The sequence below is a fragment of the Gordonia sp. 135 genome, from assembly GCF_009720185.1.
In the GTDB taxonomy this organism is placed as follows: Bacteria; Actinomycetota; Actinomycetes; order Mycobacteriales; family Mycobacteriaceae; genus Gordonia; species Gordonia alkanivorans.
Genome location: NZ_CP046258.1, coordinates 114923 through 164963, shown reverse-complemented (window position 1 = coordinate 164963; position 50041 = coordinate 114923). Strand labels below are relative to the sequence as shown.

Annotated in this window: 44 protein-coding genes (1 of these 44 only partly in view); 26 read left to right on the top strand and 18 right to left on the bottom strand. The window is 66.6% G+C overall.

Annotation, left to right across the window (positions count from 1 at the left end; translation table 11 throughout):
* Positions 1 to 1663: 1663 nt before the first annotated feature.
* The 6 genes from GKZ92_RS23520 to istA all read right to left on the bottom strand — a co-directional run bounded on the left by GKZ92_RS23520 (position 1664) and on the right by istA (position 7160).
* A complete protein-coding gene (locus GKZ92_RS23520) occupies positions 1664 to 1891 on the bottom strand; it encodes a hypothetical protein (protein WP_155225862.1) in 228 nt (75 codons plus the stop codon).
* A gap of 175 nt (positions 1892 to 2066) precedes the next feature.
* Positions 2067 to 2903, bottom strand: a complete 837-nt coding sequence (locus GKZ92_RS23515) for an alpha/beta fold hydrolase (protein WP_155225861.1) — start codon at positions 2901 to 2903, stop codon at positions 2067 to 2069.
* A gap of 58 nt (positions 2904 to 2961) precedes the next feature.
* Positions 2962 to 3504, bottom strand: coding sequence for a hypothetical protein (locus GKZ92_RS23510; RefSeq protein WP_155225860.1), 543 nt, complete (start codon positions 3502 to 3504; stop codon positions 2962 to 2964).
* Positions 3501 to 4241: a helix-turn-helix domain-containing protein gene (locus tag GKZ92_RS23505; RefSeq protein WP_155225859.1), complete on the bottom strand. Its 741-nt coding sequence runs from the start codon at positions 4239 to 4241 to the stop codon at positions 3501 to 3503. Before GKZ92_RS23505 ends, GKZ92_RS23510 begins: the two co-directional genes overlap by 4 nt.
* A 625-nt stretch (positions 4242 to 4866) precedes the next feature.
* A complete protein-coding gene (gene istB, locus GKZ92_RS23500; protein ID WP_006361228.1) occupies positions 4867 to 5652 on the bottom strand; it encodes an IS21-like element helper ATPase IstB in 786 nt (261 codons plus the stop codon).
* Positions 5649 to 7160 carry an IS21 family transposase gene (istA, locus tag GKZ92_RS23495; protein ID WP_075863973.1) on the bottom strand — a complete coding sequence of 504 codons (1512 nt, stop codon included), beginning with the start codon at positions 7158 to 7160 and terminating at the stop codon, positions 5649 to 5651. Before istA ends, istB begins: the two co-directional genes overlap by 4 nt.
* A 611-nt stretch (positions 7161 to 7771) precedes the next feature.
* Here istA and GKZ92_RS23490 point away from each other — a divergent pair.
* The 23 genes from GKZ92_RS23490 to GKZ92_RS23380 all read left to right on the top strand — a co-directional run bounded on the left by GKZ92_RS23490 (position 7772) and on the right by GKZ92_RS23380 (position 34884).
* A complete protein-coding gene (locus tag GKZ92_RS23490; protein WP_155225858.1) occupies positions 7772 to 9397 on the top strand; it encodes a cutinase family protein in 1626 nt (541 codons plus the stop codon).
* Between the two features lie 254 nt (positions 9398 to 9651).
* Positions 9652 to 10071 carry a hypothetical protein gene (locus GKZ92_RS23485; protein WP_155225857.1) on the top strand — a complete coding sequence of 140 codons (420 nt, stop codon included), beginning with the start codon at positions 9652 to 9654 and terminating at the stop codon, positions 10069 to 10071.
* A complete protein-coding gene (locus GKZ92_RS23480; protein ID WP_155225856.1) occupies positions 10068 to 10898 on the top strand; it encodes a hypothetical protein in 831 nt (276 codons plus the stop codon). The genes GKZ92_RS23485 and GKZ92_RS23480 overlap by 4 nt, the downstream gene beginning before the upstream one ends.
* An 18-nt stretch (positions 10899 to 10916) precedes the next feature.
* The gene (locus GKZ92_RS23475; protein ID WP_155225855.1) at positions 10917 to 12272 is read left to right on the top strand and encodes a hypothetical protein; all 1356 of its coding nucleotides are present in this window, start codon (positions 10917 to 10919) and stop codon (positions 12270 to 12272) included.
* Positions 12273 to 12298: 26 nt separating this feature from the next.
* The gene (locus tag GKZ92_RS23470; RefSeq protein ID WP_155225854.1) at positions 12299 to 12910 is read left to right on the top strand and encodes a hypothetical protein; all 612 of its coding nucleotides are present in this window, start codon (positions 12299 to 12301) and stop codon (positions 12908 to 12910) included.
* Between the two features lie 44 nt (positions 12911 to 12954).
* A complete protein-coding gene (locus GKZ92_RS23465; protein ID WP_155225853.1) occupies positions 12955 to 13245 on the top strand; it encodes a hypothetical protein in 291 nt (96 codons plus the stop codon).
* Positions 13246 to 13270: 25 nt separating this feature from the next.
* Positions 13271 to 13540 (top strand): hypothetical protein, encoded by a 270-nt coding sequence (locus tag GKZ92_RS23460; RefSeq protein WP_011161191.1) that lies wholly within the window; start codon positions 13271 to 13273, stop codon positions 13538 to 13540.
* Positions 13486 to 14172 (top strand): hypothetical protein, encoded by a 687-nt coding sequence (locus GKZ92_RS23455; RefSeq protein WP_196222064.1) that lies wholly within the window; start codon positions 13486 to 13488, stop codon positions 14170 to 14172. The genes GKZ92_RS23460 and GKZ92_RS23455 overlap by 55 nt, the downstream gene beginning before the upstream one ends.
* Positions 14173 to 14176: 4 nt before the next feature.
* Positions 14177 to 15079: a hypothetical protein gene (locus GKZ92_RS23450; protein WP_155225851.1), complete on the top strand. Its 903-nt coding sequence runs from the start codon at positions 14177 to 14179 to the stop codon at positions 15077 to 15079.
* Entirely contained in the window at positions 15073 to 16587 is a 1515-nt protein-coding gene (locus GKZ92_RS23445) for a hypothetical protein (protein WP_155225850.1), read from the top strand. Before GKZ92_RS23450 ends, GKZ92_RS23445 begins: the two co-directional genes overlap by 7 nt.
* A 40-nt stretch (positions 16588 to 16627) precedes the next feature.
* Positions 16628 to 18124, top strand: a complete 1497-nt coding sequence (locus tag GKZ92_RS23440; RefSeq protein WP_155225849.1) for an SCO6880 family protein — start codon at positions 16628 to 16630, stop codon at positions 18122 to 18124.
* A 27-nt stretch (positions 18125 to 18151) separates the two neighbouring features.
* Positions 18152 to 19210, top strand: a complete 1059-nt coding sequence (locus GKZ92_RS23435) for a hypothetical protein (RefSeq protein WP_155225848.1) — start codon at positions 18152 to 18154, stop codon at positions 19208 to 19210.
* Between the two features lie 20 nt (positions 19211 to 19230).
* Positions 19231 to 21192: a hypothetical protein gene (locus GKZ92_RS23430; RefSeq protein WP_155225847.1), complete on the top strand. Its 1962-nt coding sequence runs from the start codon at positions 19231 to 19233 to the stop codon at positions 21190 to 21192.
* Positions 21189 to 21587 carry a hypothetical protein gene (locus tag GKZ92_RS23425; protein WP_014928875.1) on the top strand — a complete coding sequence of 133 codons (399 nt, stop codon included), beginning with the start codon at positions 21189 to 21191 and terminating at the stop codon, positions 21585 to 21587. The genes GKZ92_RS23430 and GKZ92_RS23425 overlap by 4 nt, the downstream gene beginning before the upstream one ends.
* On the top strand, positions 21580 to 23604 hold the full coding sequence (locus GKZ92_RS23980; RefSeq protein WP_155225846.1) for a transglycosylase family protein: 2025 nt from the start codon (positions 21580 to 21582) through the stop codon (positions 23602 to 23604). The genes GKZ92_RS23425 and GKZ92_RS23980 overlap by 8 nt, the downstream gene beginning before the upstream one ends.
* Positions 23601 to 24152: a hypothetical protein gene (locus GKZ92_RS23415; RefSeq protein WP_155225845.1), complete on the top strand. Its 552-nt coding sequence runs from the start codon at positions 23601 to 23603 to the stop codon at positions 24150 to 24152. The genes GKZ92_RS23980 and GKZ92_RS23415 overlap by 4 nt, the downstream gene beginning before the upstream one ends.
* A gap of 44 nt (positions 24153 to 24196) precedes the next feature.
* Positions 24197 to 24898: a hypothetical protein gene (locus GKZ92_RS23410; protein ID WP_155225844.1), complete on the top strand. Its 702-nt coding sequence runs from the start codon at positions 24197 to 24199 to the stop codon at positions 24896 to 24898.
* Positions 24895 to 26826, top strand: a complete 1932-nt coding sequence (locus GKZ92_RS23405; RefSeq protein ID WP_155225843.1) for a type IV secretory system conjugative DNA transfer family protein — start codon at positions 24895 to 24897, stop codon at positions 26824 to 26826. Before GKZ92_RS23410 ends, GKZ92_RS23405 begins: the two co-directional genes overlap by 4 nt.
* A complete protein-coding gene (locus GKZ92_RS23400; protein WP_155225842.1) occupies positions 26823 to 27230 on the top strand; it encodes a DUF4913 domain-containing protein in 408 nt (135 codons plus the stop codon). The genes GKZ92_RS23405 and GKZ92_RS23400 overlap by 4 nt, the downstream gene beginning before the upstream one ends.
* Before the next feature lie 19 nt (positions 27231 to 27249).
* Complete coding sequence (locus GKZ92_RS23395) at positions 27250 to 27414, top strand: hypothetical protein (RefSeq protein ID WP_155225841.1); 165 nt, start codon at positions 27250 to 27252, stop codon at positions 27412 to 27414.
* Positions 27415 to 27877: 463 nt separating this feature from the next.
* A complete protein-coding gene (locus GKZ92_RS23390; RefSeq protein WP_155225840.1) occupies positions 27878 to 28465 on the top strand; it encodes a hypothetical protein in 588 nt (195 codons plus the stop codon).
* A gap of 41 nt (positions 28466 to 28506) precedes the next feature.
* A complete protein-coding gene (locus tag GKZ92_RS23385; RefSeq protein WP_230461988.1) occupies positions 28507 to 34248 on the top strand; it encodes a DEAD/DEAH box helicase family protein in 5742 nt (1913 codons plus the stop codon).
* 219 nt (positions 34249 to 34467) lie between these two features.
* Positions 34468 to 34884 (top strand): hypothetical protein, encoded by a 417-nt coding sequence (locus tag GKZ92_RS23380; RefSeq protein WP_155225839.1) that lies wholly within the window; start codon positions 34468 to 34470, stop codon positions 34882 to 34884.
* Positions 34885 to 35069: 185 nt separating this feature from the next.
* Here the strand turns inward: GKZ92_RS23380 and GKZ92_RS23375 are convergent, their stop codons facing one another.
* The 7 genes from GKZ92_RS23375 to GKZ92_RS23345 form a co-directional block, all read right to left on the bottom strand.
* Positions 35070 to 35348 carry a hypothetical protein gene (locus GKZ92_RS23375; RefSeq protein ID WP_155225838.1) on the bottom strand — a complete coding sequence of 93 codons (279 nt, stop codon included), beginning with the start codon at positions 35346 to 35348 and terminating at the stop codon, positions 35070 to 35072.
* Positions 35349 to 35429: 81 nt separating this feature from the next.
* Positions 35430 to 36284: a hypothetical protein gene (locus GKZ92_RS23370; RefSeq protein ID WP_155225837.1), complete on the bottom strand. Its 855-nt coding sequence runs from the start codon at positions 36282 to 36284 to the stop codon at positions 35430 to 35432.
* Positions 36285 to 36317: 33 nt separating this feature from the next.
* The gene (locus GKZ92_RS23365; RefSeq protein ID WP_155225836.1) at positions 36318 to 36824 is read right to left on the bottom strand and encodes a hypothetical protein; all 507 of its coding nucleotides are present in this window, start codon (positions 36822 to 36824) and stop codon (positions 36318 to 36320) included.
* Between the two features lie 55 nt (positions 36825 to 36879).
* Positions 36880 to 38724, bottom strand: a complete 1845-nt coding sequence (locus GKZ92_RS23360; RefSeq protein WP_155225835.1) for a hypothetical protein — start codon at positions 38722 to 38724, stop codon at positions 36880 to 36882.
* Positions 38703 to 39314 carry a hypothetical protein gene (locus GKZ92_RS23355; protein WP_155225834.1) on the bottom strand — a complete coding sequence of 204 codons (612 nt, stop codon included), beginning with the start codon at positions 39312 to 39314 and terminating at the stop codon, positions 38703 to 38705. Before GKZ92_RS23355 ends, GKZ92_RS23360 begins: the two co-directional genes overlap by 22 nt.
* 186 nt (positions 39315 to 39500) lie before the next feature.
* A complete protein-coding gene (gene mobF / locus GKZ92_RS23910; protein WP_268902899.1) occupies positions 39501 to 45710 on the bottom strand; it encodes a MobF family relaxase in 6210 nt (2069 codons plus the stop codon).
* A gap of 7 nt (positions 45711 to 45717) precedes the next feature.
* A complete protein-coding gene (locus GKZ92_RS23345) occupies positions 45718 to 46059 on the bottom strand; it encodes a hypothetical protein (protein WP_230461987.1) in 342 nt (113 codons plus the stop codon).
* A gap of 257 nt (positions 46060 to 46316) precedes the next feature.
* Here GKZ92_RS23345 and GKZ92_RS23340 point away from each other — a divergent pair, with 257 nt between their 5' ends.
* From GKZ92_RS23340 to GKZ92_RS23330, 3 genes are read left to right on the top strand one after another with little or no spacing between them, the layout of a single operon-like run.
* Positions 46317 to 46793 (top strand): hypothetical protein, encoded by a 477-nt coding sequence (locus GKZ92_RS23340; protein WP_155225832.1) that lies wholly within the window; start codon positions 46317 to 46319, stop codon positions 46791 to 46793.
* 17 nt (positions 46794 to 46810) lie between these two features.
* On the top strand, positions 46811 to 47386 hold the full coding sequence (locus GKZ92_RS23335; protein ID WP_155225831.1) for a hypothetical protein: 576 nt from the start codon (positions 46811 to 46813) through the stop codon (positions 47384 to 47386).
* A gap of 48 nt (positions 47387 to 47434) precedes the next feature.
* Entirely contained in the window at positions 47435 to 47869 is a 435-nt protein-coding gene (locus GKZ92_RS23330) for a hypothetical protein (protein ID WP_155225830.1), read from the top strand.
* A gap of 19 nt (positions 47870 to 47888) precedes the next feature.
* On the opposite strand, the gene GKZ92_RS23325 is transcribed toward GKZ92_RS23330, so the two are convergent.
* From GKZ92_RS23325 to GKZ92_RS23305, 5 genes are all read right to left on the bottom strand, one after another.
* Positions 47889 to 48569 (bottom strand): hypothetical protein, encoded by a 681-nt coding sequence (locus GKZ92_RS23325; RefSeq protein ID WP_155225829.1) that lies wholly within the window; start codon positions 48567 to 48569, stop codon positions 47889 to 47891.
* 115 nt (positions 48570 to 48684) lie between these two features.
* Positions 48685 to 48894: a hypothetical protein gene (locus GKZ92_RS23320; RefSeq protein WP_014928897.1), complete on the bottom strand. Its 210-nt coding sequence runs from the start codon at positions 48892 to 48894 to the stop codon at positions 48685 to 48687.
* A gap of 21 nt (positions 48895 to 48915) precedes the next feature.
* A complete protein-coding gene (locus tag GKZ92_RS23315) occupies positions 48916 to 49482 on the bottom strand; it encodes a DnaB-like helicase N-terminal domain-containing protein (protein WP_155225828.1) in 567 nt (188 codons plus the stop codon).
* A 3-nt stretch (positions 49483 to 49485) separates the two neighbouring features.
* Entirely contained in the window at positions 49486 to 49908 is a 423-nt protein-coding gene (locus GKZ92_RS23310) for a hypothetical protein (RefSeq protein WP_155225827.1), read from the bottom strand.
* Positions 49905 to 50041: the end of a hypothetical protein gene (locus GKZ92_RS23305; RefSeq protein WP_155225826.1), read on the bottom strand. The gene runs 277 nt beyond the window's last position; only the last 137 of its 414 coding nucleotides appear in the window; the start codon falls outside the window, past its right edge; its stop codon occupies positions 49905 to 49907. The genes GKZ92_RS23310 and GKZ92_RS23305 overlap by 4 nt, the downstream gene beginning before the upstream one ends.

Here is a 50041-nt window from a genome sequence, read left to right as displayed (position 1 = left end):
CCGTGTAACCCCGGAACCGTATAACGGTGGAACCCTCAAACGTTGGAACGACACAACGCTGAAAGTGCAGAACCTTTCAACGTTCTAGTGTTGTCATCTTGAAACTTTTGAACGTCGCCCAGTTACAACGTTGCGATGGCCGAACACTGCAACGTTTGAGTGTTGTAGCTATCTAAGCTTACAACTATGTAATTTGGCAACCCTACAACGTTGTCCGCGCACAACCCCTCAACCGCAAAACGTTGTAACTGGCCAACGTTGTAGCGTTACAACACCACTCAGCGGCTGGTGACGGTCATCCAGTGATGTGGTCACATCGCGCGACGACATCGCCCAGGTCTCGGTAGCCGTCCTCGCCGCATAGGGAGCAGTTGGCGATTGCTCGTCGGCGAGCTGCGGCTGCTCGGCGGAACTCGGCCTCGCGAGCTTCTTCGGCGGCCGCGGGACGGTCTTCCATGTCGCCGTGCTTCTTGAGCAGCCCTCCGAGGAGTCGTACCGGGTCGCTGGGGTCGGTGGCGATCCAACCTCCGAGGCTGACGTGGTCACGTAAGAGCTGGTCGAGGTCCGCCGGAGTCCACCCGAATTCAGCAGGTTTCGCGAGAACTGCTGCGAGCCGACCAGGGGAGCATTTTGCTGCCCACGGCGGTGCTGTAGCGCTGTGGCGCCATTTGTGACCCAGCAGCAGGCCCTTCTGATTATGCCGTGGGCGAGTTTTGAGCGCCGGCCGGCCACCTCCTGTGGTCCTGGAGTCGCGCGAAGCGCGGCCTTGGTTCTCTCCGGCTTTGCCGGTTGCTGATAGTGAGTTTTGACCAAGGGGAGAAGGGGTCCTAAAGGACCCCTGTCGGGGGTGGGGTGTCGCGAGAGGGTCGGTAGCGAGTTTGATGCGCCTGACCTGTGCATTGTTTGGCGGATGCAGGGCGTAGACACTCGCCCAGCCACGACCCTTATCTCCCTTGCGCCAGGACGCCATGCGTTCGCGGAGAGTGCGTTGCCGGCCACGAAGAACCTCGGTGGCCGCCCCAATGAGGCGGAGGAACGCAGAGGCTCGCTGGACAGTGCGTTCGCCAAGTCCTGTGCGGGCCATGATGGTTGCGACCGAGAGTCGGGAGTTCCGGCCGGTTTCCCAGTCGGCGGCAGATGCGCGCGCTGCGGCGACTTTGACGACGGCCCGTTTGCTAACTCCGCCGCGGCCGTGCTTGTCCGCCAGGGCGGGTCGCAGGGTGGGGTAGTGGAGATCGTAGGCGATCTGGATCTGCATGAGGTAGTCGATGTCGCTGTACCAAGCGGCAACACCAGCATGGGCCAGACGTGGGAGGTCAAGCCGGACGCGAGTGGGCGGTTCGATGTGGACGACACCATCTACGCCCTGGCCGATACGGATACGCACGGGTGCCGTGGTGCGGATGACGCCTCGCCGGCGTCGAGCCGGGGAGGAGCCGTGATAGAGCCGCGTTCCGCAGGCGCGCGCGAGCGCATGCGCGGATCGAAGATCACGATTCGACACGCTGGATTTGGCAGGGATTGCGGGCACCAAAGGGTGCGCGCTACCCTGAGACCTGTCCGCCAAGACAGTCCCTTCGGGGAATCAGGGAACGAGATTGCAGCCTCGTCCCTCAAACTTCACGAACGCCCTCGGTTGCAGCCGGGGGCGTTCGTCATTCAGTTAGGCGCCAAGCTGGAGCTGGATCACCTCCTGGCGAAGCTTTGCGGGGATCAAGTCGGGTCGCCCTGCCTTCTCCGCGATCGCGGCAGCAACCCACTCCGACATGGAGATCGCCACGCCGTACTGCTCCTTGAGCTTCTTGACCTCGCTCTTGGCGAGCGCCTTGATCTCGGCAGTCTGACGCATGTTCATGTGCTCGGTATGGGTCTTGAATCGGGGGTCAGGCATCGCGGCCTCCTTCATTCGGACGGTTCCCCGTCGCCGTCCACTTTGCGTCACAAGTGGGGACAAACTTGGGAACGACACGCCGAATCCGCAGACTATCCGAACATAACACGACTGTATTCGGCGCCACTTCGGTAGTGTGCGCCGAATACAGTCAGTTACCTGGGGTTTCTGCTGTTTAGCCGCGTTTCATGTGCTGAGCGATGCGGTCTGCAAGTTCTTCAGCATGCGTTTCGGGAAGCCAGTGGCTCCCACCATCGATCGCTTCGAACACCAGATCACGCACCACCTGGGGTGTTTTCCGCGCAACCGCGCCGTTGAAAAAGGCGTCGTTCGTGCCCCACAGATACAGACTGGGTGGGGGAGGGGAGGGGTTGGCAGCCTTGGCTGCGACGGTCGGCTTTACGAGATCACGCAACATCTGTCGGTACCAGTTCAGAGCTCCAGTGGCTACGCCCGGCCGATTCATCAGGTCTTGGTAGTAGGCGGCGCGGTCAGCTGGCAGATCTGAGGCTTCGAGCAGGCTGGCGAGTCGACGTTTGATGACGATCTCGGGCAGGACGGGCAATGCGATTGCGCCCATGTACCAGCTACGCGCGAGCTGGCCCGTGTGTGTCCAAGCCCAGGACAGCGCGGCGGGATGGGGTGTGGACACCACCGTGGCAGTTGCCATCCTGTGTGGGTGGCTCTTTCGCATGGTCCAGACCAACGATCCGCCCCAGTCATGTCCGATCACATGTGCAGACTCCACGCCGTGCGCATCGAGCAAAGCGACCACGTCACCCACGAGAGCAGCAACGGAGTAGTCGACCAGCTTTGTAGGTTGAGCCTGCGGCGAGTAACCCCGCAGGTCGGGGATAAGCACGTGGTAGCCGGCCTCGGCAAGGATCGATCCCACCGGCGCCCAGGAGGTCGAGTCCTGAGGGAATCCGTGGAGGAGAACAGCGGTCTCGCCATCCTTCGGGCCCAGCTCGGTGTACTGCAACGTCAGCGTGCCCGAACTGAATGTTTGCACGATGGGGATTCCTCTGCTGGCATTCTCCGGCTGGGCGGGTATGTTGCACCCCAGGTTGTCAGACCGCAGGCTGGAGGTCGATGCGGGTGGTGAGATACACAATGCGAGTGTTTGACTCTTGGAAGGCTCGACGAGATTCCCAGCCAGGACTCGTAGAGCAGGTGCTGGCAGATATTCCGGTCATTCCACCGTGGACCGTAGATGAGTTCTGCAGCTGGATCGAGAGCAAGTATGGCCGGAAAGTGGTTCTCTTGAGGGGGACCCATTCGATGTGCTGAACTCCAAGGTCCCGAGCTTCGGAGATGAGGGCCAGTCGGTCGTGCATGAGAAGGATTTGGTTGTTTTCAGCTACACACCGCGGGGTTTTCAGGTACCCGAGATCCGTGAGGCCGAAGATCTGTCCCAGTACCTCCCGGAGGTCGTCCGTCAGCACCGTTACTGACCCATCCCGCAACGCGACAATGAGGTCCTCGTCGACAGGCGCGTCAAGCAGGGTCGAGGCCTTGTCAGCGATCTCTCGGTTGGTCAGAGGCGGTTGATTTCGGGGATGAGCAAACGAAACCAGACGGTTCAACCTGTCGTGCAATGGTGGCGTGTTCATGAATCTCCTCCGACGGCCTTCGAGAAGCGGTTCTCGTAGCGTTCCGCGTCGTCTGGGTTCGGTGTCTCATACCCCGCTAGCCACCGAAGATACCGAAGGTCATCCTGATCCTGCTCGGTACCGGCCTTCGAGGCCGGTGCTCGGAGGTGATCATCCAACACCAGGATGAGGTCGTTCAGAGAGTCGTTGCGCCGCGCGATCTCCGCCTGATGCACGATCCACGCGCGCGTGAGTCGATCAATGGCGTGCCTCAGTTCTGTCACACCCTTGGCCTGCTCCTCCGACTGAATCGGTAGATCGTCAAGCGCGCGACCCTTCCGTGTCAGGTCAGCGAGCGCATCAGTGCGGACGAATACACCGTGCTCTGTGGCAGTGATGGCCCGGGCTGGCCGTCCCTCAACCAACGCAACTGCACTGGTCTCTCGCTGGTGTGGGTCGGGGATAGGCGTTGGCTCACCGCCTTCGAACGCCCGGCCTGCGCTACCGGGCAACCACCGCAGCGCATCGTCGAGCTTTGCCAGCGTGACGTAATCGGGCCGCGTCGTCGTACCACGCTCAATCTTGCGCAGCGTGAGGTCGCTGGGACCGCCAGCAAGGCGGACGTCAGCTTGCGACATCCCGAGCTCCTGGCGGCGCCTCTGAACCAAGCGCCCAAAGCGCGATGTATCGGCCACCCGTCGCACTTTAGGTGTTCGCTGCCGCCGACTGGGTGATCGCCCGGCACGCACACCTTCCATTCGCCCTACTTTCGGTGTATCTTCGGTTCTGCGAGCACGAACACCGCATGCAGAACCAGCGTTTGCACGACACTATACCGATAGTAAGGCGAATATCGCCCTTCGGGTATGTCGCGGCCCTCACGTACTTACCCATGCCCTCACGAGTAAGGAGCACGGCGAAGAGCAACGACCGAACCAATCGAGCAACTCGTGGACCGAGCCAAGGACCAGATTCCCGTCTTCACCTCGGACTCGGCCCACGAGTGCATGTGAACAGCCCGACTCAGAGCGGCAGCCAGGCATCTCGCAGCTTACGCGCGCGGAATTGAGGCATGCCGCTTCGAATTGATCGACTCGAAGCGAGGACCCGTGAATGGCTTGAACACCGATCGTCGACAGACTTCGATGGCCCCGACCGCTAGCACACTCACCGCAATCCACAGCCGCACAAATACATTCCAGCGCAGCTATGTGTCGATGTCTTTCAGGTGTGCATGCCGCCAGCCGGGCTTCGTGTGCCTGGTGGGGTCGGAATCCCTCCCGCCGTCCGCATTTGGTGCAGCGAACCGGTGCTCGGTGTCAACGGCCAGTTTGATGTCCCCGCTGGTGGCCAGGTAAAAGTCCCCACCCTGTGCGGGATGTTCTAGGTGGGTGGTACCTCCGTTCGGTGTGTCATGCGGTAGGAGTCGCCGTCGGTGATGACGATGGTGGCGTGGTGTAGGAGCCGGTCGAGGATGCTGGCGGCGGTGGTGTGTTCGGGCAGGAATCGTCCCCATTGTTCGAAGGGCCAGTGGCTGGCGATCGCGAGAGAGCGGCGTTCGTAGGCGCCGGCGACGAGCCGGAACAGTAGTTGGGTGCCGGTGTCGTCGAGTGGTGCGAATCCGATCTCGTCGAGGATGAGCAGATCTTGGCGTAGCAGGGTGTCGATGGTTTTGCCGACGGTGTTGTCGGCCAGTCCGCGATACAGGGTCTCCACGAGGTCGGCGGCGGTGAAGTACCGCACTTTGTGTCCGGCGTGTACTGCGGCGATCCCCAGCCCGATCAGGGTGTGACTCTTGCCAGTCCCGGCTGGGCCGATCAAGGCCAGATTGTGTTGGGCTCGAACCCATTCCAGTGAGGATAGGTATTCGAAGGTGTTGGCCGGGATGGAGGATGCGGCCACGTCGAACGATTCCAGGGTTTTGGTGACCGGGAACCCGGCAGCTTTGAGTCGGTTGCGGATGTTGGAGGCATCACGAGCGGCGATCTCGGCTTCGACCAGGGTCCGCAGCACTTCTTCGGGTGTCCATCGCTGGGTTTTCGCGGTGAGCAGTACCTCGGGTGCGGTGCGGCGGATCGAGGCGAGCTTCAATCGGCGTAGCGCTTGGTCGAGGTCGGCCGGTAGTGGCGGCACTGTTGGTGCAACTGATGTCGATGTTGTGGTGGTCATGACACCTCCTTGTCGCCGGCGCCGAGCTTGTAGGCATCCAGCGAGCGGGTGGGCGCGGTAGGCAGGTGCCCGAGCAGTGCTGTGCCGGCCGGTCGCGGGTTGGGGGTGCCGGCTCCGGCATCGAGGATCGAACGCACATCGGCGGCCTTGAACCGTCGGAATGCCACCGCCCTGGTCAGGGCGGTGAGCACCTGTTCGTGGCCGTGGGAGGTGACGAGCCCGAGGATGTCGTCGAGTTCACCGCTTAGGCGGGTGTTACCGATCGCGGCGGCACCGACCAGGAACTGCTCAGCAACCTCACCGAGAGCGCAGAACTGCTTCTCTGCTGCGGTTTTGGGTCGTGGTGCACGACTGGGCGGTGTGCGTGGCCCGCCGTAGTGGTCATCGTTGAGGACGACCTCTCCGGGTGCGGCCAGCAGATGTTCGGCGATCACCTCGCCTGAGGCGGGTTCGGCGATCAGGAGCCGTTCACCGTCCTGGATGAGGGTCACGGTGGTGCCGATGAGCCGGTTGGGTACCGAGTAGCGGGCCGAGGCGTACCGGATACATGAGAGGCGATCGACCTTTCGGGTGACCGGCGGTGGGCCGACTTGGGCCCGCAGAGATGGCAACGTCGACAGCACTTCTCGTTCCACATCGAGTTGCTCAGCAGGCACGCACAGTGTGTCGCTGTGGCGGCGGGTGTTGACCTCGACACACCAGTCCCGCGCGGCCCGGTTCGCTGCGTGCACATCCAGCTGCACGTCGTCACGACCAGCGGCGATCTTGGCTTCGGTCCACAACGGTTGCGCCAGATCTGACTGCGCGTACCCGCAGAGGTTCTCCACGATCCCTTTCGATTCCGGATCGGCGCCGTGACAGAAATCCGGGGCGAACCCGTAGTGGGTGGCAAACCGCACATACGAGGGGGTGGGTACGACGACGTTGGCGACGACTCCACCTTTGAGGCAGCCCATCCGATCAGCGAGTACCTTGTTGGGTACTCCACCGATCTCCTCAAAGGCTTCAGCGATGAATCCGAGTGTGGTGGTGGATGTTTCATTGGTGGCGAACCGAACGAACCGCCAGCGTGAGAACGCCAACACCGCGCAGAACATGTGCAGGCCGCCGATCACGGCCCAATCGATGACCAGGTAGTCACCCGGAGCCCACACTGCCGGGCGACGCCCACGATGGTGATCACGGCGCCACTGTGTTTTCTCCTGGGCGACGAGACGACGGAAGTTGCGGGCCGAGCCTGCATAGCCCGCCGCTCGCGCTACTGGTAGCAGACGTTTGGCGGTGATCCGGCCGTGTGACCGCTCGACTCTCTCGGCGACCAGCTCGGCGACGGTGTCGTAGTTGCGGGCCCGTTCCTTGCGATCGGGTGGTTGATCGTCGGCCTCGAACCGGTCGACCACACGTTTGACGGTCTTGTGGGTGGTGCCGCACACCTCGGCTGCGGCGCGATAGCTTCCGAGTTCTCGGTAAGCAGAAATGATGTCCATACGGTCCTTCGCAGACTTCAATGGAACTCCCAGGCGGTGATGGTGATCGGTTGGCACCTTCACCGTCATCGCCTGGGCCCTCAGTTCCGGGTCGACACGACGAACACAGGGTGGGGACTTTTATCTGGCCACCAGCGGGGACCTCGACCTGGCCACCAGTGGGGACTTTCTCATGGCCATGGACAGCTCGGTAGGGCATGTGATGCTCGCCGCGCACCCGCCCGGCCCGTTGGACGTGTGGCGAAAGGCGTGGCGTGCGGTCGCTCCTGGCGGTGCGCTGTGAACTACAAAGCAGACACAACAGCAACATTAACGGTGGCTGGCTTTACGAGTCAGGTGCCGGCAGGGCGCTGGGGGAGGCTATCTGCTGGTGGGCCATCGCCTCTTAGCACAGACTCCGGAGAGGGACGGTCAGATTGCCGTCGAACAGTCCCTCTCCGGAGCGGTGATTGGCACCTGCGCGCGAACACGATTGATTTGCCGTCGAACGGCTCGCGCGTGGTCGCCAGAGGAGGCAGTTCCCAATCTGTCGATGGGGGACTGTCCCGGTGACCAGTGTAGACGTGATCAATCCCGTCCAGAGGGGTCGACAGGACGCGCGACACTCGATCTGGGCGGCGACCCTGGCCGCAGTGGCGACGGCCGTTATCGCCCTGGCCAGTGCCGGGGTCGGAAACGTGTCAGCGGCGCCCGCGCAACCGGGAGGCTGCCCGGGCCTGATGGTGTACGCGGTGCAGGGCACCGGCCAGTCCTCGCCAGACGCCGATCCGTCAAAGGACGCCGGCTTCCTGTCCCAGGTACTCCACCCGGCGATCACGGCCGCACGCGGGGACATGGATCGTGCATATGTGCCGTACGACGCCGGCTTCGGTGGCGCGGTACCGGGCGGAAAGGTTCCCTACGAGCAGTCCGTTAGGAGCGCAGTCGCTAAGACACTGTCCTGGATCAAGGACAAAGCTGCTGCGTGCCCGGCCACAAAGTTCGGTTTGGTCGGCTACTCCCAGGGCGCCCACGTCACCCGGATCGTGTTGAACGACATCGTCAGTGGCAATGCAGCGATCAGCACCGACAAACTCGCTCTGCTGGCAAACCTCGGCGATCCCGGTCGGCCCGAGGGCGCTCCGCTGTTCCCCGGTAAGCCGGGGCAGACCTCTCCCGACCCCGTGCCGGGAACCAGCGGCGCAAACGTGTCCAAGGTCGTGGCGGTGTCAACGACCAACGCCCTGGGCGGCGGTATCGCCCCGGTCGGCGACGTCGAGGACACGTCATACCAGGCCATCGCAGGGCGCTACCTGTCCGCGTGCACGCCCGGCGATCTCGCCTGCGATGCCCCGGCGAATGCTCCGCTGGCGCGGCTGGTCACCAATATCGCTGGCCAGTCGGAACTCAACCCGGATGATCCGATCGGGTCGTTGTCGACGATCGCCGAAGCGCTGGCACTGACCGCAGTGAAGACCGCGGTGCCGGTGGTCAATGAAGATGTCCAGGCGTCGGAGAACAACCTCGAGTCCCTGAGTTACCAACCGCGACAGACTCTGTCGGAGCGGTTGGCGGTGGCCTCGGACCCTCGTACGCCGTTGCCGAGTGTGCAGGACGCGCTGTCGGCGGTGATCAAGGTGGGCACGATCGGGTTCAACGCGGTGAAGACCGTTGTGCAGACGGTGGCCACCCCCGGCACCATCGCTGCGATCGCTACTGCGGGTGCTGCGAATCCGCTGGCCATTGTCGGCATTCTGGGGGCGAAGCTGGGCCAGGCAGCGGTCACGCTGGTTCCACCGGCAACCCAGGAACGTCTTGTCTCTGAGGCGTTTACCGCGTTCAAGTCCGAGTTCCAGGCGAACTCCGACCTGTTCAAGGTGTCGTCGCTGTTGAAGTACTGGGATGCGGCCAAACAGCACACCTCGTACTCGGAGGTATCGGCGACGCCGACAGGCCAGCCCCCCACGAAGCTGATCGGGGACTGGATCGTGGCGGCCGCACGCGACATCGCCGGCAAGGACGGCGGGTCGTCGAGCTCGTCCGATAGCGGCAGCGGCGGCGATGACTTCTCGTGGCTGTTCGGCGAGGGGTCTGCTGGTTCGTCGACGTTGCCACCGAGCGCTGCGACGTCGGAACCGGCGTATCCGTGGGAGCTTGACACCTCGTCACCATCGGCTCCGTCCGAGACAGTTCCCATGGGGTCCTCACCCGTCCCGCAATCCACACCTCCTGGCGGCGGGTCCAGCCTGCCGCCGTTCCTCAGTGGGGCCTCGCAATGAGTCTGATCGTCCTCTAGGCCAACCCTTCCCGCGTGTGCGGGCGCGGGTTGTGCCGCGCTCGTGGTGGTGGTCGAACCACCACCACCTGCTAGACCCTTCCCCTCTTCCAAATATCGCACTCAGCGAATCACTCCGGAAGGAGCGAGTACATGTTCAGTGACAGTGCAATCCGGTCCCCGTTCGGGGGACATGCCTCTCACCACCCCTACCATCCGGACCGTCCCATCAGCCCGCATGCAGGTGAGCCGGCGTGGTTGAGTCCCGTCGATCTGGTCACTGCAGTCACCGACCCGGCCACATCGGTGATCCTGACCGATGAGAACGGCTGCGCGCCGAGTCGATGGGGGATGGGCAACGGTCACAGCATCGCGCGGCTCAAAGAGGCTTACGACGAACGGGCGCGGTGCGTACTGCCCGGTGACCGCGGCTACCGTCTCGACGCAAACAGCGTTGTGCTGGTGGCTGTTTCGAACGGCTCATTGCCGGAGGAGCTTCTGGTCGGCGCAACCTACCGTGACGTGTTCGACAACACGCTGCACACCATCGACCCGTTCTCCCTGACCGCGGTGCGCCGCGGTGTGTTCGGCGATGAACACCCCTTGCACTGGCACCTCGCCGCATGCGATCGCTGGACCCGCGCATACCGCCACGGGGACGAGGTGGAGTTCGGATGAGTACTGGTTGGCAGAACGATCCGAGTGTGCAGTCGTGGCTGTACACCGCCGAACCTCACCCGGACCAGCCCGGCGAGTGGAAGTCGACTCCTGCTGAGCAGGACATCACCGCACCCATCGAGGACGTCGACCATCTCGACGACGACAACTACAGCTACGCCCCTCACGAAGAGACCCAGGTCATCGAGTTTGAGGATATCGAGGATGACCCCTCCGGCGGAAACGTCTATCCCACAGTGGCAGTCACGCGCAGCACGCCGCCTCCGACGCCTCCGGCACGAGGGCAACGTCGGTGGTTGCTGATCGTGGGCGCCTCGGTGGGCGTGGTCGTCGTAGCGGTGCTCGTGATCGCGTTCTCGGTGAAGGCACTCGTTGGCGGTGGGGGAGGCGAGGGCATCCCTGATCCGGTGGCGGCGATGGACACCCCGGACCCGTTCTCCGACGCAGTGGAATGCCCCTCGACCAGTGAAGGGTCCACCACCACCGGCCGCGATCCGGGCGACCTGACCTCGGGTCCGAACGTGATCAAGGCATTCAACTACGCCTACTTCCATTGGCGTTCGGGCCCGGCCGCACGAGCGATGACTTCCTCCAACGTGCAGGGCATCGGCAGCGCCGTCGATTTGCAGTCGAGCATCGACACGCTCAATCCCCAAGCGCGCTACTGCCTCTCCATCGACGAGACCGGCGCCAACAGCTACCGCGTCGAGGTCACGTTGATCCTGCCCGACGGTACCCCCGACCCCGACCCCGACGTTCAGAACATCACCACCACCCCGATCGGCGAACGCATCTACATCGCTTCCGTCACACGAAACAAGAAATAGAAAGGTCACCCACCCCTCATGTACACCCACACCAGCACCGCAGGCGCCGAGCGTCTGTGCTTCGACACCCCACCACAACGCTCGCGTGCCGAGCGACGAGGCAGTGGAGCACCGACCGCTCCGCGGTTCGTCAGCACGCTCCTGGCCACCCTCATGGTGGGCGGATCATTGGGTGCGACACTGCTCGTCGACAACCCGGCCATAGCCTACGAACAGGGCGGTGTGGATCAGGGCGAGTCCGACAACGGGTTCGAGCAAGGCGGCGTCGGGGGTGGCGGCGAGGACACGGCACCGTCGGTCACGCCCCCGCCGCAGACCCCACCGAGCTACAACCCTGGCCCCGGCGCCGTCCCGGCGCCACCGCGGGAAGCTCCGTATCAGCCCTACGTCGCGCCGAGCTACAACGCGCCGACCTATGAGCGGGCCTACAACCCAGCGCCGCCGCGGGCCTACACCCTGCCCCGCCCGACAGCCCCAGTTCGACCGATCGCCCCGCCGCCGAAGACGTTGCGCGTGGGCAACATCCTCGTTGAGGAAGACCAACTCAAGCGGGATGCACCGTGGCTGACCGACCGGCAGCGGGTCTCGATCAACGAGTGGGCCGCGTTCGGTGAGGCGAAGATCGCTCAAGGTCTGATCAGTGTCGGTGTGCCTGAGGACGAAGCGTCGCGCCAGGCGGCGGCCACCATTATCGGTGTGGCGCTCGGTGGCACCGCGGGTGCGGTCACCCTTGGCGTGCCCGCTGCGGTGACCGGCGGTGTGGGTGGTGCGCTGATCGGTACCGGGGTGGGAGCGGCTATCGGCTCGACGATGGCGGTTCCCTTCCCCGGCGCGAACACCGTACCGGGCGCGGCGATTGGTGCTGCCGCAGGTGCGGCGCTCGGTGCCGCGGCCCTGGGTATCCCCGCGGCGATCGTCGGCGGTGTGGCCGGCGGAGCCGCCGGTGGGCTGCTAGCGCACGCCCTGGGTGCCGGTGACCCGGGTGCGAACCCACGTCAACCCGGGCTGCCCGGGCAGCGGGACCTGCCCCGGCGCGCTCCCCAGCCACAGCCCCAACCGCTGCCCAACCCCAGCGCCAACCAGTTCGAGGTGCATCTGCCCGCCGATCAGGCAACCAAGGCTGGCCTGCCGGCGGTGCACTACCAGGTCAATGTCGGTGGAGATGTCAACGCCGAAACCACGATTGGTGGACAGACCTACACCGCGAACTGGACCGCGGAGCAGGCCGAAGCTCCCTACAAGGCACTTGGCGGTGCCGCCGATCAAGTGAAAGAGACCGTCACCGACGCAGCGGTCGACCTCTCCCGGCAAGCCGAGAAGGCCGTCCCGGGTCTCAAGGTCACCTTCCCGCAGCTCACGCCGAAGGGGGCATAACAACGATGGCCGCGAGTGTGGAGACTGTGTCGGCGGCGCAGAACGCCGGATCGATTCGGGGTGCGTCGATTCTGCCGCCGAGCGCGTCGGAGATGTTGGGGCGGCGCACGACCCGGTTACCGGCGCATCTGGTGGCGGCCGTGGGCTGTCACGGCGGTGCTGGTGTGTCCACGCTCGCGGCCCAGCTCGAGCATGTCGGCGATTCCGGCCAGTTGTGGCCCGGGCGGGCCGACGAGCCACCGTTCGCGGTACTCGTTGCGCGGGAATCCGCGCACGGCCTGGCCTCAGCGTCGCTGGCCGCGCGCCAGTACGCGACGAACAATGCGCCAGCTCATGTGCAGTTGCTGGGTTTGGTGCTGGTAGCCGGGCGGAAGGGAAAGCCGACCGCCCGGCTTCGGCGCGATCGTGAATTGCTTGTCGGGTCGGGGCTTTTCGCGAACGTGTGGAACATCTCCTGGCACGACTTCCTCGTCGATACCCCGCTCAACGAGTTGCCTTCGACCGGCCCCGACCCGGCGCCGCCGGCGCGGCGGGCCGATCCGCGCACCTTCGTCGCCCCGGACATCGCCGCCGTGGGTCAGGGCCTGCGCGACGCCGCGGTCGCGGTGATGTCGGGCGACTCAGGCCCAACCCCATAGCGGCACAACTCCACAACCCTCCACCTCACGAGAAGGAAGAGATCATGCTCCAGTCCACTCTGGCCTCGGCCAAAGCCACCAGCACCTACGTGGCGTTCAACCCCGTCCCGATTCCCGGTCTCTCAGATCGGCTCAACACGTTCGGCGGGTGGGCCACCTTCCTGGCCTACTTCGCCTGTGCGGTGGCGATCGTCGTCGGTGGCGGCTTCATCGCATGGGACAAGATCACCGATCGCGGTGACAGCAAGGGCGTGAAGATCGCCATCGGCGCGATTGTCGGGACGATGGTGATCGCGACGGGCGCGACGATCCTGCAGGCCGCGGGCGGGCAGTGAGCCGTGCGGACCGAAAGCTACAGCGATGAACACCACCATGACAGTGGCCTACGCGAAACTACCCCCCGAGGTGATGAGCAACATCACGCTGATCGGCGGCTGGTTCGTGTTCGTAGCCAACATGCTCGCACTGCTACACCTGGTGTTCCTCGGCGCCTCGATCGCATTCGACAAGGTGCGCGAGCATCCTTTCTCCCAGATCCCCGCGGGGGAGTGGTTCACCAAGATCATCTTCGGGGTGTGGGTGGTCGCGATCGCCGGCAACATCGCGGCGGCGGTGCTGGTTTTCGGCTGATCGCCGAACTGATCACCCTCCTGGGCATCGTGTGCACAGTGATCACCCTGCTGACTGGGTGCGGATCAGAGCCCGACACCGTCACACCGTCGACGCCGCAACAGATTCCGCTGACCGCGTCGCCCACCGATCTGCGGTGGGTGGAGTTCAACGGGATGAGCCTTCCCCAAGCCGCCGAAGGCCCCCACGAGATATCCGATGTCATCGCCCCGGGAGGGTTCGACCGCACCCCACCGGGAGCTGGGTTGGCCGCGGTCAATGCCATCGTGCGTCTGTCGGTCGCGCTCGACGATCAGTGGCCCCAGGTCGTCCGTGAACTCCTCGCGCCGGGACAAGCGCGAGATGACTTCATCACCAACCGCATTCAGCTGTCGACCACGTCCGGTGTGCCGGCGGGTCAAGCCCCGCAGGTGCAGGGCTGGAAATTGACCGCATTCACCCCCGACAAGGCGTCCGTCGACATCTACACCCGGATGCCGGACGGGTCGATGACGGTCAACCACACCACGGTCGTGTGGGTACCGGCGTTCGGTGACTGGCGACTGCTGCTGCCCGACGCGGCGGCGGGTGCCTCACCGGTGGACGCGATCTCGGCCACGCCGACCGACATGGTCGCACTGACAGGAGCGTAACCCCATGAGCACCCCCGATCCTCGCGACGACGACCTCGGCCGACTCGCGGCGCTGCACTCACTGCGTCAGTCCGGCGGCTACAAAGGCACCACTCTGGTGCTGTCGCTGCTGGTGTTGACCATCGTCATCGGCATGGCCGTGCTGGTCGCCATCCGCGGCGACGGTGACGATTCGTCGACACCGCCGCCACAGGTCACCGCCACGGACACACCGACGTCGGGTACGCCGCAAACCCCGGTCACCCGGCTGCCCAACGACGCGTTCGGGGTGCCCACCACCGACACCCGCGGCCGGCGGGTGGAAACCCCGACCAACCCGCTCGGCCAGGTCCTCCCCCAGACCACCGATCCCTCCGACACCGATGAGCCTGAGGCTGTGCTCCCACCGCCACGGGGGTTGATGTGGCAGCGCGTGTACGGCGCGACGATCCCGTTCTCCACCTCCGACGGCCCGACCGCGATCAGGACAGACGGGGTACCCACCGGCTTTGCCCACACCCCGCAGGGCGCGGCACTGGCCGCCTGGCAGATCGGCCAGCGCGCCACCTGGGCACCCGATGACCAGAACGTCGCCCTGCTCGATCGCGCGGCCGTGGTCTCCGAGGCCGCCCGTCCCGAGGCCGACAACCTCCGCACCAACGGCGCGCAAATCTATGCCGGTAACCCTGAGTTGCCCGCGCAGATGCGGGATGTACCGGTCGCGGTCCGCGTCACCACCTACTCCACCGACTTCGCCCACGTCGAATTCGCCCAACCTCTCAGCCGCGACGACGGCTTCACCGCCATCTCGGTCGGCGTCGACATGGTCTGGCGCGACGGTCAATGGAAATGGGTGGTCCCCGAACCCGGCAACGAACCGAGCCGCCTGCTCACCTCGACCACCGGAGATGGGTGGACCCCATGGTGAACCACCACAACGACTCTCGCCTCCGAGAATCGCGGTCCCGCCGACTGCGGCATCTGCGCGCTCACCTGACTGGCCGACGCACCCACGCCGCGGTCGTGGTGGCGCTGATCGCCGCGACGGTGTCCTCGTGGGCCGGTGCCGGCAGGGCCGCAGCGAACCCGCTGTGCGACGCCCTGGGACCGTTGACCCGCACCGTCTGCGGCGCCGCAGGCAACGCCGCCAGCAATGTGGCCGGCAGCGTGGTCGGCGGGACGTTCGAAAAGATCGTCAACTCGTTGCTCGAGGGCTACCAGACCGTCCTCACGTGGGCGATGGCGTGGTGGATCAAACTGCCAAACCCACAGTTGGACAACAAATCCTCCCTCATGCAGGAAGTGCACGACCACACCCTGCAAATCCAGATCGTGGGCCTGACGTTCTCGCTGATGTTCTTCGGCCTGCGGATGATGATCGACCGCAAACGCTCCCTGGCCGATGACGCCGAAGAGGGCTTCAAACTGATCTTCCGCTCGGCGATGGCCACCGCCGCGATCCCGCTGGCACTGACCGTGGGCGGCCGCATCGCCGACGGCATCTCCAACTGGCTGGTCAGCGAATCAGTGACCGCCGGCGGCGGCAACGGCGACGTCATCAAGAACTTCCTCAAACTCAACCTGCTGACCAACTCCGCGCTGGGTACCACCGCCATCGGCATCTTCGCCCTCGTCGGATTCCTCGGCGCCTTCCTGCAGTTGGCGTTGCTGGTGGTGCGCGAGGCGATGCTGCTGCTGGTCGTCGCCGCACTCCCGGTGGCCGCCGCATTCTCCGGCACCGGCCCCGGGTCACAGAGCTACCAGCGGCTCGTCGCCTGGTCGGTGGCATTCCTGCTGTTCAAACCCGTTGGCGCGCTGACCTACTTCGTGGCGTTTCGCGCCGGAGCCTCCAAAGACAACGCCCAACAGGTGGTCCTGGGCATGGTGCTGATGATGCTGTGCGCGTTCGTGTTACCCGCGCTCATGCGCCTGATCGCCCCCGCAGTGGCAAGCATGGGCGGCGGCGGATCAGGTGCCGCAGCGGCCGGCGCGGCCATCGGTGCAGGCGTCGCGGCGGGCAAGGTCGCGGCCGCGGCCGCCTCGGGCGGGGCGACCGCCGGGGCCAGCGGCGGCGCGAGCGCGGGCGGCATGTCCTCGATCGCCGGTCGCGGCGGCGGCGGCCCCTCCGGCGGTATCTCCACGGCATCGGCACCCTCACCACCACCGCCATCAGGTGGCGGCGGACCCGGCGCCCAACCCGCCCTCTCCGGCGGCCAGGGCGGACAGGCCAGCTCCGGCGGCGGGGGAGGAGGCGGCGGCGGTCCCACCTCCGGGCTCGGCGACGCGATGGGTTCGGCCGGCGGACTCGCCGGGGCAGCCATGCAAACCGTCAGCGACAGCGTCGAATCCGAAGTCGAATCCACCAGCTCCGACCCGTCACTGAGCAGCCCACCGCCGATGCGCTCGGGCTGGAACGAACACGCCATGGCGCACTAGCCCACCGACCCATCTTCTCTGACTGTCGAAAGAGGTTGTCATGACCGACAAAGCCGGCACCCGCCGACTGCTGTACCGCCCGGCCGCGGCGTTCCGGTCCTCCGGCGCGTTCGGGTTCACCATGTTCTCGACGATGGTGCTGCTCGGGTTCCTGTTCATCGCCGTCGTCGGCCTGATGCTGCCGCTACCCGGGATCATCAAGTTCTTCGGGCTGCCGTTCACCCTGGCAGTGCTGTTCGTGCCGCTGGTCGTGTCGCTACGCGGCCGCTCAGCCTGGGAGCTGGGCATGGGTGCACGCTCGGTGTCGAAGGCCCGCCGTGCCGGTGAGACCCTGGTGCGGTCCGGGCCGTTCACGAAGATCCCCGACGGCACCCCACCACCGGGACCGCTGGCCACCGCCGAGACGTTCAACTTCTCACCCGGCGATGGATCGGCACCATTCGGCCTGATCAAGTTGTCGTCGAAGAACTTCTACACCCTCGTGTTGCGGACCTGGCCCCAGGGCGGGGAGTGGAATGACCAGCCCGTGCGGGACCGCTGGGTCGCCCGCCTCGGCGACATGCTCACCTTCCTCGGCCAATCACCGGACTTCGTGGCCGCCACGGTCACCATGGAAACCCTGCCCGAGTCGGGGATGCGGGCCTCCAGCATCGTGCGGTCGCGACTTAAGGACACAGCACCGGCGCTGGCCCGCAAGATCATCATCGAAGCCACCGAAGCGGTACCGACCGCCGAAGTGCGCCTGGAAGCGCGGATCGGATTGACCTGGCGCGCAGACACCATGCACCGCAAACGCGACGCCACCGACATGGGCAACGAGGTGGCGCGACGTCTCGGACGGATTCGGGACTACTGCCACGCCGCCGGCCTGCGGGTACGGCCGATGCTCGAACGCGAAATCTGCGCGATCGCCCGCCGCAGTTTCTCCCCGGCCGACGAACTCGACCTCGAGATCGGTCTGATGAGCGGTGAACCGATGCGCCTGCGGTGGGAAGACTGCGGACCCACCTCGGCCTCAGACCAACACGGCCGCCTGCTTCACGATGCGGCGCAGTCGATGTCGTGGACGATGCGCAACGAACCCGAGGCGCCGTTCGACTCCAACGTGCTCGCTGATCTGCTGTCCCCGAACAGCGACGTACCGCGCAAACGAGTCACCTTCATCTACCAGCCGTACACCCCGGCCCAAGCCACCACCATCGTCAACAAGGACCACAACGATGCCCGCCAGGCCGTGCGCACCCACGTCGGCAAGCTGCCCGAACGCGCGCTGGTGCGCCTGGACAGCGCCGAAGGTGCCCGCCAGGAACAGGCCCGCGGCGCAGGCGTGACCCGGGTGTCGATGATCGTCACCGCCACCTGCCCCATCGGCGCTGACACCCAGAAGATCGACACCCTCGTCACCGATCTGGGCCTCTCTGCGGCCACCCCACTCGAACCGGCCCGCGACGAACAACTCGTCACCTTCTGCGCCGGACTGGGTTTCGGTGTCGTGCTCTCCGAAGAGAGCACCGTCTCCGACAAGCTCGCCGCCTAACCCGAGACAGAAAGGACCACCCCGCCAATGCCGACGCTCCCGGCCCTGACCTCGCTGCTCCAACGCTCACGCGCCCGCCTGTCCACCTCGGCGGCATCCCTGCCCCAAATCAACACCGTCCTGTCGATCACCGAACACCGCTCGGCCGGTGGCCACGACTACGGCCTGATCCGGGCACACGCCACCGGCCACTACACGGTGATCCTCGCCGCGACCGGCGCGACACTGCGCGACTGGCAACAACTGTGCGACTACACCCACATCGACTTCGGCGCCGACGCCTGGGATGTCGTCGCGGTCACCGCAGTCGCCGACCACTTCCCCCGCACCGACACCGCCCACCGGCAATGGATGGTCCCCGAGGGCCATCACCACCTCGACGTCGCTGACCTCGCCACCGACACCTATCTCGCGGTGACCTTCGTCGCGGCCACCTCGGCAATGAAGACCACTCCCGACGAGATGGCCGTGGAGGTGGGCCGGCGCCTGCACACGCTGATCGGGTCCCTGCACGCCGCCGGGCTGGACACCACGCCGCTGACCGCAGCGCAGGTCGCCGCGGTCGGGGTGCGGGCCTACCGCGGCGGCCTGGTCGAGGACACCTCGCCCGCATTCGCCGACATCGCACCGGACTCGACACCACACCGGGTGCGCGATGTGTTCTGCCACAACGACCTACTGTCGGCGACATGGGTGATCGCCCCACACGTGCTCGAACCGCCCCACGCGATGGGTTCGGTACTGGCCCAGCTGCTCGAGCGTGACCCGACCACCCCGCGCACCCGGCTGGCGATCACCTGGCGAGCGACCCGGATCGCCGACACCATTCACCCCGATGACCCGATCCGCCTCACCTTCGAGCCCGCTCTGCAGCGCTTCGGCGCCACGCTGACGATCACCGAGCCGCGTCCCCGCACGCCGTCGGTCGACGCTCTACGAACCCGGTTGCCGCTGTTCGCCCGCCTCGGCGTGCGCAACGGCTACGACCGCCACGCCGAACTGTTCGCCGCCGGAATCGGGCTGGGGGTGCTGCTGCCCGAACACGGCGACATCACCGACGAAGCCCTGCGCCACCGCCACCGCTAACCGATTGCGAGACGCCCACCATGACCGTCACCGACCTCCGTACAGCCACCACCGCCACCACCGATGGCGACACCACGCCGTCGACGTTGCACCTCAATGCCGGTGCGGCCTCGGCCACCCGGCCGAGCACCAAAGAACGCTCGACCAAGCCGACCACGTTCTACGACGACGACACCCGCGAGGACCTGCTCGACACCGCCCGCAGCGGTGGAGTCAACGGCTACCTCGCCCGCCAGAAACTCGACAACGACGCCCGCCGCCGGGAACGCCACGAAGCCGCCATCGCCCGGCCAATCCAGTTCGACGTGCCCACTCTGATCCGCACCAACCGGGGCTACGACGGGCGTGGCGGCGGCCGCGTCGCCCACGTGCGCCGCCCCAACGAACTGCGCGGCACCACCGCGCACGTGCCCGGGTTCTATCCGTTCCCCATCGGCGCCTCAGCCCCCCTGGACGGCGCGCCCGTCGGCTCACACCTCGACACCGGACAACCCGTCGGGTTCGACCAGATCGGCTGGTTCGAAGCCGGACAGATCACCGCACCGTCAGCGATGGTGTTCGGCCTCAACGGGTTCGGCAAAAGCACCCTCAACCGGCGCATCGTCTGCCACGACCTGGCGACCGGGGTCCGGCCGTTCATCATGGGCGATCACCGCCCCGACTTCGTCAACATGATGCGCCAGATGGTCCTCCACGACGACAACGGCCGGGTGCAGTACCGCGAGGACGGCATCACCCCGGTCACCCCACAGGTCACCAGCGTCGGATTCGACTCGCCGATGAATCCGCTGGCGGTGGGCACCTTCGGCAACCTCATCGCCCGATTGCCCACCGCCGCACGCCAACTCGCCGAACGCGAAATGCGGGCCCGCCAGGTCACCGCCGCCACCGGCCTGCTCGAGATCAGCTCCGGCCGCCCGATCGCTCCGCACGAGGAGACCCTGCTGACCACCGCGTTGCGGGTGCTCTACGGCACGGCCAACGAGTTCACCCTGACCAATGCGCCCCTGCCCGGCGATGTGCTCACCCTGCTGCGTCAGGTCCCGCAAACCCTCATCGACGCCACCGCCCGCGACGCCGACACCAATCCCGAACTGCGCCGCGCCCACCAGGACCTCCTCGATGCCTCCGGCGCCCTGGGGCGTCGACCCCATGACGCGATCGCCGTCGACCGCTACCTGCTGCTGACCGAGAACCTGCGCCAGTCGCTCGACCAGCTGGTGTCGGGGCAGTTCGGCGAGATCTTCAACGCCCCCACCAAAGAGCCCATCGACATCGACGCCCTCGGGGTGTGCGTGGACATGTCCCGGCTCCCGGCCAACGCCCGCAAGCTGCGCGCCGCAGTACTCCTGGCGTGCTGGTCGGACGGATTCTCCGCCGTCGAAGCCTCGCACCTGCTCTCCGATCACGGCCTGCAAGAGCCCCGCAACTACGACCTGGTGTGCGACGAGTTCTCGCTGGTACTCGGTGTCGGCAACGGCATCGTGTGGCGCGTCGACGAAGTCACCCGCGTCCAGCGCGAACAGGGCACCGGCAGCCTGTTCACCACCCACACCGTCAAGGACCTCCAGGCGTTCGACTCGATGGAAGATCGCCAGCGCGCCATGGGCTTTCTCGACCGCGCCCGGGTCAAGGTGTGCTTCCCGCTGCCCGAGGACGAAGCCTCGCTGATGGAGGGCAAGGTCAACCTCAACGAGAAAGAAGCCGCCACCCTCGCCGAGTGGGCCACCACCCCCCGCGGCATCGACGACCCGGTCGTCTCCGAGATCAGCGAAACCGACTGGGCCGACGGGGTCCGCGCGACCGGCACCGAAACCAACACCGTACCGCCAGGTATGGGCAAGTTCCTGATCAAAGAGGGTGAGCAGCCCGGCATCCCGGTGCAGATGCGGTTGACCGCCACCGAGCGCGCCACCGAGATGCACAACACCAACAAGCGCTTCAACCGCGGCCGCGGCGCCAAATCCGGATCCGCGGCATGAGCACCGACAGCGACCCGGGGGTGGCCACCCCGATCGACCCGCAACCCAGTGCCTGGGAACAGGTGCAGGACTGGGTGGTCGAACCCAACCCTCGCCGCACCGCCCACTCCGAGGAAGTCCGGCGACTGGCCGTGCGCGCCGTGGCTGAGCTGCTGGCTCGCACATCGCTGTCGCTGACCGCCGCGGCCGCCGACGTCGCCGCCAACATCGGCGCCGGCACCAACAGCGTCATGCGGTGGTGCCGGGCAGCCGGGGTCGGCCGCGACGTCACCGCCCGCGACCGCGAATGGGCCACCCGCCTCGACGTCATGCGCTCGATGAACAAGGCCCTCACCGAGCACGTCCGCGACCTCGACACCACCACCGCCGACTATCGGGGTCTGCCTCGTGGGTGAGGGCAACGCCTCCAAACTGCTGGTGCCGCTGCTGGCACTGGTCATGGGGTTCTTCGCCTCGTGCACGGTCATCATCTCCGTGGCCGGCGACGACGACTCCTGCTTGCCGCTGACCAGCGGCATCGACCAACCCGCCGACGCCACCCTCTCACCCGGCGCCAAGGTCAAGCCGATGAAAGTCAAGGACTTTCAGATCACCTCCGGCTACGGCCCACGCGACGGGGCGATGCACGAAGGCATCGACCTGGCCGGGGCACTCGGCGCACCGATCTATGCCGCCGCCGACGGCACCGTCACCGCCGCCGGGACCGCCTCCGGGTTCGGGCACTGGATCGTACTCACCCACAACATCAACGGACACGTGTGGTCCACGGTCTACGGGCACATGTTCGCCGACGGCGTGCTGGTCAAAGCCGGCCAGAAAGTCACCGCCGGACAACACATCGCCAAACTCGGCAACGACGGCCAATCCACCGGCCCGCACCTGCATTTCGAGGTCTGGGATGGCGGGCACCGCGACTTCACCGGCGGCCACTCAGTCGACCCAGCCGGATGGGTCTCCACCAGCCCCGAACCCGGCGCCGCCCCCGCCGGACGAGCGCCCGCCCAACCAGGCGGCCCGCGGGTACTCACCGCACCCCGAGTCCTGCCCGCCGCCGACGTGGTCACCGCCGCCGACTGGGACGCCGTGGCCAAGCACGAATCCGGCGGCAACTGGAAGATCAACACCGGCAACGGCTACTACGGCGGGCTGCAGTTCGCAGCGTCGACCTGGACCGGCGCCGGCGGCGCGCAGTACGCCCCGACCGCCGACAAAGCCACCCGCGAACAGCAAATGGAAGTCGCCAACCGCGTCCTGGGTTCCCAAGGCTGGGGCGCCTGGCCGACCACCTCCAAGACCGCCGGGGTCACCGGCAAGAAACCCGCACCCGCAGGCACCTTCCTCAACGCCGCCGCAGTGCCACCGCCCGCGGGCGCCCCCAGCGGCCCGCCCGCACCATCCGGGCCGTCGGGCCCGCTGCCGCCGCTGCCGAAGTCCAAGGGCTCCGAAGCGCACTTCCAGGTCGACACCATCCGCCTCGCCCGCGCGATCGCCGCCAAGTTCCCCCAAATCCAGACCATCGGCGGCTGGCGCGCCGACGGCGGCGGCTACAACGACCACCCGTCCGGCCGCGCCGTCGACGTCATGATCCCCAACTACACCTCCGCACAAGGGATCGCGCTCGGCAACGCCGTCAACAAATACATCCTCGACAACAAGAAACACTTCAAGCTCGAGTACACGATCTGGCGCCAGACCTACTACCCGGCCGTCGGCAAGTCCAACATCATGAACGACCGCGGCGACCCCACCCAGAACCACTTCGACCACGTCCACGCCACCGTCGAAGGCCACGGCATGCCCCGCGGCGGGGAGGTCTACACCGCACCCGGGGTCACCGGCGGGATCGGCGCCGACGAGAGCGCCGACTGCGGCCCGGTCGACGGCCAGCACGGCGGGGGAGTCGACAACCTCGCCGCCGGGCGGGTCCCACCAGCCTACGAGCCGTGGTTCCGCAAAGCCGGACTGCTCTGCCCGCAGATCAGCTCAGCGTTCCTCGGCGGAATCGGCAAGCAAGAGACCGGATTCAACGCCTCCCTGGTGTCCCCGGCAGGCGCGAAGGGGCCGATGCAATTCATGGACTACACCTACCCGTCCTGGGCCAAAGACGACGACGGCAACGGCCGCGCCTCGGCCACCGACATCGGTGACGCCGTCATGGCCGCCGGTCGATTCTCGTGCGCCAACGCCAAACAGATCGACGCCGCGATCGCCGCCGGGCGAGTGAAAGAACCCGCCGAAGGCCGCGAAATTCTCTACGCCTACGCCTACAACGCCGGAGTCGGCGCGGTACTCAATGCCGGCGGAACACCCACCGGCGGCGACTACGACACCCAAACCCGCCCGTACGGCCAGAAAGTCATCGCCTACGCCAAACAGTTCGCCGATCAAGGACTTCCGGAGAAAAACCGATGAACCACCACCGTCGCCACCACCACCTCCTGGCCGTCATCGCGATCGTGCTGATCGCCGCACTGGCCGGATGCTCCGGCACCGACGACACCACCGAACACGCACACGGCCACGATGACCACGGCGAGCACTACAGCAGCCCGCCCGGCCTGCCCGATCGCGCCGAACCGATCGGGGTGTTCACCACCACGGTCACCACCATGTTCAGTTGGCAACCCGCCACCGACACCTCACCCACCGACGCGCTGCGCCGCACCCGCGCCACCCTCACCGGCCAGGCACTGGCATCCGCGGACAGCCCCGCCACAGTGCGGCCCAGCGCCCAGTGGGGCGCCTGGAAGCAATCCCTCGACGTCATCACCGCCCGCGTCGACAACGCCTCGGCAGTGCTGATCTCACCGCAGAAGGCCAGTGCGCACGGCACCGTCACCCAAACCGTGCTCGGCATCGACGCCACGGTGACCTCCTACCGAAAGTTCACCGTCACCGCCGAACTCGTCCGCATCGACGGCCACTGGAAAGTGGCCACCTACCCCCGCGCCGACACCTGACCCACCGACCTCCCAACACCGCCCCTCGAAGGAAGGCACGCACCATGCTCGACCCCCACAACGTCACCCAGGACAACAGCCGCGAAGTCGACGACATCTTCGACGAAATCCGCACGATCATGCGTCACTCCCGCCGCCGCGCCGACGAAGCCCTGCGTGAGGTCCGCAACCAGCAGCACAAGCGACGTGCCCGGCAGACCCGCGCCCAGCAACGGCTGAACTCCGCGCGCGCCACCGACGCCCGCCCGCCCCGCTACACCGACACCAGTGCCGAACGCCACCCGCTGACACCGGATCTGATGGCGCGCTGGGCCGGAGCGCACGCCGCAGCCGACCTGGCCCACGAAGCCGCCGCCGAGGCCGCCCGCGGCAGTGACACCGCCCGGGAAGCCCAGACCAAAGCCACCGTGCAGCGCGCCGAGCAATGGGCGCAAGCCTGGGATGAGCGGCTACGTGAGGCCGGCGTCGACCCCGACACCATCTCCGGTCGCGACCGCGACCAGGAACTCGGCCAGGTCGCCGACACCGACCTACTCGAGGAAGTGTCGACCGCAGCCGCGAACTATGCCATCGACGTCGACGACGCCGCGTCAGCGGGCGGGCACCGGTCGACGAGTGAACTCATCGCCGACACCGAACCCGCCCCCGAAGCCGCGTTGATCGCCGCCGGCGACAGCGACTGGCAGATCACCCCGGCCGCCGACGTCGGCGCCAGCGTCTCCCTCGCCACCGGAGCCCAGCCGTGAGCACCACCCATCGCCGCGACCGCGGCCAACACGAATCCATGGTCGGCTACTACCTCGCCGCAGTCCTGTTCGCGCTGCTGGCGATCGTCTACGCGTGCTGGCGGGCAGGGTGCTGGCTCACCGGTCAGCCCGGCCCAGTGCTGATCAACCCGGCCACCGCCGCCGTCGACGGCACATTCCAGTGGCCGGTGGCCTCCACCGTGCTCCTCGTGGTCGCGGTCATCGCCGCCGCCGTAGTGACCGTCATCGTGGGACGTCACCGCGCCGCCACCGCCGTGCTACGCGAGTTCGACCAGGTGGCACAGTTCCTTCCCCGGCCCCGAGAACTGCACGCCATCACCGCCCGCGACGCCAAGCACTCCGCGCAGCGCCTGCGTGGCCGCGACGCCATCACCGGGCACCTCGACTACGGACTCTCGCTCGGATCGCTGATCGGATCAGGAAAGTCCGCGCTCTACATGAGCTGGGAATGGGTCGGACTCATCATCGGCGGACCCCGATCAGGCAAGACCACCGGCTACGCCATACCCATGATCTGCCAGGCACCCGGAGCCGTGTTCGCCACCTCCAACAAACCCGACATCTACGACGCCACCCGCTGGGTGCGCGACCGCAACGACCTCACCACCCACGCCGCCAAGGCCGACACCACCCGACAAGGGCTGCGCGCGGTGTGGGCGTATCGCACCCAGCGGCACGAACCCCCACGCACCCGCGGCACCATCTGGCTCTCAGACCTCCAGCACATCGCCGGCACCCAAGGCCAACAATGGTGGTGGGACCCGCTGTGGTGCGTGCACGAACTCTCCGACGCCCGCGAGCTCGCCGCGATCTTCGCCGGAGCCGAAACCGCCGAAGGATCACGCCTGGACGCCTACTTCGACGGTGGCGCCAAAGAACTGCTAGCCCTGCACATCCTGGCTGCATCGGTCGGTGGGGGAGACCTCAAACACGTCGACGGCTGGCTCACCGATCCCACACTCAAAGTCGCCCGCCAGGTCTTGACTCGCCACGGCCACCACGACGCCGCAGCCAAGATCGACACCGCCGCCAACCTCAATCCTCGCCAGCAAGACGGCCTCTACGACATGGCGCGCCGATTCATCAACGTCATGACCGTGCCCGCCTACGCCCGATCAGTCCTGCCGCCCCAACGGGTGCGGTTCGACGGCGACAACACCGTCGGCGACAACGACATCCGCCACAACCTGCCCAAGTTCGATCCGGAAGCGTTCGTCACCTCCACCGACACCATGTACGCCCTGTCGATGGAAGGCGCCGGCGCGGCCACCGCACTGACCACCGCCCTGGCCGACACCATCTTCAAAGCCGCCGTCGCCCAAGCACGACGCAACGGCGGACGGCTGCCGGTGCCGGTCGTGGCGGTGCTCGACGAGGCCGCCAACGTGTGCAAACTGCCCGAACTGCCCGACTGGTACTCCCACTTCGGCAGCCAGGGCATCGTCATCGTCACCATGCTGCAATCGCTGGCCCAGGCCGCGAAAGTGTGGTCCAAAGACAAACTCGACATGCTCGTCGACTCCTCGAACGTCTACATCTACGCCGGATCATCGAACAACGAGTCCTACCTGTCCGGCCTGAGCCGCATGATCGGCCAACGCGACGTCCGCCGCCGCAGCCGCTCGCACTCCAGCTCCGGCCTGGGATCGACCAGCACCAGCGAATCATGGTCCAGCGAACCCATTCTCGGCATCGACGACCTCAAAGCACTACCCGCCGAACGCGCTGTGCTGGCCACCTCCGGTAACCGCACCGTCGTCACCACCAAGAACTCCTACTGGCTCGGCCCCTACGCCGAACTGATCGACGCCTCCAAGAAGGCCTGCGGGACCGAACGCGCAGCCCAGCAAGCAGCCCTAGCCGCCACACCTCAACCCGCCGCCACCCGCGAAAGGACCTCCCGATGACCACCCCCGACACCGACACCCCCAACGACGACCCCCGCGCGCACTGGCGGTTCACTTCCGGCGCCGACTGGTTCACCAACTGGCTCAGCCACATCAAGGCCGGACGTTTCGACCGCGACACCCGCTGGTGTACGCAGTGGTGGCGCCACGACGAAGTCGTCATCCGCCTCGAGGAGCTGTGGAAGGCCTGGGAGACTGCCCGCCTGAGCGAGGACCCCGCCGCCCTGTCGTCGTGGTGGACCGCCCACCTCGACGTCCACTGGCGAGCACTCACCGCGGGCAACGGGCCGCTCTATCTGTGCACACCCGACAAGCACACCAACACCGCGACACTCACCGACACCTGCACCCCACCACCGCCGGGATGGTTCGACCCACCCATCGACCACACCACCGCCGCATAACGCCTGAGAGAGCCATGTCATGCCACCACTGATCCATATAGCGCTCGCCGGGTGCTTCGTGCTGCTGGTGGTCCTGACCATCACCGGGGCCATCGTCGTCACCAAAGCCACACTGCGCCAACGCCGCCCGCCCTCCTCGCACCACCACGGACCTGACCAGGACGGAACACACCATGACGACTAACCGACGCCCACACATCAATGCCCCCGAAGGAGGCCAGTCGTGATCGCCATTTCTCTCGCGCCGTTTCCGCCGAGCAGCCCGGTCGCCAACCACACCACCCACGTACGAATCACCACGAATCCCGCACCGCTGGTCGAGTGCCCTCATGCCTGAACCAGGCGACGGCGAGGACCCGCCGTGAGAAGACTCAGGCCCTGACAGGTGCTGGACACACCTGCCAGGGCACTGATCGGCCAGAGATCGAGCCTCTGACCAGTGAGAAACGATAACCACCCCCGCGAGGACCGGCGTTGGCCGGGCCGGGCGGACCTCACTTTGGTAGGAGCTCGACGCATGGCGCGTAACGCCACCCCTGACGACAACACCCCCAATCTGTTCGATCTGCTCGCCGACACCGACCCATCGAGGCAGCGGATGTCGGCACCGCAGAGCACTATGGATACCCACACCGAGGAGGACACCGATGTTTCACGATCTGCGCACGGCACTGACCGAGCGGTACGCCCAGGAACTGACGCAGATGGACCGCACGGAGTTCGAGGACTTCCTGACCGCCGAAGCGACCCGGCTGGAAGCCGAGATCGCTCAGACGCAGTCACAGACGGAGCTGGCGGCGATCGCGGCGTGGAAGAACGAGCACGGGGGCAACGACCCGGACGTGCTGACGACGCAGCGGCTATATCAGCAGGCCCGGTACGCGGCGGAGGAGACGGTGCTGGCGACACTCTGGGAGGGAATGAGCAGTCCCGAGGACGACGACGATCCGCTGGACGACGAGCCGAACCCGGACACGATGACCGGGATGCAGCGGTGGCTGACACCGTGGGCGATCGAAGCGACCCGCGAAACCGAACAACTGACCGAGCAGGTGTGGCCGAATCAGACACCGCGGTTTCAGGTGTGGGCCGAGCAACTGCTGCAAGCACGCCTGACCGACCGACTCCCGGTGCCCGACGGGCCGGAACATCCGCTGGTTCCGGAACTGACCGCGATGGTGGACGCAGCGCTGGCCGATCAGGCTCGCGCCGACGCCGAGCGCGCGCAGAGGTAGTCGACGACGGCCAGGGACTGCTGTTCGAGTCGCTGGACGATTTGCGGATCCCGACTGACCCGGCCGTCGTCGACCCGGGCGGCACGCCGCTGCCACCGAAGGCCGGCGACGCGCTGCCGCAGGTCCCGCAGTCCGAGACCGGGCTGCCACTGACGGCGTGGGCGAGCACCCGTGTCGCCCCGGCACGACGCCCGGACGGCTCGGTGGTCTATATCAAGGCCGACCATGTGGTGGCCGGCCTCGAACCCGACACCTCGTCCGAACCCGACAACGCGATCGAACCCGCACCGCAGGAGGAACCTGCCGCGGGCGTTGCGGTCGTCGACGACGACACCACCCCGGCGGCGATCGAGGTGGGGCCTGCGACCCGGTTCACCCATCCGGGGACGGTGCTGGTGCCGTCCGGGGCGAAAGCCCGCGCCCAGGCCAACATCGCCGCACTCGAGGTCCTCACCGACACCGCCCGCACCGGACGCCCGGCGACCGCGGCCGAGCACGAGGTCTTGGCGCGGTGGTCGGGGTGGGGTGCCGCGGCCGACATCTTCGACGAGTCCAAGTCGGAGTGGACGACCGAACGCGAGCAGCTGCGCGCCCTGCTGGATTCCGAGCAGTGGCGCCAAGCGAAGGCCTCCACGCTCAATGCTCACTACACCGATCCCGCGATCGCCCAAGCGATGTGGTCGGCGATGACACGCGCCGGTTTCGACGACGGGCTGGTGCTCGAACCTGGTTGCGGCAGCGGCACGTTCATCGGATTGGCGCCGCCCGGTGCGCAGATGGTGGGTGTGGAGCTCGACCCGACGACCGCTCAGATCGCCCATCTGCTCTACCCCGACGCCCAAGTGCGGTTGGAGGGCTTCGAGACCACCCGCGTCCCGGACGGATCGTTCGCCGCGGTGATCGGCAATGTGCCCTTCGGTGGGTTCACGGTGCACGACCCGATCCACAACCCCGCCCGCCACCGCATCCACAACCACTTCCTCCTCAAGTCGCTCAACCTCACCGCCCCCGGCGGATACGTCATGGCGATCACCAGCGCCGGGACTTTGGATGCGGCCTCGGACAAAGCCCGCCGCGACATGCACGCCGTCGCCGACCTCGTCGGCGCGGTGCGGTTGCCGTCGACGGCGTTCGAACGGGTCGCCGGCACCCAGGTCGTCACCGACGTCCTGGTGTTCCGTCGCCGCGAACCCGACGCCGCCGCGCCTGCGGATGCCGACTGGCTGCATTCCGACCTCGTTGCTCTCGCCGACCGGACCGGCGAGACCACCGAGATCGGCGTGAACCGCTACTTCACCACCCATACGGAACACGTGCTGGGCACGATGCGTGTCGATCGCGGCCTCTACCGCGACGGGATGCTCGTCGTGGCCGCCGAACCCGGCGGCGATGTCGCCGCCGACCTCGACGACCGGCTGACCGGCATCGTCGACGCCGCCCTGCAACGCGGCGACGGGCTGTTCCTCGCCGACGACACCGCCACGGCCGGAATAGAGTTCACCGCCGGCGCCCTCGACACCGACGCCCTCTATGGCGAGGACATTCCGATCGGGCACGTCAGCTATGACGAGATCTCCGGGGTGTTCTCGCGGCGCGGGATCGGCGGCGAGGAACCGATCAAGGTGCCCGCCACCCGTGCCACCGAGACCCGGCACCTGTTGCGGCTGCGGGATCTGTTCGCGGCCACGATCGCTGCCCAACGCACCCAGAGCAGCCGCGCCGAGCGGGATGCGCTGCGCGCGGACCTCAACGAGGTCTACGACGCCTACCTGAACACCTACGGGCCGGTGAACCGGGCGAAGCTGGTGGGCGGCAAGGAACGCACCGCCGAGCAGGCCGCCAAGAAGTTCGCTGAACTCGAAGCCAAGTGGCGGGCCGCGCACCGCGATGCCGACGGCGCCGCCTATCCCGGGCCGCTGCCTGACGATGTGGCCGCCGACCTCGATGAGAAGGCGTGGCAGGTCAGCGCACCCTCGCGACGCCAGACCCATCTCGAGGCGGTCCGTGCCGATCCGGGAATGGCTGGTGTGCTGGCGTTGGAGCGCTATGACGAGGAGACCGGCACCGTGAGCAAGACCGCGGTGTTCTCCCGCGACGTCGTCATGGCGCCGGTCCCGGTCTCGCGCGCCGACACCCCCGCCGAAGCGGTCGCGATCAGTCTCGGGGAACGCGGCCGGGTCGATCTCGACCGCGTCGCCGAACTCCTCGGCCAGCCCGCCGAGCAGGCACGCGAGTCGATCCGCGGTCTGGTCTACGCCGACCCGGACATGCCCGAGGACCTGGTGCCCGCGGCCACCGCGCTGTCGGGCAACGTGCGCGCCAAACACGCTCGCGCCGCCGAAGCCGCCCGCAACGACCCCGGGAACCGGGATTGGACGGAACTAACACAAGCACTGGCGCAGGTGATCCCGGCCGATAAGCAGCCCTCCCAGATCGGGTCGGTCAAACTCGGGCCGACCTGGATCGAGCCGCGTGACTACGAGGCGTTCGTGCGCGAGACCTTTGGCGCCGCCAGCGTGCGGGTGTCACGCGCTGCGGGTAGTTGGGGGGTCGAAGTGCCACCATTCGAACGCAACAGCACGGTGATGCGCACCGAGTACGGCGCCGACAATGCCGACCTCGACAAAGCGCTCGATGCGGTTGACCTCACCGAGATGCTGCTCAACCAGCGCTCGATCGTGGTCAAGAATTCGGGGCGGGCGCAGGACGACGGTGCACCGGAAGTTGATGCCCAAGCCACCATCCTCGCCCAGGTCCAAGCGGAGAAGATCACCACCGAGTTCCGGTCGTGGCTGTGGTCGGATGATGAGCGCCGCGACCGGCTGGTCGCCGAGTGGAATCGCCGCTTCAACACCTGGGTCCGGCCCGAACACGACGGGTCCCGGCTGGTGCTGCCCGGGTTGTCCCCGGTGTTTGAGCCGCACCCCTACCAACGTGATGCGGTGGCACGCATTCTCGCCGAGCCGACGGTGCTGCTCGATCACGTCGTCGGCGCCGGCAAGACCGGCACGATGTTCATGTCGGCGATGGAACTCAAACGCCGCGGCCTGGTCAATCAGCCGTGGATTGTGGTACCCACCCACCTCATCGAGCAGTTCGGCCGCGAAGTGAAGATGTGGTACCCCGCGGCCAACGTTCTCGTGGGACGCAAAGGCATGTCGGCCGAGGACCGCCGCGTGTTCGCTGCGCAGACCGCGACCAGCGACTGGGACATGGTCATCATCCCGGCGTCGGTGTTCGAGGCGATCCGGGTACACCCCCAACGTCGCGTCGACTACATCGCCGGCCAGCTCGCCGACCTCGACGCCGAACTGTCCGCAGGGGCAGGCGAAATGACCCACGCGACGGTCAAGAAGATCGAACGGGCGAAGAAACAGCTCCAGAAGCGTCTCGACGCCGCGACCGATCAGGCCAAGAAGGACCACGGGGTGTTGTTCGAAGACACCGGCGGGGACTATCTGTTCGTCGACGAGGCCCACGAGTACAAGAACAAGGGCCGCCAGTGCGCCATCGACTCGCTGTCGCTGACCGGGTCGAACAAGGCCGAGGACCTGTCGATGAAACTGGACTACCTGCGTGAACGTCGCCAGCATCAGGCGGCCGCGGCCGGGCGGGTCATCGCCCCGGGCGCTGAGCGGGTCGCGACGTTCGCCACCGGCACCCCGATCGCCAACTCACTGGCCGAGTCGTGGGTGATGCAGCAGTATCTGCGCCCCGATGTGCTGGAGGTGGCTGGGGTCCGCTCGATCACCGACTGGGCGGCGTCGTTCACCGCGACCCGCTCGGAGACGATCCCCAACGCCACCGGCACCAAACTGCGTGTCGTGTCGAAGGTGTCGGCGTTCGCCAACCCCAAGGAAATGTTCGCCATGGCCGCTCAGTACACCGACGTCGTTGTCCGTGAACAAGTCCCGGCCAATCTACCGATCCATGACGGGCGGCAGATCGTCACCAGCACACCCGGTCAGGAACGACAGGACTTCATCGCCGATCTGGACTATCGGGCCGACCATCTCGACCCACGCCGCGCTGACATTGACAACGTGCTGAAGATCCTCAACGACGGCCGCAACGTCGCTCTCGACCCGGTGCTGGCCAACCTCGAACCGGATCCGGGAAACACCCGCGCCGATGCGGTGGCCGAACAGGTCGCCCGCATCTACCACGCCACCGCCGACAACGAGTACCTCACCGAGGAAGGGGAGCGGTCCCCGATCCGCGGGGCATTGCAGCTGGTGTTCTGCGACCGCGGCACCCCGCGACCCGACGGTCCGTCGGTGTACTCCAACCTCAAAGACCTTCTCGTGGAGCAGTACAACGTGCCCGCGGAGAAGATCGCGTTCATCCACGACGCGAAATCGCCGTCGCAGAAACTGGCGTTGCAGGCCGACTGTCGAGCCGGTCGGATCGCGGTGCTGGTCGGGTCGACCTCGAAGATGGGTACCGGCATGAACGTCCAGGGGCGCCTGATCGGTCTGCACCACATGGACGTGCCGTGGCGGCCGGCTGATCTTGAGCAACGAGAAGGCCGGATCATCCGCCAGGGCAACCAGAATCCGCGGATCGAGATTCTGAACTACGTCACCGCAGGCACCACCGACACCGTCATGTGGTCGAAAGTCGAATCCAAGGCTGCGTTCATCGAGCAGGCCAAACGCGGGCAGCTCGACGACGTCGCCGAGGTCGACGACATCGCCGATGACTCACTGTCTGAGGCTGCTGCGGCGACCAAAGCCGCCGCGACCGGTGATGAACGGTTCCTTGAAATGGCCACCCTGGAAGACGAGGTGAAAAGCCTGTCCGCACTGGCCAGCGCCCACGCGGACTCCCGCTCCCACGCCCGCCGGGTCGTGGCCGCCGCAGACCGGGCCATCCCACGGCTGGAGGGCAGCATCGACAAACTCGACGTTCTGCTGGCCGGTCATCAGGAGTGGATCGACGCTGGTAAGCAGTTCGTCGTCACCGGGGCCCGTCCTCTATCGAAGCGTCCGGAGCGGTCCGAGACGCTGCTGTCGCGGGTGACCGCGGTCTACCACGAGCTCAAAGGTGCCGGCATGAAGCAGTCCATGCCGATCGCGTCGATACCGTCAGGGCTTGCGGCGCACGCCTCGCGCGAGTTCGCCCAGGACAAGATCCACGTGTGGCTCGACTGCCCGGGGCGACCCGGGTTTACTCTCGACGCCTCCCAAGTGTTCACCTCCACCGAGCGGCGCACCGCCACGGCGTCCGGGCTCGCCACCCGTCTGGAGAACCTGTACACCGGCCTCGACGACACCCGCGCTCAACTGGTCGCCGACATCGCCAGCTACCGCCGCGAAGTCGAGGTCAACGCCCCGCGTATCGACGCACCGTTCACCCGAGCGGATGAGTTGCAGACCAAACAGGTCCGGCTGCGACAACTGAGGATGGAGATCGAACGGGCCCAACAATCCGAGGAAGCCGTCGCCGCCCGCCAAGCTGCCGAAGAACGGATGCGTAGTGCCGGTCGTGAACCCGGCTGGAGTCTGGAACTCAACCCGACACCGGTCATGGTCGAAGAAGCCGGACTCGACCATGCCGCCGACTACATCGCCGTGATGAAACGCTCCCACCAACACCAAGCGGAGCTCTACCAGGCAGAAAAAGACACCACCACAGCAGAACCGGGAATCGGAACACTGCTCGCCGACACCCGACCCCCACCAGAAGCAGAACGCACAGAGAACACCGGATCGCAGCCCTCGCCACCCGACCCACTCGATAACGGGCCACAGCCCCAACGCGACCCGGACCTGGACCTGTGAGTGCAGCAGTGACGTTCACCGCGCTCAGACGGAGGCGATGGCAAGATCACCTGGCCCCCAGCACAAGCCCACCCCGCGGCGGTGACCCACCGGACAGGCGTGGCTCGCCACGCACGACCAGCGTCGCCGGCCACGCCTGTCCCGGGTTCGTGATAGAAGCGAACCGCCAAACCCGCGCACCCATCACCAGCAACCGACACCGAAACAGGACGTGACTTCATGCCTTTGCAAACGGCTCGACTCTCCACCGCCGTCAAGACCATCGTCGCCGGACTTCTCATCACCGCCGGCCTCGCCACTGGTCTCGGCCCCGGTAGTGGGCAAGCGCAAGCGAAGATCGACGACGGCCGATACAAGTTCCAGCTGGTCATGTACGGCGTCATCCCCTACCCGGAATCCAACGCGCGAGTGATCGGCAACCGACTCTTCCAAGACATCTACGGCGTCGGGCCGTGGAATGCCACCAACAGCCACATCACCCAGACCCGCAACGGCGGCATCATCTCGATCGCTGGCGACCCAGTCGCGCACTGGTACTCCCGCATCGAACTACGCAAAACACCACACGGCTACAAAGGTGTTTTGCTCGCCGGCGGCGTCCCCACCGGCGACGTCTACCTACGTAGAGTCCGCTGACGCTGACCACACAAAGGGTCGCGCAGCAATTGCCTGTGCGACCCTTTGTCGTTCGGTGCGATCGGGCGGACCGGCTTTGTCGGGCGGGCGGTGCTGGCCAGTCCTCCGGCACAGGCCGCGAGACCGTCGCCCGGATCACGACTTAGACCGCTCGCACCTGCGCTCAGACGTCGTATCCGGAGCCTCTATGTGGCGCCGTGTCCGGCTGTGAATCGTTGGTGCGGGGCGACAACGCGGTCGACGCGGAAGTGACGGGCGCAGATTCGGGCCGGGCTTCCGTGACGCCATGCCGCCGCGCGGAGCAAGTCTTCGATGGCTCGGAACGCTGGGAGGGCCTGACGGCGAGCTACTTCGGCCCGCGCACGGGTGAGGGCGGCGGCTGCGCCGTCCCGATCGTCGACGGCGATGGTGTGGCGGCGGGTGAGGGTGTCCAGGTGCGCGGTGAGTTGGTCGGCGACCAGCACCGGCAACCTTGCCGGGTGTGGCGTTTCGGGTCGAGGCGCCCGCAATGATGTGTCGCTCGGCCCGCGACTTGAACCGACAACTCAGTTCGCTTCCGGCTTCCAGTTAGTGACGTCGCCAACGTAGTCGTCATCCTCGGGCTCGAAGGTGCCCATAATAATATTGCTCACATACTCGCCGTCAGCGCTCTCGAACTCTAGGAAGACCCGCTGATACATGTCACCTTTAGCGGTTTTGAGTTGCACAAGCTGCATTGCGCCACCGTCTATCTTGAAAGTATCGCTGAAGCTGCCAGAAGTGAACACTCCACTCGCAGCAACAATGACCCACGATTCGATGATCGGAAGCCCTTCATCGATCTCCGCTAATAGCTTTTTCTCAGCCGCGCTACCCGGGTACACAATACCCGAGACAGCATTACGCGCCTCCGACTTATCGGTTGCGGTAGTGACCGTGTAAAGGTCGATAATTTGGGCATTAACTATCGCTTGCGCACGTGACAGATTGGGATCGCTGATATCATCCTCGTCAGGCAGTACTGTTCCGTACAATCCATCGAGTGTCTCATCTACTTTTACAGATGATTGATCCCGATGTTCGAACAGATACGCGAGAGACTCGTTAAGGCTCTCCCGGTACTGCCCGGGGCCAACGGCTCGAGTCGTCGTGAGACTTCCACCCCCGTCTGGATCATCCGATGTAGCCCCTTCCCCATGCTCCTCCTCCAGAAGGTCCTCGGCGACAATCTTTCCTGCCCCCGCTCCGATCAGACCGGCGACTTGGAGCATCGCGAAGTAGCCGCCGACGAGCACGACGACTGCGGCGACCGAGACGATGATGAGGTTCTTCGCGGTCCAGAAGTTCTTGCGGGGCGGTCCCGCTGGGGGAAACTGTGAGGGCGGCCGTGGGCCGTTGATATTGTGCGGGTTGTCGTTCATGGCAAGTAGAGCTCCAGATCAGTGCGATAGAGGTCAGACGGAAGACGGATCTCTGACTATTGCTCGGAATTGATGCCCGGTTAGAAAGCTCCCATGGGTATTGCATACAATCGAATCGGTTAAAGCCGAATTGCTGGTCAACGCTAATCCGCGGTTGAGAGAACAATCTGTATCGTAATTCCGGAAGCGAACGGTGCCGCCATTAACCCATTTTGAATATTCTTCATGCACTGACTCCAACGCGGTCCGCATGAAATCGATGGCCGGCGTGCAGTCTGGTCCATCCGACGAACCATCTCCGAGGTCCCAGAGATACTTATCGTTCTGTTCGTCCGCTGGAAGGTCTGGTATGTAATAAAGCATGGTGCCGCAGAAATCGCCGTCGCCGCCATTTTGCTCAAACGCTTTTGATGGTTGAGATTCAACGGTGACTGCTCCGTTGGAGTCCAGGTTCTCGAACCAGGATTCTGGACCGTCTGCGCTACACGCGGCGAGAAGGAGACAGGCCGCGATGGCAGCCGAGGGAAGAGGCGGTCTCATAGTTTTCCTTATAGTGATGCGGACGCATGCCCGAGCTTCTATCAGGTCCGCAGTATCACGGTGCAACGGCGAGCCCACTCACGCGCGCATCCACCGTTTGCCCCGTCGGCCTACTAGTTCCGGTCTCGGCGTCAACCGTGAGGATGTCGCCACCCTCGGTGATGGCCAACAGTTCTCCGTCGACGATCCCGAGTCCGTATACCTGGGACACCCCCAACGGCCCGATGACGCGCGCCTGTCCACTGGCAAGGTCCACAGACATCAGGACGTCTCCGTCATCGCCTGTTGCTGTCATCAGCGCACTCGTTCCTTCTGTAATGACAAGGTCGCCCGACGACGTGACCTCGCTTCCCATGCTCGTTGACTTTGTGACCCCCTTTTCGGGATCTATGGTCAGCAGGTCTCCGTGCAGCGTGGCCGCGTACAGGATCTTCCCGTCCGAGATCAACGAGTTGGCGCCGCCGGCTTCTAGCTCCGCGATCGGCTCCGTCTTCCCGCTCGCCGGGTCGAGCTTGTACAGCGTTGTGAAGGAGATGCCGTACAACTGATCCCCGACGAAGGCGATGTCCGTGAGTGACACGTTCACCGAGCTCATCTCGGTAGCTTCGCCAGTCGTCGGGTCGACCACGGATACCCCGCCGTAGGTCGATACGTAGGTGCTGCCGGCGGGGGTCACGGAGAATGTGAGTTCGTCGGTTCCGATTATTGTGCGTAGGAGTCCTTCGAATTGCGCAAATAATGCACCGGGGGCCGCCACCAACCCCAGAAAGGCACCTGCGGCTCCGCCAGCGACATCGCCGAAACAACGAATGATCGCACCGATCGCCGCCGCGTTAGGTTCCTCGTCGACGACTCCTGACCGAATCAGATCGGGGATGCACTCAGCTCTGCCGACAACCTCCACTATTTCCTGAGGGAGGAGGATGTCGAGGGCAAGCGCTATGGTGCGGACCTGCGACATTGCAGCATCCACAGTCATTGTGACCGTGGTCGGAGCCAGCTCAGGAGTTGAAAAGCGTGCAGATTCGCCAGGTAGAAGGAGTACAGTCTGGTCGCCGTCGTCTTCCAGCGATGACCAGATAGCCTGCGCTAACAGGTTTGCTGCGCTGAACGCCGTTGCCTGGGACGCCGCCCATGTCGTCGACGAAGCTTGAACGGTCCAGGCGGTTGCGCTGTTGGAGGCGATCTTGAGCGCGACTCCGGCGTTCCCCGCTCGCTCGAGGCACGGCCACACCGCGTCGCCGGCCACTGGGCTGACTCGGGCCGACAACTCGACGTAGTTGCCGTCCCGCACGAAACACTCCGGTTCAGGGGTCGACAACTCGATCGCTGCGCTCGCCGAACTGAACATTGAGTCGATGAAGTCGTTGACCTTTAACACTATCGGCCAGAACTCGGATAAGTGATCGGTGGTAGCCACCAGGGACCCGCTCGTGGGGCGATCCAGTAGTTCCGTTGCGCCGTCGGACGATCTGCTCAAGACGAACACATCTTCGCCGGCCTCTACATTCTCGAACGACAGCTCGATCGGTGCCTGCGGCTGCCTGTCTTTGCCAAGTGAGACACGAACCCCGGTGCCCGCGAGGGTCGCAAACTCTTCCCATCCAGCAGGGAGAGTTCCCGCCGCCGCTGACACGTCTACCAGTGTTCCTACCGGGGCAACGCCAGCCCGGCCCGCGACCGTGACTCCCTCGACCGACGTTTCGAAGCCACGTTCAGTGACGATGACCTCGCCCTCGGAGCGCGACAGCGACTCGCCTGACCTACCACCGTTCGGATCGCTACAGCTCGTTGACACAAGTGCCAAGGCACAGACACCGACCGCCGCCCAACGACGCAGCAGTTCCCGTCCTCGCCAGGAGGGCGCGATCGATACAGCTACGCCGGCAGTTGAGGGCATAGGAACTCCTGAGCGCGGAGCCGTGCTCCACCAAAGAGACTGTCGGCCTGTTCTTTTAGTGATTCCATTGTTTCTATTGCCTCGACAGCCTCCGGCGGCAATGTCGAATAGCTATCGTCCGATGACGACTGCTCAACGCCGACCTTCATGACTGAACAATCCAGGTAACCGAGCGAAATCAGCGAGGTCGGAATCTCCATTCGTATGAACTGATCCTTCATATGCAGATGGAGACAGGTTGCGCGGGCGTATTTTCCCTGTCCGCCAGGAGGTGTGAGGTCGACGAACTCCTCAAGGGGTAATTCACCTTCGAGAAGCTGCTGTGCAGAGATGTGGGCCTCGGACTCGGGGCCAATCTTGTAATGAAGGACCTGAGATAGGTGGTAGTCGAAACGTGCCGCTCGGTACTCGGTCAGGCTTAGGTTCTGCTCCAACCGTGCATCCGCGCAAGTTTCCCTGGCCTCGGCATCCTTCTGACCCCCTTGCACGACCCCTGACGGACTTACACCGTCGCCGGATGATCCGCCGCAGGCTACCAATGAAAAGACAAGAGCTGATGCCAAGGCGAGAGTCTGAATTGCACGTTTCACGAAGCCCTCCTGGCTCGAACTGGAGTGAATCTAGCAGGGCCGGAGCGCGATCGCAGTGGGCAACCGCATAACCGTCTCATCAGGGGACAAGCCACCTCACCCCATCGAAGACACGCGACCACGCGTGCCACCGCACACGTGCGGAGCCACTGTTGACCCCTACATCAGCGCGCTCAACGGGTTTGCTCAGATGTCGTATCCGGAGTCCCGGCGTTGCGCAGTGTCCGGCGGTAGGTCGTTGGGGCGGGGTGGCAGCGCGACCGACCCCGAGGTGACGGGCGCAGGTTCGGCTTGATCTCCGGTGTTGCCGTGTGCCTCGCGGATGAAGTCTTCTACGGCTCGGGCCTCGCCGGGAAGGTCGTGGCGGCGGGCTACTTCGGCTCGGGCATGAGCGATGGCGGCGGCTGCGGCGTCGCGGTCGTCGATGGCTTTCTGGTGGAGCTGGCGGGCGCGGGCGTCGGCATGTTCGGCCGCATTTAGTTCGCCTGCAAGCGTAGCGGTGTCGGTGGCGCGGGTGGTCAGTTCGTCCCATTGGTGTTCGGGGACGCCGACGGCTCGGCGGGTCTGTTCGTGGGCGGCGGCGAGGTGCTGGTGCTGGCGCTCGGCCGCGGCGACCGCCTCGGCGAGGCGCTGGTGGTGGTGGTCGTGCTCGGCGCGTGCTTTGCGTCCGCGCCCGGCCGGTGGCAGTCCCGCCAGGGCGGCGCGCGCCTCTGTGATGCGGGCTGCGGCGTCGGCGAGGGCGTGGCCGGCGGTGCGTGAGGTGGTGATGCGGTCGACGGTGTCCGCGAGTTCGGCGTGGTCGGCGCGCACCCGCGGCGTCCGTTCGGGCGCTGGTCGGCTGGTTTTCAGGTCGTCGACGGCGAGGGTGTGGCGGCGGGCGAGGGTGCGTAGGTGCGCGGTGAGCTGGTCGTCGCTCATCACGCGGAGCGGGTCCTGGTGGAGCCAGTCGCGCAGCTCGGCGTCAGCAGCCGGTTCGGCGACCGCGGTGGTGGTGGCTTCGGCGGCGGGTTGAGTCGCCGACGGCGTGGCCGCGTCGGGGGTAGCGACGGGCGCGGTGGCCGTGGTGGGCATGAGGTAGGTGTCGCGGTGGTGGTGAGCGGTGTGGGTGAGGGCGTGGACGTGGTTGAGGCGGTTGTCGATTCGGTAGATGCGGGTGGTGAGGTCGGCGCGGCGGGCGCGCAGGTCGGCGAGGTTGAGTTCGTCGAGTTCGATGGCTTGCAGGCGCATGAGTTCGACGTCGGTGTCGGTGACGCGGACACCGCCGGATTCGGCGATCGCCGTCTCGAGGCGGGCGTTCGCGTCGTCGTAGACCGCGGCGAGGGCGTCGCGGTCGGCGGTCGCGGCGGTGATGCGCCAGTCCAGGGCGGTGGCATCGGCCTCGGCACGTAGCGCGGCGAGGTCGGGTGCTTCGTCATCGCTGAGGGGGTCGAGGTCGGTGGTGTCGGCGGCGCGGAGCTGGGCGGCAGTGCGGCGCAGGGCGGTTGCCTGGTTGGTGAGGTCTTCGATAAGTTGTTCGGCCATCATCAGGTCGTGGTGATGCCCGGCGGTGTCGGCGGCCGCGGCGAACTGGTGGTCGGCAGCAGCACGCAACGCCAGGACATGCGGGGCCATGGCCTGCTGGTGGGCGCTCGTGCCGGCGTTAATCGCCTCGCGTAGCTGCGCCATGTCGGTGCCGAGTTCGGCGAGCTGGGCGGTGAGTTCGTAACGCAGCGCGATGCATTCGGCGAGGTCGGTCGGCGCGGCGAAGCGATCAGGTGCAGCAGCAACGACGTCAGCGGCGAACTCGTCGAAGTCCAGGTCCTCGTAGCGGTCGAGGTCGTCCGGGTCGAGGACGTCGACACCAGTTTCCGGCGGCGGTTCGGTGGCGGTGAGCGCGGCGAGGTAGTCCTCGTCAACGCCGACGTTCTCGTCGAGGTCGTTGCCGGGCTCGCTGGTGAGGGTGTCGGCCCAGGGGTCGGCCAGTCCGGCGGCTTCGGCGGCGGCTTCCGCGGCGGCTTCGTCTTCAGGGGTGGGCGGTGCCGGCGGTAGTGGGGTGGTGTCGGTGGCGTGGCTGCTGTGGGTGACGAGCAGTTCGACTCGCCAGGTGAGCAGCCGGGCGTATTCGTCGAGGCGGACGGTGTGGTCGTCGTCGGTGCCGCTGTGGAGCAGGGTGTCGGCGAGGTCGAGCAGGTCGTGGGGGTTCCACTGGGCGGGGTCGGCGGCGCTGACCGCGGCGACGAGGGCGGGCCAGGCCCGGTCGGTGAGGATCGCTTCGGCGGCCCGGTCCCCGACGATCCCGACGAGAGCGTCGGCCCAGTCGGGGCGCAGGCCGGTGTTGGTGGCTTCGGCCGCGGCGGGAGCCAACTCACCGGACAGCCGCCACCACAGTGCGGCGGCGGGCATTTCGGTGGGCAGCGGGTTGTCGGCGAGGGCGTCGCGGGCCAGGGCGTGCACGTCGAGGCCGGCGCGGGCGGCCAGCGACAGGTGGTCGGCGAGTTCGGGCCAGTACGGGTCGGCCAGCAGGTGGGGGTCGAGGTCGCGGGCGAGGTCGGCGTAGCGGGCGGCCTCGGCGGTGGTGGTGATGAGCGCGTCGGCGCGCTCGGTCAGCGCGGCGTGACGCCGCGCCAAGGCGATGGAATCTGGTCGCGGTCCGGCGGGACGCCGGTCGGTGTCGTCGACGCCGCGGGCGGCGCGGAACACGGCGAGTTCGGCGACGAGCTCGCCGCCGCGTTCGGCGTCAGCCAGGAGCAGCGGACGCGCCCACACGGGGGCGGTCGTGGCGTCCCAGGCGTTGGCGCGTTCGGTGACGGCGGCGGCGAGGTCGGTGACGAGGGCGCCGCGGCGGGTGAGGTAGGGCGCCCACTGGGGGTCGTCGAACCCGGCGGGGACCCGCGGCAGCCAGGGCAGGGGTCCGCCGCCTGCGGAGTGGTGCTGGGTGGGGTCCAGGCGCCAGTCGAGCACGGCGGCCGGGTCGGCGGCGGTGGCCAGTTCGCGGTGGGTGATCGCGGCCTGTAGCCGTGTGATCGGGTCGTCGCCACCGAGGGCCAGCGTGGCGAGGTGGGTGCGCAGGGTGGGCCAGGCTGCGCACGCGGTGAGCGTGCCGGCGGGGGTGCCGGTGTGGGTGCTGTAGAGGGTGTCGGCGTCGTGTTCGAGGTCGCGCAGCGCCTTGGCGCCGAGGGTGTGTTCGGCGGCCGACCCCAGTGCGTGGTCGTAGGCGGCCGCGGCCCGGGACAGACGCAGGAACGGGTCGAGGGCGTCGCGTTGGGCGGTGGTCGCCGACTGTTGGGTGCCGTCGCGGCCGAGGATCGCGGCCAGGGTTTCCAGCCCGGTCTGGGGGTGGCGGGCCTTGGGGGTGGTGGCGTTGTGCGGGTCGGTTTCGGTGGTGGGCAGGTAGATGTGGTTGCCGTGGCGGCCGCGGGTCATCGCGACGTAGAGCAGCTGGCGGTCCAGGGCGTCGGAGCCGATGACGTGGCAGGTGTCGGCGGTCATGCCCTGGGCGGCGTGAATGGTGGAGGCGTAACCGAGGGTGGTGTGCTCGGCGACGTAGTCGGCCGGTAGCTGCACGTGCCGGTTGAGGTCGAGGTGCTGGGCGGTCAGGGTGCCGTCGGCGCCGATGTGGGTGACCCGCCATCGGTCGCCGTTGCGCACCCAGTCGGTGGCCGACAGGCGTAGATCGCGGCGGTTACTGCGGGTGCTGATGATGTCGCCGACGCTGGCGGCCAGACCATCGGACAACGCGACCTCGGGGCCGCGGAGGCGGGGGTCGATACCGGCGAGACGGTCCGCGCGGGCGCGTTCGTTGAGGGCGTTGACGGTGTCGCGGGTGGCGGCGAGCATGACGGTGTCACGGCCGGCGGCGCGGTCGCCCAACCAGGCCAGGTAGGCGTCATCGGTGGCCACGGCGTCGGACTCGACGTGGATGCGTGCGTGGTCGGCGTAGAAACCGAGCGCGGCGGGGTCGCCGTCGCGCAGCGCCAGCGACGCCGCACCCTCGGCGGCGTCGGAGAAGCGGACCACCTGGCTCAGGGTCAGAGCGCCGGTTTCGTGCGCGACGTCGCGCAGCACACCGCCGGCCGAGATGGACGCGAGTTGCTGGTCGTCGCCGACCAGCCGCACACTGCCACCGCGGGCGGCCACGCACCGGATCACCTCATCGAGGTCGGCGGTCGAGGCCATCCCGGCCTCGTCGACGACGACGAGGGTGTCAGGTCCAATGCGGGTGAACCAGTCCGGTTCCTTGGGTGCGTGATAGGCGGGATCAACCAGTTTCTCTTGCGCCGCAGCCACCTTCGCCGCAAGTTCGGGATTGCCCTCTATGCGCCAGGGCGGCGTCGCGGCCAGGGCGCGGTCGCGGCTGGCTTGGGCAAGTTGGACGAGCTTGGCGGCGGTGTCGGTGGTGGTGTCGAGTTCTTCGCGCAGCACCGCGGCTGCGGCGGCGGTGGGGGCCAGTCCGATGAGGGTTCCGCCGCTGTCGGTCCACGCCCGGGCGAGGGTGCGCATGGCGGTGGTCTTACCGGTACCGGCGGGCGCGAGGACGAGTTGAACGCGACGTCCGGAGGTGGCCAGTTCGCGCACCATGGCGGCTTGGCCGGCGTTGAGTTCGCGGCCGTTGGCGGCTTGCTCGAGCAACGCGATGTCGACGGTGGCCTCGTCGAGGCGGCGGCCGTCGGCGCGTCTGGCGGCGGCCACGATCCGGTGTTCGGCGGCAAGGATCTCTGTGCTGGTGTGCAGGGCGACGTCGTGGCGCACGAACACTGATTCGCCGTTCGCGCGGCGCAGCACCTCGGGCTCGCCGAGGTCGCCGTCGAGGGCGTCAGACGACACCGCGACGCTGGTGTCAGCGGACAGTGCGGTGTCGACGATGCGCTCGATGGCGGCGGCGAGGTCGTCGGTGTCGGTGATGCCGGCGAAGTCGCGGGCACGCAGTTGGCGTTCGGCTTCGGCGCGCAGATGCGGACGCTGCCAGCGGGCGCGGGTGGCCGAGAGGTTCTCGATGCACGCACCGGCAAGGTCGGTGCACAACTCGTCGGTGAACTCTGGATGCTCACGGGTGCGGGGGCGCGGGTGGGTGGCCTCGTGCACGAGGTCGCTGATCGCGCGATCGCCGCCCAGGACGCGGCGCGCTTGGTTGCGCCACGCCTGGCGTTGCTCGGCGTAGGAGCGGGGTTCGTGTTTGGCTTCGCGGGTTTCCAGGGTGGCCCGCTGGGCCAGATCGAATGCCTCACCGGTGGTGGGTTCGCGGCCGTGATCGGCGTGAAACTGCTGCGACAACTCACCGAGACGGTGCTCGATCATCGCGCGCCGCGACGACCACTGCGCCATCAGTTCGGTGGACACACCGTCGATTTCGCGGACCGGTCGTTTGCGTGCATCGGTCTGCTGTCGTTCGCTGAACGAGACCCCGAGATCGCGCTGGAGGTAGAGCTCGATGCGCGAGTTGTACACCTCCGACGCGGACACGGTGGCCTTGAACAACGGGGTGCCGTCCAGGGCCATCCACCGGGTGATCCCGGCGGCGTCACGCACCCGCACCTTGTTGGAGATGGCGACGTGGGTGTGTAGGTCTGGGTCCCCGGCGCGGGAGTCGCGGTGGGTGAACGCCGCGGCGATCAGACCGTCGGTGTCGACCTGGGCGATGCCGTCGGTTCCCAACCGCGACAGGCACGCTTCGCGCTCGATGAACGCCAGTGCATCGGCGACCGCCTGGCGGTGGGCGGCCTCGATCTTCTCGGCCATCGGCAGCGGCGCGACCGCCCACAACGCCGACACCGATTTCACCGGACTGAACGTCATGTCGTAGCCGGCCACCGCCGACTGACGCTGGCGGCTTTGCTGGGCGATGAACCCTGAGAGCTCGCGCGAATCACGCGGCGGGCGACGGTAGGTGGCGGTGAACCGCTCGCGGCCCAACTCGGTGCGCAACGCCGCCCGGGTGTCGTCGTCGATGACCGCATCCCACCGTTCGCCGCGGGCGAGGTTGTGGTCGCGGAACACTACTGCGAGTTCCTGTAGGAACTCCGGATATTCGTTGTAGACGGCGTAGGCGTTGCCCAGTTTCGTCGCCGCCAACGCTTGGGCCGTTCGGCAGTCCGAAGACGCCACGGCGTGCTGTTCGATCGCGGTGGCGTTGGGGTGGCGACCCTCACCGAAGAGGGCCTTCATCTGCGCCGCCGACACCATCGACCCGGCCTCGACGGTGCGCTGCTCGATCAGCTGCTCCGACACCTCCAGCCCGGCCCCGACATCGCTCAATCCGGCCAACCCGGACCCGATCCACTGGCCCGGGGAATCGCCTTTGGCGCTGTAGTAGTCGGCCAGCGTCACCCGCCCCTTGTCGGTGGCATCCATCGCCGCAACGGATTTGGTCAGGTACTCATAACCGTCGCCGGCGGTGAGCTTGTGGATGGTGGCGGTCACGGCCGAATCACCGTCGGAACGGGCGCAACTCGTTGGTCCGGATCACCGCATGGACGCTCGCGCGGTGCGCCCGGACCAGCTCGGCAATGACTCCGCTGGCGACCTCGTCGCCGCCCTCGATCTGCTCAGCCAGTGTCCCGAGAAGTTCCGCGGTGGCGGTGGGGGAGGCCAGCACCTGGGCCACCGCGTCCTGAGCGGTGACCCCGGCCCCGGCGGGCCGGTCGTGTCGGCGGACCCACGCTGCGCGGCGGCACTCATCCGAGCACCAGCGCCGCGGCCGACCGCGGCGCGGTGCGCCGCCTCCGGGCAGCACACCACCGCAGTGATCGCACGCCCCGGCACCGGCCATGGCTGCATTCTGGCACATTAATTTCGTCGGACGAATCCAGAATGCAAGAGGTGTGTGGGAGTTGAAAAGACATCAGGGTCATGGGGTGAGGTGTGGTGCGGGGGCGGTTCGGGGTGTTGGTGCAGGTGAGAAGGCTGAGGGGTGGAAGCGAGAACGCGGAAACGGTGTCAGGGTGAGGGAAGTGAGGGTGAAAACTGCACCGAGAGTGGGCGTGTGGCGGTGGCGAGGGGGCGTTGGCCGGCGTTATCGTGGCTGGTATGCCGTCGAACAATTCAAAACTCACTGCCAGTCAGGCGCGCGCCGCTGCGCGCAAACGAACCCTCGGGGCGTTGGAGACGCGTCGAGCCGAGGAACGCGCGAAACTCGAACGCAGACTCGAAGCCGAGTTGCGGGTGATGGAAGCCAACGAGGCCAACATCGCCGAGTTCCTGCAAGCCGACTCCGAACTCGCCGCTGCCGAAGCAGAACTGCGAGTGATCACCGAGCGGTCAGCGAAGGCGAAAGCCACCGCGCTCGCCGCGATCGCCGAGCGAATAGGAAGTGTTAGTGGCGCCGCCGATCTCGTGGAGATCAGTGCCGCGAAAGCCAAGACACTGCTGCGCGAGGCGGGCCTGTCCGTCGCGACGAAGAAGGCCACCTCGAGCCAGGAGCCAACACCGACCCCGGCCACTCCGGACGCGGCGACCGACGAGACCCGCACCGAGCCATCCGATCCCGCGGTGATGTCGGCCTAGGGCTCTAGGGTTCGGCCATGAGCGTCGACCCTGACCACGATCAACTCGGCCTGTTCGCGGTGCCGGCCACCCACCTGGCGGTCGGCACCCCAACACCGTCGCCGGGCGTGGTCACTGACCCGACGCTGATGCCCGATGCTCGCGCCGAGCAACACTTCTGGCAGCACGTCGTACTCACACCCCGTGGTTGCTGGTACTGGATCGGCGCGATCAGCTCGCCAGACGGGTACGGCCGATTCACCTTCCGCCGAAACAACCGTCAGCGAGCGATCAGTGCGCACCGTTTCGCGCTGCTGCTGGTGCACCCCGACCTCGGCGCCGACGCCGCCGACATCGGCGAGCACTACTGCAACGAACCGCTGTGCGTGCGCGTCGATTCCGCACACGTGCGCATCGGCACCCAGACCAACAACCTCACCTACGCTGTCGGCCTCGGCCGCCACCGCGGATCACGACCAACCACCGCCATCAACCGCGCCGCGCGCTCGATCATGCTGCGCACGTACTTGCGTGACGGCGGCGACCCGGACCACGCGCATCGGCTGTTCCAACCCGTACCGTCCGCGGCCGCCGACCAGCTCGGCCTGTTCTGAACCCGAGACCCGCCTTGTGTTAGTCCGGTTCAGTGCAGAATTCGCGTCATGGTTGATCGCAGAGCCTCAGACGAGCACTACGTCCTCGACCTGTGCGACGAGATCCTCGGGGTTCCTGGAATCCGTCAGGCACGGTTCGACTGGCTGCGCGGCGACCCCTCGCCTCGACTACCCCGTGGGGCGATGCTCCCGGTCGACGGGTTCTGGCGAGAACTGAACCTCGCCGTCGAGTTCCAGGAGGAACAGCACTCGCAGCCGTCTGCGTTCTTCGACCGCCGGCACACCGTATCCGGGGTCGGTCGCGGCCAGCAGCGCCGACTCTACGACGAACGCAAGCGCATGTTGATCCCCGAGCATGGGTTGCGCCTGGTGGTCATCGAGAAGGTTGTGTTCAAGGTGAAATCCCGGCGGATCGTGCGCGACCGGGCGCGGGATCTCGAGATCGTTCGTCAGCACCTCGACGACGTCGGTGCAGCTGGCTAGTTCGAGTCACCTCGGATCGCTAGCGGCGGCTCCGCTGAAACTGCCACACCGCGTAATCGAGGTCGGTGGGCGAGATGCCCATCTGGTTGGCTGCGGCCGTCAAGATGTCCGAGGCGAAGGGCGGCGTGACACTACGACGAGCGACCTTCAACGAGTCGGCGACGAATCGACAAATCATCCGGTCAGGCTTGACGCCTGGGATGCCAGCGAGCATCTGCACGTAGTGCCACGTGATCCCGCTGCGTTGACCCACTATCGCGCACCAGCCCACTCTGATTTGCGCCAGCTGCACCTCGTCCATGGCGGCCTTACGAAAGCCGGCGGTGTCAACGATCCCCGCGGTGTCCAGCACTTGAGCCGCGTCTCGGATCGCTTCGGACTTCAACACCGCGCGGCCGCGAGTGGACGTCCGGTTGTTGTTGCCGATCGTCGCCGCCCATCCCTGCGGTCCTTCGAGTTCGTCGAAGGTGGCTAGCAAGTCACGAACACCGTCGCGGTTCGGATCGCCACCTTGGTCGCGGCGGTAGGCACGGTAGCGGGCGATCACGTTCTCCACGCTGCTGTATGTGACGCCCGTGGACTGCACGCTGTCGATCACGCAGAGGGCAAGGCCGTCGGGGTAACCGCCCGGCGCGGTGGCGCCGCGAAACTGTTCGCACGCCACGACGAGGGTGTGCAGCTGCTCGGCGGTGTGGGACATACCCGCAAGCCTGGCATAGGGGACCGACGCCGGACACGGTCTCCGCGGCGATGACGCGGAGGAGCCTTCTGGTGTGGGTGCGGCCGTCTGCTGGTGAAAGTTGGTGGCCGAAGAGTCAGTCGAACAGCGACATCTGCTGTTCGGCGGCGGCGGCGTCGGTGCGGTCGATGTAGGTCTGCGCCCAGTCCTTGACGACGGCGACGGGTTCATCGAGGGCGGTAGCGACTTGGTCCCAGGTGAGGTTGTCGACGTGGCGCAGGGTGTAGGCGTCGGCGTGGAGCTTGGCGAGGTCGGCGGCCGGGTATCGAATGTCGGTGGTGGGCATGGCGGTGTTCCTTTCGATCTCTCAGTTCGGGCGTAGGGCGGACAGGCGGGTGCGGTGTTCGCGCAGGGCGATGCCGTGGGCGCACATGTAGTCCCACAGTTCGGCTTCGGGGAGGTGGTCGGCGGCGTGGGTGATGCCGTCTCCGGCGGCGCGGTAGCGGCGGCGGTAGGCATCGGCGACGACCATCGCCGCGTAGTGGCGTGCCTGGATGCCGTCGGCGCCGGCGGACGTCGCCGCGACGAGCGCACGGGTGAGGCGCTCGGCGCCGAGGGTGGCCGCGCGTCCTTGGCGGCGTAGTTCGTGGGCGACGGTGGTGGCGTCGTGTGCGCGGCGGGTCCCGTCGGCGATGAGGTCGGCGATGATCGTGAACAGTTCGCCGTGGGCGGGCACGTAGAAGTCCTCGGCGCGGACCATGCCGACGATGTCAGCGAGGTCGTCGTGGTGGGCTGGTGTGGCCCACAGCAGCGCCGAGAGCAACAGGACCTCGGCGTGGCCGGTGTCGCTGGCCCACCCGTGGCCATCAGCGAGCGCCGCGTCCGCGTGAGCGGCGGCGCTCACCGACGGGTCGGGTGGGGTCTCGGCGGGCATGGTTCAGATCACCTGGTGGCGTCGGGTGGTGTCGCCGCGTCCGTCGTAGTCGTAGCCGAGGAAGTGGCTGCACTCCCGGCGGGCGCGCTCGGCCAGTTCGAGGGCTTGATCGAGCAGGTGGGGAAGCACAGCAATGTCGGCGCGGCGAGTGGACACCTCCGTGAGCGGGAGGCGGGTAAGGTCACCGCCTTCGTAGACGGCGATGACGATCGGGTGGACGGGCGTCCATCGCGGGTTGCTCGGCGCGAAGAGGCCGGCGCCGTTGTCGGTGAGTGCCTGCCAGTCGTTGTCGATCATCACCACGACGTCGCGCGTTCGGGTGCGGGCGAAGTGACCGCTGCGCTGCGCGCCGAAGGTGGTGTGCGTGAACACCAGTCCAGTGGTGCGCGCGATGTCGGCGAGAGCGGCGTCGAGGGTGTCGCTCACCGGGGCAGCCGTTCGGCGTTGGCGCTGAGGGCGGCGAGCATTGCAGTGTCGTCCTGGGCGGCGAGCGCGGCCTCGTCGGCGGCTCCAACCATGCATCCAGGGGTGTGCGGGTTGCTGAAGTGCTCTCCGCACA

Coding starts and splice junctions, on each gene's coding strand:
- GKZ92_RS23475 (WP_155225855.1), top strand. CDS start 10,917: ATGTACACCCACACCAGCACCGCAGGCGCCGAGCGTCTGTGCTTCGAC.
- GKZ92_RS23435 (WP_155225848.1), top strand. CDS start 18,152: ATGCCGACGCTCCCGGCCCTGACCTCGCTGCTCCAACGCTCACGCGCC.
- GKZ92_RS23315 (WP_155225828.1), bottom strand. CDS start 49,482: ATGCCCGCCGAGACCCCACCCGACCCGTCGGTGAGCGCCGCCGCTCAC.
- GKZ92_RS23370 (WP_155225837.1), bottom strand. CDS start 36,284: ATGAACGACAACCCGCACAATATCAACGGCCCACGGCCGCCCTCACAG.
- GKZ92_RS23480 (WP_155225856.1), top strand. CDS start 10,068: ATGAGTACTGGTTGGCAGAACGATCCGAGTGTGCAGTCGTGGCTGTAC.
- GKZ92_RS23335 (WP_155225831.1), top strand. CDS start 46,811: ATGAGCGTCGACCCTGACCACGATCAACTCGGCCTGTTCGCGGTGCCG.
- GKZ92_RS23445 (WP_155225850.1), top strand. CDS start 15,073: ATGGTGAACCACCACAACGACTCTCGCCTCCGAGAATCGCGGTCCCGC.
- GKZ92_RS23390 (WP_155225840.1), top strand. CDS start 27,878: ATGTTTCACGATCTGCGCACGGCACTGACCGAGCGGTACGCCCAGGAA.
- GKZ92_RS23440 (WP_155225849.1), top strand. CDS start 16,628: ATGACCGACAAAGCCGGCACCCGCCGACTGCTGTACCGCCCGGCCGCG.
- GKZ92_RS23395 (WP_155225841.1), top strand. CDS start 27,250: ATGCCACCACTGATCCATATAGCGCTCGCCGGGTGCTTCGTGCTGCTG.
- GKZ92_RS23430 (WP_155225847.1), top strand. CDS start 19,231: ATGACCGTCACCGACCTCCGTACAGCCACCACCGCCACCACCGATGGC.
- GKZ92_RS23415 (WP_155225845.1), top strand. CDS start 23,601: ATGAACCACCACCGTCGCCACCACCACCTCCTGGCCGTCATCGCGATC.
- GKZ92_RS23320 (WP_014928897.1), bottom strand. CDS start 48,894: ATGCCCACCACCGACATTCGATACCCGGCCGCCGACCTCGCCAAGCTC.
- GKZ92_RS23365 (WP_155225836.1), bottom strand. CDS start 36,824: ATGAGACCGCCTCTTCCCTCGGCTGCCATCGCGGCCTGTCTCCTTCTC.
- GKZ92_RS23410 (WP_155225844.1), top strand. CDS start 24,197: ATGCTCGACCCCCACAACGTCACCCAGGACAACAGCCGCGAAGTCGAC.
- GKZ92_RS23520 (WP_155225862.1), bottom strand. CDS start 1,891: ATGCCTGACCCCCGATTCAAGACCCATACCGAGCACATGAACATGCGT.
- istB (WP_006361228.1), bottom strand. CDS start 5,652: ATGACCACCACAACATCGACATCAGTTGCACCAACAGTGCCGCCACTA.
- GKZ92_RS23345 (WP_230461987.1), bottom strand. CDS start 46,059: ATGGCCGGTGCCGGGGCGTGCGATCACTGCGGTGGTGTGCTGCCCGGA.
- GKZ92_RS23360 (WP_155225835.1), bottom strand. CDS start 38,724: ATGCCCTCAACTGCCGGCGTAGCTGTATCGATCGCGCCCTCCTGGCGA.
- GKZ92_RS23460 (WP_011161191.1), top strand. CDS start 13,271: ATGAACACCACCATGACAGTGGCCTACGCGAAACTACCCCCCGAGGTG.
- GKZ92_RS23450 (WP_155225851.1), top strand. CDS start 14,177: ATGAGCACCCCCGATCCTCGCGACGACGACCTCGGCCGACTCGCGGCG.
- GKZ92_RS23425 (WP_014928875.1), top strand. CDS start 21,189: ATGAGCACCGACAGCGACCCGGGGGTGGCCACCCCGATCGACCCGCAA.
- GKZ92_RS23510 (WP_155225860.1), bottom strand. CDS start 3,504: ATGAACACGCCACCATTGCACGACAGGTTGAACCGTCTGGTTTCGTTT.
- GKZ92_RS23400 (WP_155225842.1), top strand. CDS start 26,823: ATGACCACCCCCGACACCGACACCCCCAACGACGACCCCCGCGCGCAC.
- GKZ92_RS23465 (WP_155225853.1), top strand. CDS start 12,955: ATGCTCCAGTCCACTCTGGCCTCGGCCAAAGCCACCAGCACCTACGTG.
- GKZ92_RS23505 (WP_155225859.1), bottom strand. CDS start 4,241: ATGGAAGGTGTGCGTGCCGGGCGATCACCCAGTCGGCGGCAGCGAACA.
- GKZ92_RS23380 (WP_155225839.1), top strand. CDS start 34,468: ATGCCTTTGCAAACGGCTCGACTCTCCACCGCCGTCAAGACCATCGTC.
- GKZ92_RS23330 (WP_155225830.1), top strand. CDS start 47,435: ATGGTTGATCGCAGAGCCTCAGACGAGCACTACGTCCTCGACCTGTGC.
- GKZ92_RS23325 (WP_155225829.1), bottom strand. CDS start 48,569: ATGTCCCACACCGCCGAGCAGCTGCACACCCTCGTCGTGGCGTGCGAA.
- GKZ92_RS23340 (WP_155225832.1), top strand. CDS start 46,317: ATGCCGTCGAACAATTCAAAACTCACTGCCAGTCAGGCGCGCGCCGCT.